The organism is Lactococcus petauri (assembly GCF_023499275.1).
Taxonomy (GTDB): Bacteria; Bacillota; Bacilli; order Lactobacillales; family Streptococcaceae; genus Lactococcus; species Lactococcus petauri.
Map to the genome: position 1 here is coordinate 864,280 of NZ_CP094882.1, position 57,671 is coordinate 921,950.

Sequence of the window (57,671 nt, forward strand, 5' to 3'; positions counted from 1 at the left end):
CGTACCCTATCTGCACAACCGTCCTATATTTGATGAAATTGAACAATGCTTTGACTTGCCCGTAGCTATCGAAAATGATGCCAATTGTGCAGGGATTTGTGAAATTGATTATGGTGCAGGAAAAGAAGCCCAGAATGCTGTTTTTTTGGTCATAGGTACAGGAGTAGGTGGAGCTATCTTTATTAACCGCAAGCTTTATAAAGGTGCGCATCTGTTTGCTGGCGAGTTCGGTTTGATGAAAAACACGAAGCATAAAACTTTTAGCGAAACCGGACCATTGGTTAAAGCTGCGGAAACTTATTCCAAAGAGACAGGGCAGAAAATTTCAGGTAAGGAACTGTATGACTTAATGGATCAAAAAAATCCTCAAGCTACTTTACTTATCGAAAATATGCTGGAGATTATTTCTGATTATTTATATAATATCCAAGTTTCGCTTGATCCAGATACAATTATCATTGGTGGCGGAATGTCAGCGCGGAAAGATTTGCCAGAAATCCTTCAGAAAAAATTAGCAGAACGTCTTCAAAACTATGATATAGCTCATATCCTGCCAAGAATTGAAAGTTGTCATTATATGAACAATGCAAATCTGATTGGGGCGGCTTTAAATTTTTACACTATTTTTCCAAAAGCTCAGAGATGATTTGACAAAAAAACTAGCGCTCTATATACTTAAAAGAAAAGGCTTTATAGAGGTAAAGAATATGGCAAGCACTGATCGTGTAAAACAGATGAAATTTGAAACCGTTTATCCGCTTTACTTGGCAAAAGTAGAGAAAAAAGGACGGACAAAAGAAGAATTAGATGAGATTTTGACTTGGTTAACAGGATACACGAATCCTAGCCAGCTCACGGGTAGCTTGGGGCAATTGATTGAAAATCAGCCTTTTAATGACAATGCGCCTCTTATTACTGGAGTGATTTGCGGTGTTCGTGTAGAAGAAATCGAAGACAACTTTATGAAAAAGCTACGTTATATGGATAAAGTAGTAGATGAACTCGCCAAAGGGAAAAGTCTGGAAAAGATTAAAAGAATAACCTTATAACTCGTGGACATAATGAAGCTTTATGTGTCCAGACTGAGTCCAATTCTTGCATTTACTAAGGGAATTTGTTATTATTAAAGAACAATATTGAATATGAATTCCCAAAGGGGAGTAGCGTCGGTGCAAACCGAAACAAAGTCGTCATTCCGTGAGCATTAATCTCACCGGCTTTGTTGACATGGATATGACATGTTTAGCAAGACCTTTGCCAGATTTGGCAGGGGTCTTTTTAATACGCTACATACAAGCATTGAAAGATGTTCATGCTGGAGGGAAAATCATACTATCTATCGATTACCGTAGCGTCTTATTCGTTTCGAATCAAAAAATATTGCTTTTGATATCAAGCGTCATATTTAACTATTGGAGAAGGAGCTAAAATGGAATTCTACAACAAAGAAACAGAGCTTGTCCTTGAGGAATTGCAGACAACCGTTGAAGGTCTAACGGAGCAAGAAGTCAAAGAAAGACAAGAACGAGACGGCTTTAATGAGCTGAAGAGTAAAGACAAAGTTCCAACTTGGAAAATTTTACTGGACACTTTTAAAGACCCGATGGTTATTGTCCTGCTGATTGTTACCATTGTTCAGCTGGCATTAGGCGAAGTGGTTGAAGCCTGCATCATTCTTGGTGTAGTATTAATCAGCTCAATCGTCACTGTGATTCAAACCAAAAAAGCAGAAAGTTCATTGGATGCCTTGAAACAAATTTCGGCGCCCCATGCAAAAGTGTTACGTAATGGTGAAAAAATAACGATTCCAGCACGTGAACTTGTTGTGGGTGATCTTGTCTTGCTTGAAGCAGGGGACTTTGTTCCTGCCGATGGACGTGTCTTGACTTGTAAGAGCTTGCGTGTAGAAGAAGGCATGTTAACAGGTGAGTCCGAAGCAGTTGAAAAGACAGATGTAGCGCTTGAAGGGGAACTTCCTTTAGGCGACCGTAAAAATATGCTCTACAGTGGAGCGCTCACTGTTTATGGGCGTGGAGAATTTATCGTTACCGGTACCGGAAGTCAAACAGAGATTGGTAAAATCGCCACGCTCCTTGAAACGGCTGAAGATAAACAAACACCCTTGCAACAAAAACTGGAGAAATTCAGTAAACAACTGGGTATTGCTATCCTGATTCTCTCTGTTGCTATCTTTGCAATTCAAGCGGCACGTATCTTCTTTGCTGGAGACGGTGCAAATATTGAAGTGAAGATGTTAGATGCCTTCATGTTTGCTGTTGCTGTCGCTGTTGCCGCAATTCCAGAGGCACTTTCTTCAATTGTAACGATTGTCCTTTCAGTAGGTACAAACAAAATGGCAAAACAACATGCTATCATTCGTAAGTTGCCTGCAGTTGAAACTTTAGGTTCAACAAGTGTTATCTGTACGGATAAAACAGGGACATTAACCCAAAACAAAATGACGGTTGTCGATTACTTTTTACCTACAACCACAAAAGAAACTTTCCCAGATCAGCCAGAAACTTGGACGACGGACGAAGCACTACTGATTGAAGCAGCTGTCTTGTGTAATGACTCAAGTATCAATGAAGAAGGGCAAGAGCTCGGCGATCCAACAGAAGTTGCACTAATTGCTTTTAGCAACAAGGTAGGTAAACCTTATCAAGAACTTCGTGAAGCTTACCCTCGTTTAGCAGAACTTCCTTTTGATTCTGACCGTAAGTTGATGTCAACGATTAACCTTATTGATGATGAAAAACTCATGTTGACTAAGGGTGGACCAGACGTGATGTTTGCACGTTGTTCGAAAGTTCTTATCAACGGTCAAGTCCAAGACTTTACTGAAGAATTAAAAGCAGAATTCCAAAAACAAAATGAAGCATTCAGTAACAAAGCACTCCGTGTTTTGGCTTATGCTTACAAACCTTTGGCGCAAGACAAAGAAGTTCTGGATTTGGAAGATGAAAATGACTTGATCTTGATTGGTTTAACAGCCATGATTGACCCACCACGTGAAGCTGTTTATGATTCAATTGCGGAAGCGAAAAAAGCAGGTATCCGTACAGTGATGATTACGGGTGACCATAAAACAACAGCGCGTGCGATTGGGCAAGATATCGGTCTCTTTGGGGAAAACGACATTGCTGTGACTGGGCAAGAATTAGATGCTATGTCAGAGCAAGAGTTGGATGACAACTTGGCAAAAATCTCTGTTTATGCGCGTGTGTCACCAGAAAACAAGATTCGTATTGTTCGCGCATGGCAGAAGAAAGCAAATGTTACTGCGATGACTGGTGACGGAGTTAATGACGCCCCAGCCTTGAAACAAGCCAATATTGGTATTGCTATGGGTTCAGGGACAGACGTTGCCAAAGATGCATCATCAATGATTTTGACCGATGATAACTTCGTTTCTATTGTTAATGCTGTAGCGGTTGGACGTACAGTCTACGATAATATCAAAAAATCAATTGGTTACCTCTTCTCAGGTAACTTAGGGGCGATTATTACCATTGTTTTTGCCTTAGTTATGAACTGGGCAAGTCCATTTACAGCCCTGCAATTGCTCTTCATCAACTTGGTAAATGACTCTGTACCAGCGATTGCCTTGGGTATGGAAAAAGCAGAACCCAATGTCATGAAGAAAAAACCACGTCCTTCTGACGAAGGTATCTTCGAAGGCGGTTTGATGGCAAGTGTTGCGGTTCGTGGTGTATTGATTGGTATTGCAGCGATTATTTCTCAATATATCGGGATGCAAGTTTCAGATGAGTTGGGTGTAGCTATGGCCTTCACAACTCTAATCTTGGCACGTAGCTTACAAACTTTCACAGCACGTTCAAATTCACAAACAATCCTTTCATTGGGCCTCTTCTCTAACAAATATGTTTTAGGTGCGGTAGTATTCTGCCTTGGACTTTACAGCTTGACAACTTTACCTTTCACACGTGAATTCTTCAGCATTCCGGCAAACTTCAGTATGCACTACTGGTTACTTGCTGCTGGTCTTGCTTTAGGTGCTGTCTTGATGATGGAAATCATCAAAGCACTTCGCGTACTTGTTAGTCAGAAAAAAGCAAAAGCAACAGTAAACAAAGTAGGTTAATTATCCTTTAAGAAAATTTAAAAAACGCTCCCAGCTGTTGGAGCGTTTTTTTAGTTAAAAATAATAGCAATAAACAGAGTCAAAGCCAAGCTGCCATTGTAAAGAATTAGATTTTTAATTTGATAATGAAAGGTTTCGCTTTTGACTTGCTTGTGGAGGAATTTTTTCATATTAGGAATCAACTCGAAGAGGATGAGCAGCATTAAGGCAGACCATATAGGCAAGATACCTAAGATTATCGCTAGACTAACACAAAGAGCAGGAATGATATACATGACTTTATAAAGTACTAAGCTGGCAGGAATTTTAAGATAATAAGGTAAGGTGAAACGTTGATTGCGAATGTCTTGTTCCAAATCACAAATGTTATCGGAAAGCATGACATTGAAGTTCTGACAGAAACACATAATACCTATGAGAACAATCGGAAGAAGTTGGGAAAAATCCCACGTCCAGTTCATTTTCCAGCCGTCAAATTGAATGAAAAAGTACTGTAAATCATAAGAATTAATATATACAGCGAGAAAGAAACCGAAAAATCCTTCACATAGGCCAGCTAAAATTTCACCTAAAGGAAAGCGACTGAAAGCAAAGGGGCCATATGTATAAAAGATTGCTACAAGAAAGCAGAGGCCGCCAACGGGTAAAATGGCAAGATTGGTGATAAGCATAACTGCAAGCCCAACTACGATATCGATGAAAAGAAAGAGCAGGCAAATTTTTAGTGCTAACTTAGGGTTGATATTGCGATTGCTAATGATATTTTGCTGGGTTTTATATTCTGGATCCAGCGCTTTATGGTAGTCCATCAAATTATTCCATGCGGAAACAAAAAGATTGATGGCAGCAAGACCGATCAGAAAAAGAAGGGTGGGTAAAAGATGAAAAGAGTGAAAATACCATAGCGAGAACATAATTCCTGCAAGTGGCGAAAGCAGAGCCACGGGTAAGGTTTGGATTCTTGTAAAGTTAAGAAATGTTTTGACGTTCATAATGAGAATTATATCACAAAAAAAAGAGGCATTCTTAGTTGGAAAGAAAGATAGACAGTGCTCCAAGCTAAAGTACTCAAATCTCTTCAGTAAAAAGTTAAATTATAATTCTTTTTGCATATTAATATCAGTAATTTCAAAACCCATTTTTTTATAGACGTGTAAAGCTCTAGAGTTACTTCCAAAGACATGTAAAGCTAGGGATGAAAAGCCAAGTTGTTTAGCTTGAAAACTAATTAATTCAAGAGACGTAGAGCCGAAACCTTGATTGTGAAATTCTTCATAAATTTCGAAATCATAAATAAAAGCAGTTCGAGCATTGTCTGTACTTTGAGCCGTCCAAATATAACCAATGACTTCTCCCTTTTCAAGGATAGAATAAAAATAGTTATTGGGTGTTTGGAGGCCTTCAGGCAGGAGTAAATTGTATTCCGCCTGAGCCTTTGAAAAAGCCTGTTCTTCAGTCCAAGTACCGTTTAGGACTTTTTCTTTAGCAAAGGTTTCTACGGCGGAGAGCATGTAGTGTTGAAATCTTTCTTGTGTCATTTCAATAAGTTTTAGCATATTTCTCCTTAATTTAAAAAATATCTGGTATGGATGAGCCTAGTTTTTCCTAAATTATACCATAGGCGAGGATAAAGAAGTGATGAATAAATATTGGCCACATGGGGAAATCTCCCCATTATTTTGTCTTTAACTTTTATGAGGTATAATAGAGGAAGCGAAAAAAGTAGAAAAGGGCTGAAATTAGTGAAATTTTTACATACATCAGATTGGCACATTGGCAGAACCTTGAACGGTTGGAGTCTTTTAGAAGAGCAAAAGCACGCCTTTAAAATTATGCTGGCCGCAGCCAAGCAAGAAAAGGTTGACGGTATCATCATTGCAGGAGATCTTTATGATCGGACAGTTCCGAGCGCAGCAGCTGTGACGACCTTTAACGAAATGCTGCGAGAAATGAATATTCAGGAGAATTTTCCTATTTATGCAATTTCGGGAAATCACGACGGAGCACGACGACTAAATTATGGGCGTGAATGGATGGAATTTAACCATTTGCATTTGAATACATTATTAGAAGAAGCTTTTGTACCCATTGAAACAGCGGAGATCCAAATGTTCTTGCTTCCTTACTTTGATCCAGCTGATGCGCGTGTTTATTTTTTACAAGCGGGTATGCCAGAAGAGGAAGTGAAAGAAATTAAAACCTTGTCTCAGGCATTAGAACTAGTACTTGAAAAAATGCGAGAAGCCTTTCACCCTGAGAAAAAACAAATTTTAGTGACTCACTTTGCTGTGAGCCCTTCTGCAGATCAGGAGATTGAGCTGACAAGTGAAACCAAGTCCAAAGCTGGGGGGCTAGCTACTGTCACAGTCCAGCAGTTTGTGGATTTTGACTACGTTGCTTTGGGGCATATTCATACACATCATGCTTCACCCAGTGAGACAGTGCGTTATTCAGGAAGTCCTGTCAAATTTAATATCAAAGAAGCAAAAACGAAAAAAGGCTATTATATCGTAAATGTAGCGGATAAGGTTGAGACTGAGTTTTTCGAAATTCAACCGCAGACGGATTTGGTTGCTCTTACTGAAGAGTGGGAAACGCTTATTGATCCAGAATTTTACCAGCAACAACCTTTGGAATCTGCTTGGTTTGCTATATGTATTAAAAACTTTGACCGCTTTGTTCATGCTGGGCAAAATTTACGTGCCCAACTTCAGAAAATCTATGGCACTATTGTCGAACTGGATTATGAAGATAAAGAACGCATCATAGAGCACGAAACCCATCAAAATATGGAAATGATGAGTGAGGAAGAAATCGTGCAAAATTTCTACCAACAGGTGGCAGGAGAGGCACTTAGTCCATTTCAGCGAACTTTTATCGAAGAAACTTTTATTGACTTGAGAGGGGAGAAGTAGACATGAAACCAATTTACTTAGAAATGAATTATTTCGGACCTCACGCTCACTCGGAAATTGATTTTAGAGCTCTAGATGAAGCACCATTATTTTTGATTAGCGGCGATACGGGTGCTGGAAAATCTACGATTTTTGATGCAATGACTTATGCTCTTTTTGACAAGACGACAGGAGATCGTGAAGCGAGAGAAATGCGCAGCCAGTTTGCACAACCAGACCAACGTACCGAAGTGACTTTCTATTTTGAGCAAGGTAACTTTCTTTATAAGGTACAACGCTGTCCCGAGCAAGAAGTCTTTAAGAAAAGAGGAGTAGGCACTAAGACGGAAAAAAGTCAAGCCAGCTTAGCTATTGTAGACAGGGTATTTGGCACAGAGCAAGCCAGTTTGGCTACAAAACCGGTCGATGTTGCCAGTGAAATATATGGTCTTTTAAATCTCAGCGCCGAGCAGTTCAAGAAAATCATTTTACTTCCACAAAATGACTTCTCACGTTTTTTAAAATCGGCCACCAATGAAAAAGAAGAAATTCTGAAGAAAATTTTTGGTACGGCAATTTTTACGGTCTTTTCTGAGGAAGTGCGGAATCAATACACAAAAAACAATCAAGAAAACGCAGCTCTTGATTCAATCTTGCAAAGCCAATATAGCTCTTCTGTCTGGACGGAGGAAGAAGCCAAGGCTTTGGAAGAATGTCCAGATAAGGAAAAATTTGAAAAAGCGACAGAATTTCTAGAGCAAAAGCAGATGCAAGAAAGCAAGGCTCGTGACTTAGCAAAAATAGCGCAGCACCAAGTAGAAACTGTCGATAAAGCTTACGAAGATGCCTTGCTGCTGGAACAAGAGTTCCTTGAAGCAGAAAAGACTCAAAAAGAATATCAGGAAAAAATAGCGGAGCAAGCAGTGCTTTATGAGCAACAGAAAGAAGCCTACGAAGCCCGCAGCTGGGCGCAACAATTTAAGGATATTTTACGTGACTTGGAAGAGGTTGAAAAAGAACTAGAAGCTAACCAAGTACGTGAAGCTGATTATCGCTCAAAAGCCGAGCAAGAGCAGAAAATACTTGGAGAAGTGAAAAAACGTGAGCAAGACTTAGATCAGAAAGCTTCAGAATTTGGAGAAAAAGATAAGGATATTGAAGAGCTGACTCGCACGATTACGCAAGCCGAGCAGGCAGAAAAACTTATCCGACAGAAAAAAGATTTGGAGAAAAAGATTGTCCACTTGCAGCTTAAGCAAAGTGAGACAGATGTGCCCCTAAAAGAAGCACAAGTCAAACTTGATCAATTACAAAAAGAGATCCTTGATGAGAGTATCTTGCAGGCGGAAAAAGATGCTTTAAGTCGTCTAAAGTTGGACTTTCACCAGCAACTTTCTCCCTTAGCAGAATATTTGGAGCGCTTAAAACAAGAAAATCAACTTGCACAAAAGGAATTAAACTTTGCTGAGGAAAACATTACGACACTGCAGCAAGATTTCATGCTCAAACAGAAAAGTTATCAGGAAAAGCGAAAATTACGTCAAAGTCTCATGATTGCTCAACTGCAAAAGGAACTCGAAGATGGTTTACCATGTAAAGTTTGTGGTGCTACAGAACATCCTTTATCACATGTTGAGCTTGATGTTTCTGACGATGACTTAAAAGCAGCTATGCAACAAGTTGACAAAGCTCAAGAAGCCTTTGCTGCTGCAGAAGAAAGGCAAGAAAAGGCTCAAAGCGAACTTGAAATGGCTCAAAAAAAAGCTGCAGAAAAAGCTGAAACACTGCAAGAAATCGAGCAGAAGTTTGACCAAGCCTACAGTCAGTTTTGTCAGGCACATGAAGGCAGTTTTCCTAAAGTGTTTAGTCGCCAAGAGCTCACTATCATTTTTCAAGCTCGAGAAGACAGTTATAGGCAGAAAAGCACTGCACAAAAAGAACGTTCTCTGGAGAAAGACAAGCTGTGTGTTTTAGTAGAAAACTTAGAAGCTGAACGTCAAGGGTTGTTTCAGGAGAGCGATAAAGTCAAAGCACAGCTCGAAACAGTTACTCAAAGTTTAGCTGAGTTTGGGCAACTGCAATCCAGTCAAGCTCTAAAAGAGCAGAAGGTTCTATTGCGCCAAGAAGTCGATAACTATTATACAGAGTGCCAAGAGGTGCGTGAGAAGATAATTGCCCTTGAAAAGCGTTATGCAGAACAGAAAGCAAAACATGAAGAACGTCTGATGCGTAGTGAAGAGCAAAAACTGAAGCTTCAAGAAGGACAGCGCATTATCCACAAAGCATTGGCAGCCCCAAATGCTTGGACCAATGATTTAGTCACGCTGAAAAATTGGCTTGCAGAGGATAAACTTCCTGAAATTTCCAAGTTTATTAATACTTATGAACTTGAAGAGAAACGCTTGAATCGTGCTTTAGCAAAGTATGAGGAAAAATTAAGCGGTAAGCAAAGACCTGATCTTACTGAGTTGAGAGAAGAAAAGCAAGCCTTAAACGAGCGCTATAGCCAAACGCAAAAGACAGTTATTGAGCTATCCAATACACGACAACAACTCGAAACAACGGTTGCTAAGATTGAACAAATACTTGAGACACAAGAAAAGGCAGCGGATAAGGCGCGTGAAATGACTAAGCTCTACAATGCGATAGCAGGAAAAACAGGAGATAAGCTCAAGCTTGAAACCTTTGTTGTCCAACATTATCTGGAAAAAGTTTTGATTTATGCTAACCAGCATTTCATCAATCAACTTTCCAATAACCGCTATCGCTTTGAGTTGGCCAAAGAATCCGCTAATAAAAGGCGCGATCATGGCTTGGACATCAGCATCTATGATAATGAGACAGGCGCCTCACGTTCATCCAATACTTTGTCGGGTGGAGAAACCTTTATTGCTGCTCTGTCAATAGCATTAGCACTGAGTGAAGTAGTCCAGAATTCTGCGCAAGGGGTTCAAATAGAAGCACTTTTCGTCGATGAAGGATTTGGCTCACTTGATCAAGAAACACTCCAAAAAGCCATGACAGCGCTGGAACAAATAGGAGAAAATCGTCTTGTTGGCCTTATCAGTCACGTAGAAGAAATGAAAGATTCAATCGCACAGCAACTACGTGTCGAAAAAATCGGAGACGGACGAAGTCAGGTAAAACTCTTTTCGAAATAAAATCTTTTAGTCAGAAATCAAGATAAAAAGTTCCGACTGCTTTCCAAAGTAGCCTTTTGAGAAAAACAATGAAATATGGTAAAATAGTAGAGTTCAAAACTCTACTCACAAAGGAGTGTGGAGTGAGATGTATGGGAAAAAGCTTTTCCAGCAAACAGCAGTAAAAAATGATGAAGTTTAGTCCTGCTGGAAAATCGAACTCGAACCAAATAGAAGAGCGCATGCTTTTAGGAAGAAATAGGAAAAATAAAAATGAGCTTGTTTTTAGATACAGCTAGAATTGAAGTAAGAGCTGGTAAAGGTGGAGACGGAGCAGTCGCTTTCCGTCGTGAAAAATACGTACCAGACGGTGGTCCTGCTGGTGGAGATGGCGGACGCGGTGGTGATATTATCTTCCGTGTCGATGAAGGGCTTTCTACTCTGATGGACTTTAAATACAACCGTATTTTCCGTGCGAAACCAGGTGAAAAAGGTATGAACAAAGGGATGCACGGACGTGGAGCAGAAGATTTGATTGTTAAAGTTCCGCAAGGAACCACAGTCAAAGACAATGAAACAGGACAAGTAATTGTGGACTTGATTGACAAAGGTCAAGAGTTTGTTGTTGCTAAAGGTGGTCGTGGCGGACGTGGAAACATTCGCTTTGCAACACCACGTAACCCTGCACCAGAAGTTGCTGAAAACGGTGAGCCAGGGGAGCAAAAATGGCTTATGCTTGAATTGCGCGTCCTTGCTGATGTTGGTTTAGTAGGTTTCCCTTCTGTAGGTAAATCAACGCTTTTGAGTGTTGTCTCTAATGCACGACCAAAGATTGGAGCTTATCACTTTACCACAATCACACCAAATATTGGTATGGTCCAAATCGGCTACGGTGACAGTTTCGTTATGGCGGACATGCCTGGACTGATTGAAGGCGCACACTCAGGTGCAGGTTTAGGGATTCAGTTCTTACGTCACATCGAGCGTACACGAGTTCTCTTGCATGTTTTGGATATGTCAGGCATCGAGGAACGTGACCCTTACGAAGATTATGTAACCATCAATAAGGAATTGGAAAGTTACAATCTTCGCTTGCTTGAACGTCCACAATTGATTGTGGCCAACAAAATGGATATGCCAGATGCGCCAGAGATTCTTGCAGATTTCAAGAAAAAGTTAGCTGAAAATCTACCTGAAGGGCAAGAAATGCCTCAAATCTTTGAAGTTTCTGGTCTAACAAAAACAGGCTTGCAAGGTCTGTTGGCACGTACAAGTGAACTCTTAGCTGAAACACCAGAATTCTTGTTGTATGAAGACGAAGACTTCATCGATGAAGAAGCATACTATGGCTTTGAAGAAGAAGAAAAACCATTCAGTATTTCACGTGACGATGATGCCGCTTGGCGCTTGTCTGGTACTAAGCTTGAGAAACTCTTCAAGATGACTAACTTTGACCGTGACGAATCTGTCATGAAATTTGCGCGTCAACTCCGTTCAATGGGTGTTGATGAACAACTTCGTGCAGCAGGTGCACGTGATGGTGATTTGGTACGTATCGAGAAATTTGAGTTTGAATTTGTAGATTAATAGCGTAGGAGGATTGAGATGGGCTTTAAGATTATTTCTGACCGTGATGAAAACGGTGAATTTATTGCCTCAGCAGATTTTTGGACAGACGAACGGATTGATGCTTTGATTAAGAAATATAATCCCTCAGGTAAACTCCGCCTCTCTAAAGCTGCACAAGAAACAAACGAAAAAGAAGATGAATAAAAAGAAGGCCATGTTTTTCATGGTTTTTATTTTTATAACATGGGAGAAAACAAGAGCAATTAGCTTGAATTTATAATTTAGTCTTGCTAAGCTAAATGAAGTAAGTTAAGAAACGAAAAGGAGATCACATGGCAGTAAAACTTTTTATCGCCCAAACATTAGACGGGTATATCGCTGATAAGCAGGATAATTTGGATTGGCTGATGGCTGTTGAAGGAGAAGGAGACAATGGTATATCGCGATTTCTCTCATCTGTAGATATTGTTATCATGGGCAGCAGAACTTACCAATGGCTTTTAAATCAAAAGTTAGAAACATGGCCCTATGAGGATAAAATGACTTATGTATTTTCAAGACAAACTTGGGAAGACAAAACCAATATCAAGTTTGTGCATCCAAGTAATCTAACATCATTTGTCAAAGAGCTTCAAGGAGAAATCTGGTTAGTTGGTGGCGGTCAGCTGATTAAGGATTTCATGGAAGGTGACCTTATCGACGAGTACCAAGTAACAATTGCTCCAGTTATTTTGGGAGAAGGTATCCCGCTCTTTCCACAAGGGAATTATGCAGCAGACTTAGAGTTACAAGGAACAACAAGATACGGACAATTTGTTGAATTGGCTTATAAGCGCAAAACGAAAGCGAAAAGTTAGTTAAAATATATTTTCTCTCTTAGGAAATTTTTAAAGCTAAAATATGGATTTGACTTAAAATACTCCATATGGAATAATAAATTTATGAAAAAAATAGCGATTATTGGTGGCGGCATCATCGGCATGACCTTGGCCAATTACTTAGATACAGAAAAATTTGACATTACAGTTTTTGATTCTGGCAAACATCAGGCGACAGGTGCCAGTGCAGGGATTATTTCTCCTTGGCTGTCCAAACGAAGAAACAAACAATGGTATGCTTTAGCTAAAGATGGTGCTGCCTTTTTTGAGCAACTGGTCAAAGACTTGAGTTTAGATGAAAACATTTACGAAAAGTGTGGGACGCTCTTCGTCAGAAGTCCACAAGCGCTTCAAGACCTCGAACAGCTTGCTTTAGAGCGACGTGCAACTGCACCAGAGATTGGGGAAGTGCGCCATCTCACCAAAGAAGAAACGACAGACATGCTGCCTTTGCTAAAACCTGTCGAAAGCTTATACATCTCTGGAGGCGCACGACTTGATGGAAAAGCTTACTTGCAACATCTTCGGGAACGTGCCCAAACACGCGGTGTTCGTGTAATAAGCGAAGAAGCCCAAGTCAAGAAGGAGAAGGCAAAATGGCGTGTGACTTCAGTGCAAGAGGAGGTGGAAGTAGATGAACTTGTTTTGACACCGGGACCAGCATTGAAAACTTTACTGGATCAACTGGGTTATACAGCCAAGGTCTCGCCCCAGAAAGGGCAACTGTTGTCTTTTGAGACCAATTTTGAAACAGAGAAATGGCCGGTTGCTTTCTTAGAAGGTGAAGCCGACCTGATTCCCTTTCAAAATGGCCGTCTACTCTTAGGCGCAACGCATGAAAATGAAGCAGGTTGGGATTTAGAACCGACACAAGAAGCTTTTGAGCAACTGACTAAAGGCGTGCAGACCTTCTTAAAGGAAGATTATTTTGCAGACACAGCTTATAGCTACCGTGTCGGGACCCGCGCCTACACTGCTGATTTTGCGCCATTCTTTGGCCCTATAGTGCAAGAGAGAGGTTTGAATATTGCGAGTGGATTAGGTTCCTCAGGACTAACTACAGGACCTTACATTGCCTATCTTTTAGCACAACATTTAAATGCAGATAATTCAGAATGGGATATGAACCATTATCAAAAGGAAATGAATCTCTATGTGAATAAAAAAGAAGAATGAGCCTAAAAAACATTTCAAAACAAAAGACGTCTTGTAGGGTGTGTTATAATAGAAAAGATAGATTTAAAAAACAGAAAGATAATAATGGCAAAAATATCAGATTTAATTATTAATACACCAGAAAAAAACGAAGTTGAAGGCGTTTTTCATAAGCATCCGAAGGGATTTGGCTTTGTGAACCCGCTCGAGGCGATTGACAAGAGTAATGACATTTTCATCTCACCAAAATTCACCAAATCAGCAATGGATGGAGATACAGTCCTTGTTCGTGTACTTCATCAAAAAAATGCTAAACGTGGTGCAGATGGACAGATAATCAAAATCACAAAACGTTCAGTGACGGAAACTGTTGGGAGCTATCAAAGCTTATCTAGCCGTCAAAGCAAACTTACAGGCTACAAAGGCACGATTCAACTCTACAATGATAAAATCACAGATCCTTTATACATCAAGCAACCGCTGTCTGAAGTACAAGAAGGTGATGTTGTCCGTGTCAAAGTAACGCAACATCCTGATGAAAATAAAGCATTTGAAGGTCAAATGTTAGAAATTATCGGACACAAGGATGATGTGGGGATTGATATTTTGGAAGTGCTTTGCGCTATGAAAATTCCGCAAGAATTTACAGCAGAAACAATGGCTCAGACCGAAGCAATCCCAGAAGAATTAACGGAAGAAGATTTTGCAGGGCGTGACGATTATCGCTCAGAAATCACTTATACGATTGATGGCGAAGATTCTAAAGACTTGGATGATGCCATTCATGTTAAGAAGTTAGACAACGGAAATTATGAACTGGGTGTTCATATCGCTGACGTTTCTCACTATGTCACTGACGGTTCACCTTTGGATGAGGAAGCTTTTGCACGTGCTACATCTGTTTATGTTACCGATCGTGTCGTGCCAATGTTACCTGTTAAGCTGTCCAATAATCTTTGTTCACTAAATGAAGCGCAAGAGCGGTTGACGATGTCCTGTGTGATGGAAATCAATAATTCCGGTAAAATTATCAATTATAAGATTGGTCCGTCTGTGATTAAGACAACTTATCGTATGACTTATTCAACAGTAAACAAGATGCTCAATAAAGGGCAAGAAGGACATCGCGAAAGTCTAGAGCAATTCCCTAAAATTGTGGATTCTGTCGCTATCGCTGGGGAACTTCACGCGCTACTCGAAGAGATGCGTCATCAACGTGGCATGATCGAATTTGACGAAAGTGAAGCAAAAGTTATCTTGGATGAAAAAGGACATGCGATTGATGTTGTGAAACGTGAACGTGGTACAGCAGAACGTATGATTGAATCCTTCATGTTGGCAGCCAACGAAACGGTTGCCCTTGATTTCCAAAAGAAAAAATTGCCGTCACTTTACCGTGTACATGACAAGCCGAAAGAAAAAGCATTTGCTAAATTAATGGAAAAGGCTGCTGATGCGGGCTTTAGCTTGAGTTCAAACTCTCATGAAGCTGTAAATTACTTTGCGGAAGAGATTAAAGGAACAGCTTTTGAAAAAACACTAACGTATCAATTACGCCACACGATGTCGACAGCTCTGTATTCAGAAAAAAATACACAGCACTATGGATTAGCTGCGACAGACTACACCCACTTTACCAGTCCGATTCGTCGTTATCCGGACTTGATCGTGCACCGTTTACTTCATCTTTATCCAAAAGATCACTCAAACCGTACGAAAGAAGAATGGAAAGAACGTTTACCTGAAATCGCTAAACAGTCTTCTGATATGGAACATCGCGCAGTTGTGACGGAACGAATCGTGGATGCTATGAAAAAAGCAGAGTACATGCAAGATCATATCGGTGAAGTTTACTCAGCAACCGTAACTGGTGTTCAAAAATTTGGCCTCTTCATGGAACTTGATAATACGGTTCAAGGTTTGATTCGTACGGTCAATCTTCACACAGGTGTTGAAGAAGCCATTGAATTCGATGAAGAAGAAGATATCTTCAAAGGTAAAAAATCTGAGAAAACTTATCGTATGGGGGATGTCCTAAAAATTCGTGTCATTTCAGCCAATAAACGTAAGGGAACCGTTGATTTTGAAGAAATTATTGAAGAATAATAAAAAAAGTTCTATCCTTCAAGATAGAGCTTATTTTTTTTAATATAATCGATAACAGATTGAGGCATGAGGTAAACCGGCTCGATTCCATCTTTAAACATCTTACGTAAAGAAGTACTGGAAGCAAAAGAAAGAGGTAAGTCCACCCATTGGACAGGATAAAGACTTTCAATAGCTTCAGTTGAACGTTGAACAGCAACAAACTGAACCAAGTCAAGTAAGGCATCAATCTTGTACCATTTCGGAAGATATTCCACCATATCGCTACCAATGATAAAATAAAAATCAGTATCTGGATAAGCTTGAGTGAGATGCTTCATCGTGTCATAGGTGTAAGATTTCCCACCACGTGCAACTTCTCCCAACTCAAGCGATAAGCGTGGACTATCTGCAATCGCCAGCTCCAGCATTTTCACACGATGCTCAGCCGAGATTGTTTTTTTCTCATCAATATGGGGAGGAAGAGCCTCGGGCATGAGCCAAACTTTATCTAATTCAAGACGTTGAGCGACCTGATCAGCCATCATCAGATGGGTAAAGTGGACCGGGTTAAAGTTACCGCCCAAAATTCCGATTTTATTTCTTTTTGCTTGTTCCATTAGTGGATATATAGCTCCTTTTTAATTCTTTTCATATTATACCAGAAAAGCCCACTTTCATCAGGTATATGAGCAGTTTCAAATAAGAAAATAATAATTTATTGAGTTTAAACTCATGAAGAATTTAAGAAGCATTGAGATAATTTCAACATGAAGATAGAAATGTCCCTGAATATTTGTAAATAAAGGTGATGACAATACAATTTACCGTCAAATTTTGTTAAAATAGAGTTAGAATATAATTTGTCACTCATAAAAGGAGTCACCATGTCACTATATCCAGACGATAGTTTAACTTTACATACAGATCTTTACCAAATAAATATGATGCAGACCTATTGGGAGCTTGGACGTCATAATCGCAATTCTGTTTTTGAAGTCTTTTTCCGTTCAATGCCTTTTGAAAACGGCTATGCTATTTTTGCAGGTCTGGAACGCATGGTTAACTACTTGAACAATCTAAGATTTACCGAAACAGATATTTCTTATCTCCGTGATTTAGATTATCCTGAGGATTTTTTGGACTATCTGGCACAGCTTCGCTTTACAGGTACAGTCCGCTCTGTCCAAGAAGGAGAACTCGTTTTTGCCAACGAACCTTTGGTTCAGATAGAAGGACCGCTGGCTGAATGTCAGCTTATCGAAACGGCTGTCCTCAATATCATTAATTTCCAAACACTGATTGCAACCAAGGCTTCACGCATCAAGTCTGTGATTGGTGATGATCCTTTGCTTGAGTTTGGTACACGCCGTGCCCAAGAAATGGACGCTGCTATTTGGGGGACACGTGCGGCCTATATTGGTGGTGCAGATGCCACAAGTAATGTGCGTGCGGCTAAGATTTTTGGCATTAAACCAAGCGGAACACATGCTCATGCTTTAGTTCAGAGCTATGGCAACGATTATGAAGCTTTTAAAGCTTATGCACAGACACATAAAGATTGTGTCTTCCTTGTGGATACATATGATACTTTGAACATTGGTGTTCCGGCAGCTATTCGTGTGGCACGTGAATTTGGTGACAAAATCAATTTCCAAGGTGTCCGCATTGACTCTGGAGATATGGCCTATATCTCGAAAAAAGTACGTAAGCAACTGGATGAAGCTGGCTTTACTGATGCCAAAATCTATGCTTCAAATGACTTGGACGAGTCAACAATCCTAAACTTGAAAATGCAGAGAGCGAAGATTGATGTTTGGGGTGTAGGTACCAAGCTCATCACGGCTTATGATCAGCCTGCGCTTGGTGCTGTCTACAAGCTCGTCTCTATGGAAGATGATCAGGGCGAAATGCAAGACACCATCAAACTGTCGAGCAACGCAGAGAAAGTTTCCACGCCTGGGAAAAAGCAAATTTGGCGTATCACAAGAGAAAGTGACGGTAAGTCTGAAGGAGATTATATTACTTTTGACGGTGAAAGACCAGACCAGAGTGAGGAAATCTATATGTTCCATCCCGTGCATACCTTTATTAATAAAAATGTACGTGACTTTACTGCTAAACCCCTACTTAAAGAAATTTTTGTCAAAGGCCAGCAAGTTTATCCTTTGCCTACCTTAGAAGAAATCAAAACTTTTGCTGAAGCCAACTTGACCGAACTTTGGGATGAATATAAGCGCAACCTCAATCCCCAACCATATCCCGTTGACTTATCACAAGAATTATGGAACCATAAGATGCGTTTGATTAGTCAAGTACGCACCAAGGTTTCTGGAATGAAATTGGATTGATACTATGAGAATAAAAAATATTGAATTAGGACATGCTGAAGCATTTGGTCAGCTCCAAATGGAAATTTTTCAAGAAAATAACTTTATGCTGGTTGAACCGGACGAACATAAAACTAAACTTCATGAATTAGCCAATCAAGTTGCCTCAACGGACTTTTTGATGGGTGCGGACAATGATCAAGGCGAATTAGTTGCCTTCTTAGCTGCCTACTGTGGCACTTACCGTCGCAATAGACATTGTGCTAAAATTGTCATTGCTGTACTTAAGGATTATCGTCGTCAAGGGATTGCGAGCCGGCTCTTTGCAGCTTTAGAAGAATGGGCACGTAAAGAAGGAGTTTCACGTTTAGAACTCACAGTGGCAATGAACAACAGTGCAGCTATTTCATGTTATAAAACAAACGGTTTTGTGATTGAAGGAGTACGTAGCCAATCTCTTAAAATCAATGATGAATGGGTTGATGAATTTTATATGGCTAAAATTTTGGAGTGAATATGTCTTTACAAGAAAAAATTATCAAAGAACTAGGTGTTAAACCAACAATCGATGCACAAGAAGAAATCCGTAAATCAGTGGATTTCCTCAAAGACTACTTAAAGAAATATCCGTTTATTAAAACCTATGTTTTAGGAATTTCTGGAGGGCAAGATTCAACATTGGCTGGCCGCTTGGCACAGATTGCCATGGAAGAAATGCGTGCAGAAACGGGAAACGAAGCTTATACATTTGTAGCTATTCGTCTGCCTTATGGTACACAAGCAGATGAAGAGGATGCGCAAAGAGCACTGGACTTTATTAAACCAGATAAAAGTTTAGTGGTGAATATCAAAGAAGCTGTTGATGCTCAAGTTGCGGCTTTAGAAGCGACTGGTGTGGAGATTTCTGACTTTAACAAAGGAAATATCAAAGCCCGTCAACGCATGATTAGTCAATATGGGATTGCTGGAGGGATGCAAGGTGCTGTTTTGGGAACAGACCATGCAGCTGAAAATATTACTGGCTTTTATACGAAATTTGGTGATGGTGGCGCTGATCTGTTGCCGCTCTTCCGTCTCAATAAACGTCAAGGTAAAATGTTGCTCGCTGCTTTGGGTGCCGAACCTTCTCTTTATGAAAAAGTTCCAACAGCAGACTTGGAAGATGGTAAGCCCGGTTTGGCAGACGAAGTTGCTCTGGGCGTGACTTATGAGGATATCGACAACTATACAGAAGGACGATCAATCAGCCCCGAGGCACAAGAAAAAATCGAAAATTGGTATCTTAAAACGGAACACAAACGTCACTTACCTATTACCGTTTTTGATGATTTTTGGAAATAATATATAAAAAGACGTGAGCGCTTAGGCTGGCGTTTTTTTATACGTAAATCAATAAAATGAGGGTTGAGAGTATGGTATAATAGAGTAATATAAACGCTTACAGGAGGGATATTATGTCCTATATTGAGATAAAAGATGAATCAAAAATCTATCAATCTGGTGGAGAAAAAATCTATGCCAATGATCACGTAAACTTTGCGATTGAGAAAGGAGAACTGGCAGTTATCCTAGGAACGTCAGGTGCGGGTAAGTCCACAATCTTAAATATTTTAGGCGGCATGGATTCGAGTGATGAAGGGCAAGTGATAATTGATGGTGTAAATATTGCTGAGTTGTCTGCTAAAGAACTGATTACTTACCGTAGACGTGATGTTGGTTTTGTTTTTCAATTTTATAACTTGATTAATAATTTGACGACCAAGGAAAATGTCGAACTGGCTTCAGAGATTGTCGAAAATGCGCTTGATCCTGTAGAAGTTCTTCAAAATGTCGGCTTGGGTCATCGCTTGGATAATTTTCCCTCACAACTTTCGGGGGGAGAACAACAACGTGTGGCTATTGCGCGTGCTATCGCTAAGAATCCCAAAATCCTTCTCTGTGATGAACCAACCGGAGCATTAGACTATCAAACAGGTAAGCATGTACTGAAAATACTGCAAGACATGTCGCGCGTTCAGGGTGCAACAGTGATTATTGTGACCCATAATGCTGCCATTAGTCAAATTGCGGACCGTATCATTCATGTCCATGATGGTCGGGTCAAGGAGATTACGGTCAACGACCGTCCATCAGATATTGAAACGATTGAGTGGTGATTCGATGAAAACAAAAACCCTCAATAAAAATATAAGACGGTCGATTACTGGATCCTTTGGACGTTTCATATCTATTTTCTCCCTCATGGCTTTAGGGGTCTTTGCCTTTGTCGGTTTAAAAATGTCTGGGCCAAATATGAGGGCAACGGCTGAGGAATTCTATGCGCGGCATCACTTGGCAGATTTGAGTGTTACCTCAACGATGGGTTTAAATGCATCGGACCAAGCGCTTATTCGCCAGGCAGATGGACTCAAAACGGTGGATTTTGGCTATTTTCGTGATGTTTTGCTGCCCGATAAGAAAACTTCCTTGCGTATTTTCTCGCAAGCAGACAACCTTTCAACTTATGAGCTCATTGCAGGAAAAATGCCCCAAAAAAGCAATGAAATTGCCCTTGATTTTCTCTATCAAGACAAGTACAAGCTTGGTGATACAATCCGCGTAACCGAAGAAAAAAATGAGGGATCATATCTTCTAAAAAACCATGAGTTTAAGCTGGTCGGTTTTGTCAAATCAAGTGAATTTGTTGATAAAAGTCTATACGGTCCGACCAATATAGGAACGGGACAGCTTAACGGCTATGCCGTTGTTCCTCCTGAAACTTTTCAGTCAGATGTGTATATGATTGCACGCTTGAGTTTCAAAACCATGCAAGGCCTTAGTCCATATGATCCACAATTTACGGAACGCTCAGACTATTACCAACAAAAGCTTAAAAATCTTTTGGAAGGACAACCTGAAAAGCGTTTAGCGGAGATAAGAGAAGAGCCATTAGCCCAGCTAAATCAAGCCCAAGATAAACTGAAAGCAGAAGAAATAAAACTGCAAGAATCACAGAATGCGCTTAATCAACAAAAAGCTCTAGCTGGTGAAAATCCTCAACTTCAAGCCCTGCAGGAAAGTTTGAATACGGGTAAAGCAAAACTTGTAGAAAGTAAAACTCAACTGCAAGAACAGAGAGATAAACTAGCAGCGCTTGAAGCTCCAGAATATACCGTAAATAATCGAAAAGAAGGAAACCCGGGCTATCAAACCTTTGTTGATAATTCCACTCGTATCGATGCCCTTTCAAACATTTTTCCGGTCGTGCTCTTTGCGATCGCCGTTCTTGTCAGTTTAACGACGATGACACGTTTCGTGGAAGAAGAACGAGGCAATATGGGCTTACTTAAAGCTTTGGGTTACACCAATGCTCAAATTCGGAAAAAATTTATCGTATATGGAGCTGTTTCAGCCTGTGCGGGTGCAACTGTAGGTGTTATTTTAGGTCACGTTGTGCTTCCTCATGTGGTATTTAACGCTTATTCGGCTTCCTCTACATTTTCAGGATTGATTTTGACTTTCTCACCTTTCTGGACGCTTGTTTCCTTTGTTATTGCGCTTGCCTGTACCGTTTTGCCCGCTTATTTGGTGGCTCAAGCTGAGTTACGTGGCGTACCAGCAGCACTTTTCTTAGCCAAACCACCTAAAGCAGGTTCACGTATTTTCTTGGAGAGAATCAAGCCGATTTGGAATCGTATGAGCTTTACTTATAAAGTGACAGCACGTAACCTTTTCCGTTACAAACAGCGAATGTTGATGACTATTGTTGGGGCTGCGGGATGTACAGCACTTCTTGTTATGGGCTTTGGTATCCGTGATTCTATCTCAGGGTTGAGTCAACGACAGTTTGGTGAAATTTTACACTACAATATGCTTGCGGTTTCTCAGGATAACTTGAATAAACAGGAGCAAGATGAACTTGACCAGTTTTTACAGTCAGACAATATTAAGTCTTATGCTCCTGTTCACTTTGAACAACTGCATCAAACGATTAACGATAATCGTCAGGATATTAGTTTAATGGTTCCGGAGAAGGAAGAAAACTTTAAGCAGTTTGTAACACTGCGTAATCGTGTAAGTCAGGAGAAACTGGTATTACCAAAAGAAGGCGCAGTAATAAGTGAAAAACTGGCAGAACTACTTGGAGTAAAAGTTGGACAGACCATTTCGCTAAAAAACGATCAGGATAAAACAGTAAAAATAAAAGTTGCAGATATTACCGAGATGTATATGGGGCACTATATTTTTATGAATCAAAACCAGTATAAAGCGCTGTTTGAAACACCGATAAAGGCAAATGCGCATCTCTTGAAGCTTCGAGATACATCAAGGGCTAAAAGTCAAGCAGCTGCGGCTGACTTTATGCGAAATGCTGGGGCGCTCACTGTATCGCAAAATAGTGATTTACAAAATACAATTGACGCCTTTTTACACGGTATCAACAGTGTCATGTTTGTGCTTATTGGTTGTGCCATTCTATTGGCTATCGTTGTTATTTACAATCTAACCAATATCAACGTTTCTGAACGAATTCGAGAGTTGTCAACGATTAAAGTACTGGGCTTCTATGATCGTGAAGTGACACTTTACATTTATCGTGAGACGATTTTACTGAGCTTTATGGGAATATTAGCTGGTTTTGGCTTAGGGGCTTACTTCCATCATGTGATTATTACCATGTTACCGACCGACATGATTATGTTTAATCCAAATCTGTTATGGAGTAACCTGTTGCTCTCAACACTCATTACCCTAGCCACAACTTTAGGCTTAAGTATTGTCGTCCATCTGAAACTCAAAAATGTCGATATGCTGGGTGCATTAAAGTCTGTGGATTGATATTCTCATCTAAAGTACCTCTTTCTGAGGTACTTTTTTGATATTATTTTGAATTGCATAAGAAAAAGATTACAATAAAATTATATAAATGTTATTGATGTTACTTATAGATAACAAAAAACTTGACGAGGTAAATGCGATGACTTATAATTTTTCAGCACAGCACAGCACAGCACAGCACAGCAGGCGGTAATTTTCCGTCTAGCAGCTGTCGGTCTTCTCTGTTTTGAGGAGGGGAGCAGCCTATGAACGCAGATAAAAAACGTAAAGTACGCAATATCGCACTCTTAGCCCTACTTGGCTTAATCGGTGGTACTTTCGCCTTCACTGCTTTTAACCAACAGGCAATCAATGACCGAGAAAGAGAAAATCTAGCGCAAGTCGGCGGACGTGTCCACGACTACTTTAACCGGGAAGAAGAAAACAAGGATGTTTTCGTGGAAAACTTCGGGCAAGAACCGCTGATGGCGAGGCTTCGTCTCTCGGAGTACATGTCGATTCAAAAGCGCGGTCAGTCTGAATGGACTTCGGTTGTTTCGACAAGTGATCGCGAGGATACAAGCACCTGGAGCACTTATATCCCTTCTGCGAATAATCTCACTGAACGTACAGGAGAAGGCTACGAATATTTTAATCAATTTTCTCGACTTAGCTTTGGTCGAGAAGGTGCAGCCCCCTGGTTTCTTCCTACGTTTAACACTGTTTATGAGGAGAATCATGCACTTTTTGACTTATCAGCCGCTGCAGGCGATGCACTTGATTATGCAAGTGGAGGATACACACATCCGGGCGATGGGACAGATAATTTCTGGGGGGAAAATGACAGTGTCGATAACAGCGCAGGCCGTTATCAGGGAGCTGCGGTAACACGAGAGACTGCGCAAAACTTAACTCAAAATCTTCCGCCAATGTCACTCCAAGCGTGGACAGAAAATCCAAGAACGGGGAACTTTTGGGTGATTGACCATAATACTGGTTGGGCCTATTGGGCAAATCGACTCCATCCCGGTCAAGCAACCTCGTATCTGATTGATGAAGCCAGAATGTTGGAGGTGGCAGATAACATTCCGGGCTCTTATTATTACGCGATTCATGTTTCCAGTGAGCTTATCAGTCCAGACGAAAGCTTTTCTGACGAGCCTAATCACCTGAATGACTTCCTCTCCGCAGTTCGTACGAGTGATGGAAATCCTTTACCAACCGCAAGTTCGCCGCTAAGAGATTTTAACTTTAACGCTATGAATCTAGGGCGTATCTTTACCACAGAGGATGACCAAGCCTTTCGTTACCTTGAAAATCAAGGCAGCGGCAACCACATGATTATCCGTAACGAAGTTATTCCTGACGTGTCTTTTGAAGCGCAAGAGTCTCAGATGGAAACTTGGTTTAACAGTGGCATTTTACCGGAACTTCGAGCTCTGGTTCAGCCTGTGGCTGACGAGTTCACGACAGGAGAACTCAACCCAGTAGATCTACATATTGTCGATTTTACAGGTTTGAACTTTTTCTTCCAAGGAGCACAGGGCTCAGTGCTACTTGCCGATATCACGCAAGTTGTTTCAGACGGCAACCCACGGGCTTTTGCCTTATCACTGGTTGATGTGAACCGTGTTTCTGGTGCAAATTCTGGCTTTACAAGCCTTGGAGAACGTGTAGCGCCTGGGAACAGCTGGTGGTGGTTGCGCACCCCTAGTCCAGATTTTTTATATGGATTTCCCAATGAAATTATGGTATCTAGAGCTTGGACGGTCGCTAATTCAGGAGAAATGTATGTGAAAGATCCTGAACACAGCGCTTCCGATGGTGGTATCCGCCCCGCCCTCATCATCCATCAGTAACTCCAAAAAGTATTAGCGAACCAAATAAAAAGACAAAGTTCTTGTGACTTTGTCTTTTTGTATTTTAATGTTCGTAATGTTCAACTTTACGTTTGGCATCCGTGATTTGTTGTCCTTTTTCTTCGTGGGCGAGAATTTCCTCGAAGGCTGGAAGTTCCAAGTCTTGCCCGTATTTTTGATATAAGGCAGTTGTGACGAGGCGATAGGCCAAGCGTGCATTGCGCGAAAGGATGGGACCGTGGAAGTAAGTACCAAATGTATTTTTATAGTGGAGCCCTTCGGTGTCATCGTCGGGATTGTTCCCGCCACCATAAACCACTTTACCTAAAGCTTTTTCGCCTTCACCAAGATAGGTAATTCCCGAGTGATTTTCAAAACCATAATAAGTTTCACCAAACTCTTCGTTATGAATTTGAATATCGCCAATAAAACGGTCATTGCCAAGGTTTTTGGTGTAGTGCGGCAAGATACCGGTACAGTCAATCTTGTTGCCAGCAGCATTGATATAGTACTGACCTAACATTTGATAGCCGCCACAGATGGCAAGCATAGGCTTTTCAGCCTCAATATAGGATTTGAGTGGTGCTGTGATATTTTTGAAGCTGTCCGCGATGATTTCCTGTTCATAATCTTGACCACCGCCCCAGAAGACAAGGTCATAAAAATCTTGATCAAAACTATCTTCAAGGGAAACAATATCAAAAGTCATTTCAGCGCCTAATTTTTCGCCGACATACTTAAGCATGAGGATGTTACCGTTATCGCCATAAGTATTCATCAAGTCCCCATAAAGATGGGCAACATGAAGGTTGTATTTAGGATTTTCTAAATTTGATGTTAAAGAAGTATAAACCATTAGTGCATCTCCTTTCCAATCATCTTGTTTTGTGCAAGCAACTCACGCATTTCTAACATTGCAGTGTAGGTTGCTAGGATATAGATGTGCTGATCTGCTTCATTTTTGAGGGCATCAAGGATTTGTGGTAGCGACTCAAGTTCATGAATTTTGCTTTCGTCAAATCCAGAAACACGATAACGACGAGCCATTTCACTATGGCGGACACCACCAACAAAGATTTGGTCAATATCCATGTCATGGACCAGCTCAAAGTTAGCATCCCAAATCCAGCTTGTGTCAATACCGTCAGCATAGTTGGCATTGAGCAAGCTAACCAAGGTAAATGGATAATCAGCAAGTTTCATCATTTCCAGAGCCTGGTTTGCTCCAACAGGATTTTTAATCAGGACAATAGTAGCGGATTTATCACCAATCTTAAAGGTTTCTTGACGACCAAAGACGGCTTTAGATTGTTCGAAACCTGCCTTGATAGTTTCAGCAGGTACACCGTAAAATTCAGCGACAGAAACAGCAGCAAGAGCGTTGTAGATATTGTAGAGCCCACCCACGTTGATTTTATAAGAATGATTATCAATGACAAACTGAGAAGAAGTATTGGTAATTTCTGTGAGTTCAGAAACACGGTAATCCAGCTCAGGACGTTTGAAACCGCAGCTTTGGCAGATGTAATCGCCAAGGTTAGCATAAGTATTGAGCTTATAATCTAAGATATGATGGCATTCCGGACAAACAACCCCTTCAGTATTATAATGCGCACGTTCAGGCGCATGACTTTCATGGTCAAAACCATAATACTTGACAGGATTTACCAAAGTCCGTGAATGGAAGAGCGGGCTATCACCATTGAGAAGAACAGTGGCTTCAGGTGCATTAGCGGCTCCCTTGACGATAAAGTCATAAGTTGTATAAATCTCTCCGTAACGGTCCATTTGGTCGCGGAAAATATTTGTGAAAACAAAAAGTGAAGGCTTGATATATTCGGTGATTTTTGGCAGTGATGCTTCATCAATCTCCAGAACAGCAAAGCCTTTTTTCCCTTTTTTAACCTTAGGCGCTGTCAAGAAAGTAGCAGTAATCCCGGTAATCATATTGGCACCAGAAGTATTTGTGACAACTTTTCCAAAAGCTTTTTCGAGTATACCGACAGTGAGCGCTGTGGTCAAAGTTTTACCATTGGTCCCTGTCACAACGATAATTTCATAATCTTTTGTTAATGTAGCTAAAATTTCAGGATCAAATTTTAAAGCAATCTTACCAGGCAACGTACTTCCACGCTTAAAGATTTTCTCTAAAACTAAGCGTGAACTCTTTCCTGCTAAAGTTGCGAATGAAGTTTTCATAGTCATAAATGATATTATACCATAGATTGCGGTGTTGAGGAGGATAAACTTCTCATTGGAAAAGATATTTTTTTGCTGATAAACAAGGTAATAAGAAGTTGTGTGGGGTGTTCTAACTTCATCAGATTTTTCGTTTTTCCTGCTCTTAGGAGAGCACGGTATTATAATAAATATAAAGAAAAGGACTTGCGCTAACAAGACCCATGCAGCCGTATTAAGAACGGTAGCCGATTTTAGTTAAAAATAACGTCTTCTCGACTAAAGTAGGACGTTATTTTTTATCGTTTTTATTAACCACTGTAATCATCAATGAAAGTGTTTCATATATCGATAAAAATTGTCGCCTTTCGTTTTTGTGAGGCCAGCTCACGATAAAGCTACCATGTTATAGTATAATTACAACAAAAAAAGCTCTTGGACATTGCCAAGAGCGGGGTGTAGGAGTTTTGAGAGTTCCTCCTCTTAGTATAATATAAAAACCTTAAAAATGAAAGAATTAAATTTCACTGTTATTAAACTTCAAGCAAGACATCTTCAAAATATGCTAAAATAAAGTCATGAAAAATGCGACTGAAATCCTACAAAAGATGAATCCTAATCAAAAGGTAAATTATGATCGGGTTTATCAAAAAATGCGTGAAAGCTGGGAGGCTGAAGGTCTTCGTCCCAAAATTTTGCTTCATTCCTGTTGTGCACCCTGTTCAACTTATAGTTTAGAATATCTTTGTCAAAATGCTGATGTGACAATTTATTTTTCGAACTCGAATATTCATCCTCGTGCCGAGTACGAAAGGCGTGAGAAAGTTCAGGCTGATTTTGTTCAAGACTTTAATGTAAAAACAGGAAATAATGTTCAGTTTATTGCGGCACCTTATGAACCCAATAAATTTATGCAGATGGTCAAATTACATCAGCTCACAGAAGAACCTGAAGGTGGTTCGCGTTGCACAGCTTGTTTTCAAATGCGTTTAGATATTGTCGCAGAGAAAGCCCAAGAGTTAGGTTATGATTATTTTGGCTCGGCACTCACGCTCAGCCCCAAAAAGAACGGCCAACTCATAAATGAAATAGGCTTAGATATGCAAAAAATCTATGCTGTCCAATACTTGCCTAGTGACTTTAAGAAAAACAACGGCTGGAAACGTTCCGTAGAGATGTGCAAAGAATACGATATTTACCGCCAATGCTATTGTGGTTGTGTCTTTGCAGCACGTCAACAAGGAATTGACCTTAAAGAAATTAATAGAAGTGCTGTAAAGTTTATAAATAAAGTAGGCGACAAAAAATAAAGAACATGCTATAATTGTTGCATGGTTAAAAGTTTTATAAATAAAATGAGTGCAATTTTTCAGCATGGTTCTTTTAACACCCTGTATGGTGGCTTTTATGAAGGGACCATAACTGCTGGAGAAGCTTTAAAATATGGACAAATTGGTATTGGTACCTTAGATGGTGCTGATGGAGAAGTTATTATTCTTGATGGCACTGCCTATCACGGAAATTCTGAAAATCAGGTTCGCATAGTTAAGCCAGATGAAACTTTACCGTATGTTGCAGTGATTGATCACCAACCTTTTGCGACTTATAAAGTTAATGGACTGACGATGCAAACCTTGCATGATCTGACAGAGAAATTCCCAACACGGAACACAGCTTACAGTCTAAAAATGACTGGACACTTTGAGTCGGTGGAAATTAGCTCTAAACCTGCAAAGAATACGAAAAATTATTTGGAAATACTGGCTGAACAGCCTCATTTTGCCGAAAAAAACATTTCGGGAACGATTGTTGGTATCTGGTCGCCTAAGTTTTTAGAAGATCTGTATGGTGATGGTGCCCATTTACACTTTTTAAGTGATGACAAGACTTTTGGCGGTCACTTGACTGAATTCTTATCTGGACAAATTACCATTGAAGTTGGTCAAGTGGGGGAAATGAAACAGGAATTTCCTCAAGAAAATGAAAATTTCAAGGCTATGCGCTTTGAGTAATAATAGATAAAAACTACCTAAAAAGGGTAGTTTTTTTGTCGTTAAAATTCCTATGTGAAATAAATCGTAAAGTTTATCTTGAGCTGAGGTAAATTCCCACAAATAAATATAATTATGTTGCAAGATAAATTATAAAATAAAGAAGTGAGTTTATTCAAGGTGGATTCACATAATCTTATAAAAATTTATAGAGGAGATGTTTATTATGAAAAAAGCATTTTTAGCAACGATGGGTATGGGAATCTTGGCTAGCATGACGATGGCTTCAGCTACTACAGGATTCGCGGATGAAGCAGAGGCAAAAGATTCTACTGCTAACTTCACGATTACCGCTAAAGATCCAGGAAATCCAACGGATCCAGATAACGGCACGTTAACATTGAAAGAAGTACCAAGCTTCAACTATGGTGTTCTTGAAGCCAGCTCAATTTACTCAGGGTTCACTGGAAAAGCAGCTCAAGCTGAAGGAAAAGTTTTAGTTAGCGATACACGTTTGGGTACATCAGACTGGACATTGACAGCTAATATGGATAAATTTACAAATTCTAAAACTTCATTGGAAGGTGCAGCTTTAGACCTTTCAGCGGTCGGTACTTTAGGAGAAGATTTTACAGGTGTAATTAAAGATGACAAGAGCCCTGTAGAACTTGCAAAAGGTAATGGTTCGCATGGTAAAGATGAATTCCTTATTTCTGCAGAAAATGCTAAATTAACTTTGGGCGCAAATCCAAAGGCAAACTTGGCAGCTGATGATGCTTTTGAAACAACAATCAACTGGAACTTGAGTTCTTCACAACCCGTCGCTCCAACTGCATAATCTTTGTTGTCGGATAAATGAAAATGTATAAGCAAGTACGGGCAAAACTTAAGATTTGTCGGTTCTTGCTTTTATTTTTTAGTGGAGGTTGAAAAGCATGAAATTTATAAAAGGATTAGGCTGCTTCGCCATACTGCTATTCACCTTATTTCTACCTGTGAATGCACATGCGGAAGAGGGCGCAGGTTTTACTGTCACCCCAGTACTTGGAAAGGGTCAAACGGATCCCACTGCAGGCTATTTCTCAATTAAGGGTGAACAAAATGAAAGTTATCCAGTAACGGTAGCTGTTCAGAATTTGACAGAAAATGAAAATCAAGATTTTGATGTTCAGCTTGTCCAAGCAACGACAAGTAATAACGGCCATATTGATTATACTCCCAGCTCCAAAAAAATGATAGCAGGTGGTCTTTCCCTCAAGGATTTGGTAGAGGAGAAAAAGGCGACTCAAAAAGTAACAGTTGCTGCTGGGCAGACAAAGAATATTACTTTTAATCTGAAGCTACCTCAAGATAATATAAAAGGTACTATTTTAGGCAGTGTCTATGTTCGCAAAGTCCCGAAAGAAACAGCAAAGTCTAAAGGTGTAGGTGTACGTAATGCCTTTGCTATGACAATCCCTGTCATAATATCGGAAGATTTCAATAAAAAAATTACGCCCAAATTAGCGTTGACGAACGCACAGATGAAGTCGGATACAGGAGTGCCTAAAGTTGTAGGTGAGGTTAGTAACCAAGCTCCAAGCATGTTTGGGCAAATAAAAGTAGAGGCATGGGTGACTGAAAAGGGAAAAACGGACAAGCTTTATCAGTCACAATCAGAAAAATATGAGATGGCCCCCTATTCTTCATTTGAATATACAATAGATACCAATAAACATCTCTTAAAACCGGGGAAATATACCTATCATATGCTGATGAAGTCGGGTGATAAAAGCTTTGATATGGCACGTGACTTTACAGTTGATAGTAAAGGTAGAGAAACCGTCAACAGCAAGCTGCTTGAGGGAGAAAAATCAAATACAAAGCTTTGGTGGATCATAGCTGCAGTAGTTGGTAGCAGTATTATTATTTTCCTCGTGGCTTATGGGCTAGGAAAAAGAAAGGGCGATACTGATGATGAAGATGAATAATAGCAAACTAAAAGTTAGTTTAGCACTCTTAGGTCTTTCTTGTCTGACGAATCTTTTCCTTATACAGCCAGTGAGCGCTAATATGATGCAAAGTAAAATTGGTTTTACTGTTCATCAGGATGTAAGAGACGCTGGTGTTTTGCCACCTGAAATTCCTCAAAATGGACAGTTGGTGCATTACGATCTCTTGCCATCTACAGGAAGTGCTCAAGAATATTCTTTAATCTTGTTTGGCTGTATGCTATTGTTGTTTGTTGCTGTCTTGTTCTTGGCTCGTATGTATGGAGAGAAAGGAAAACTTCAATGAAAAAAATAAATATAGGTTTTATATTGCTTTTTCTCTTGCTACATGCTGCAAGCCCTGCAGTTTATGCCTTGGACAGTGACGTGGAAGCACAGCCTTCATCTAGTGCAACGAATGATAAGGATAGTAGCTCAAGTCTGCAAGAGTCAGAACTTGAAACACCAACATCGGATACAGATCAAACTATTGAGTCTGAAAACAGAGGAGATCAAACATCTGAAGAGGCAGCTCCAATAGAAAATGAAGCACCGAGAACATCTGAGGTACCAGAGCAAGAAAAATCTATCGAAGATAAACCTCAATCTGAAAAAGCATCTCCAACTGCGAGCTTGTCATCAGATGCAAGCTATACCGATTTGCCAGGTGCCCATGAACCAGATCGAAATGGCCTTTATTTACTCTTTCCACTGCGTACAGGGATTCTTTCTCAGCCTCAAGAAGAGCAGTATATTGTTGAAGGTACAAGTGCTGATTTAAGTATTAAAACCACATCATGGGTGACTTCTTGGGGTAAGGTTAAAGTCAAAGTAAATGCTTGGCAGGAACAAGACGATGGGAGTTGGCTAAGTATGGGAAGTATTGGTGAATTTTCGGATAGAAGTGGACTCCTTGGCTCAACTAAACAAAGCATTGACATCCCTGTAACCAAGCTGCAAGCTGGTAATTATTATTTTCAGCTAGAAACAAGGCTCAATACCCTACCAATTATTGGGAGCATCTCTGCTATGACCTATTACTCGCAACTTGCTAAAGTCACGGTTAAGGATAAGCCAGTTGCTGCTAGCGGTATTTCCATTACGACTCCGAGTGTGGTGTTTGAAAAAGCGACTTATTCGGCGAAGGCCGTGACAACACCACGTGATGCGACGGGTAAAATTACTTGGAACAGTTCTTTAAAGGGAATTAATTTCCTCAAAACAGAGGGACGCAGTATTGAATTTGATGCTGGGGATCAGCTTGATGAAGTAAATACCGATGTACAAGCACCGGGTATCCCTTTCACGATGTCTGCTGGCATTAGAAATGATGATGGAACAACGCCAACAGATAATAAGACAGTCTATCTCGGTGGTTTAGCAGCTAAAAATGTTGCAGAAGATAGTGGTATGAGCTGGGAACTTGATGGACAAGGTTTAGCAGATTTGAACAAATCGGTTGAAAGTGCCGAAGTATGGAGTTATGAATGGAAATACATAGAAGGGAAGACTTCTAAAGCTTTCTCTGAAACTCAAGGGGTCAAAAACTATAAAGGTACAGTAAGCGATTTGACCAGTCTCAATGATACAGATCACATCCTTTCTTTTGCTCCAGACAGTGCCTTTATGAAAACTGCACGGGAAGCGACAGAAAATGGGAAACCTTTTGCAGTTCAAGTCACTTTTTCAACAACGATTGATACAGGGGACGGCAAAAAGGAAACAGTTACTCTTTCTTCAAATAAGGCTCAACTCCTGGTTAATAAAGCGACAGGAAAGCTTCTTTTACAGCAAGTACCAAACTTTGATTTTGGTAAATTGCCTGCCAGTTATATCTATGATGGAACAAAAGATAGAGAGCCCACTGCACAAGATCATCTTGAAATTGTGGACAGTAGAGCAAAAGGTGGCTGGCGACTTTCTGCAAAGATGAGTCGTTTCCAAAGTAACAATAATCATAGACTGAAATTTAATAGTCAACTTACAATGTCCACTTATCCCTTTGAGATAAATCTTAAAGATGATGATACAGATAATTACATTGTAGATTCAGTAAGCAGTGAAGCTTTTGATTTAACCGGGCAGTTGCTCTTACAACCTGATCCGCTAGCCGATCTGAGTGCAGGAGAGACTTTTAGCAGTACGATAACTTGGAATCTTGTATCGACCACTAAGAGTACACCACCAGCATAAAGTTATAATAAATATAAAAACAGCGTTTCGCTGTTTTTATATTTTGAAGGCTTAAGGTAATAAAAGATGTTGGAAGATGCAAAGCGAGGAATGGAAATAGGAGAAAAAGTTATGATAGAGCTTTTCACAACGCCAAAGGAACAAGTTAAGATTGAACTCTTTCAGTACATCTTGTTTTCTCGGGCAGGTGAATTTTCTAAAGATTTAAAGGAGAAATTGAACTTGAAAAATGAGACTTTTAGACGGTACAGCAAGGAACTTGCAGAAGATATCCATGAACTTTTTGGTCAAGATATTAAGATAATAAAAAAGTCTTCAAAAATAGTCATAAAAATGAAGAATGAAATGACACCAGATTATATCGTGACCCGCTTGAAGCTGAATTATATGCGGAAAAGCCCTTTATATAATCTCCTCTCTACACTTATCAGTAAAAGTTACACATCAATTCCTGAAATTGCTTATGATTTGAACTTTAGTGAACCAACAGTCTACAAGTTATTGACACAAGTGAAGGAGATTATGCTCCCTTTTAAAGCCGAATTTGACTTGACAAATGCGACAAATTTTTCGGGAGATGAACTTGGTGTACGCTATTTTCTCTATCTCACACATTGGCATCTTTTCAATACCTTAGGAAAAAAGCCTTTCTCTGATGCCTTTCCGCCAGAATTTATCGATATAAATTTTTTAAAGCGTTCTTTAAAAATTGAGCGAAAACTTTCTAAAGCTCAGGAACAAAAGTTGCTTATACTTGCAGGCGTGACCTCCTACCGTATAGTTTACTTTAAGAAATATGTCAAGGTTGAAAAAGCATTTTTAGAGGATATTTCGATATTTTATCGAGGTCATCACTGCTTAAATCTTGCCTCTTTTAATGTAGACCCAGAGATTATTGAGAAAGAGTCAATACTTCTTAGTTTTTTAGTCAGAGGTCTTATTTTTGAGTTTGATGATATGTACGAGAAAAAAAGGGTGGTTGAAAGATTTCAAAATTCGAAACTTTCTGTTGGTTATGAAGTCAGCCTGTTTCTAGAAAAATTTCGCGAGACGTTCTCTTTTGAGTTTTCCGAAGAAAATTATGTCAAATCATACTATCTTCTAGTACTTACCAACCTATATTCACGTTACATACAGTTTAATGTTGATTTTTACCGTGCAGTTCCTATCGAAAAAAATTATGAATTGTTTGAAAAAAAGCCTCGTTATCGTGCTGTTAAAGATAGGCTGAATCAGATCATTACCTATTTTCCTTCTTCACAGCAGTTGAATGATTTAGAGAGAAAAAGTTTGACAGCACTACTTTATACAATTTACGAGCTCAATGCGCCAAGTATCCCTGTCCAAGTCTATATTAATCATACCTCAAGCATTGTGAATAGCTTCTATATTCAAAACACCTTGAAAAAATTTTTTAATAGCGATTTAATCGCTTTCTGCAAAACGATACCTGAAGCTGATGTTATCATTTCGAGTGATCCCGAAGGAAATTTCCTCTCCAAAGATGTTTTTTACTTTAAAAATATTTTTGATAAAGAAACATGGACCGACTTGATTGAGTTTTTGTCTAAATCGCTTTATGAGAAGAGGTTTCGTTAAAAATAAAATTCGCCGTGTTAATGTCAGAATAATACATAGAGTAAAAAACTCTTTTTATCTATTTCTTTATTTTGAGAAAGTAACTTTATGTTATAATGATACTAATAGACTTTTTATTAAGGAAATAATGATGAATATACAAGAAATGAACGCGCGCAAGGAGAAAATCCGTAACTTTTCGATCATTGCGCATATTGACCACGGAAAATCAACGTTGGCTGACCGCATCCTTGAACTGACAGAAACGGTCTCAAAACGTGAAATGCAAGCACAGCTTTTGGACAGCATGGATTTGGAGCGTGAACGTGGTATCACGATTAAGCTCAATGCTATTGAGTTAGAATACACGGCTAAAGATGGAGAAACCTATATTTTCCACCTTATTGACACGCCTGGACACGTCGATTTTACCTATGAAGTTTCCCGTTCTTTAGCTGCCTGTGAAGGTGCTATTCTTGTTGTCGATGCAGCTCAAGGGATTGAAGCCCAAACCTTGGCCAATGTCTATTTGGCTTTAGATAACGACTTAGAAATTCTTCCCGTCATTAATAAAATTGACCTTCCTGCGGCAGATCCAGAACGAGTGCGTACTGAGGTTGAAGATGTCATCGGTTTAGACGCTTCAGAGGCTGTTTTAGCCTCTGCTAAAGCAGGTATCGGTATTGAAGAAATTTTGGAACAAGTTGTGGAGAAGGTTCCAGCACCTCAAGGTGATGTTGAAGCACCACTCAAGGCTCTGATTTTCGACTCAGTTTATGATGCTTATCGTGGTGTTATCTTGCAAATCCGTGTAGTTGACGGTTCTGTGAAGGTAGGTGATACTATTCAACTGATGTCAAACGGTAAAGAATTTGTTGTGACAGAGGTTGGGATTTTTACGCCTAAAGCAGTGGCGCGTGACTTCCTCATGGCGGGCGATGTTGGTTACTTGGCAGCTGCAATTAAGACAGTTGCGGATACACGGGTTGGTGATACAATCACTCTAGCTAATAATCCTGCAGAGGAAGCCCTTGCTGGTTATAAAAAAATGAATCCAATGGTCTTCTGTGGACTTTACCCGATTGATTCTAACCGTTATAATGACCTTCGTGAAGCCCTAGAACGCCTACAACTGAATGATGCCAGCTTGCAGTTTGAGCCAGAAACATCACAAGCGCTTGGATTTGGTTTCCGTTGTGGTTTCTTAGGCCTTTTGCACATGGATGTTATCCAAGAGCGCTTGGAACGCGAATTTAACTTAGACTTAATCATGACCGCACCATCTGTAATTTACCATGTCAACACGACTGATGGTGAAACAATGGAAGTGGCAAATCCAAGTGAATTCCCTGATCCAACGCGTATTGAAAGTATTGAAGAACCATTTGTCAAAGCACAAATCATGGTGCCTAACGAGTTTGTCGGTGCCGTTATGGAGCTTGCTCAACGCAAACGTGGTGAATTTGTGACGATGGATTATCTTGATGCTAACCGTGTCAATGTTATTTATCATATCCCATTGAGTGAGATTGTCTTTGATTTCTTTGATAAGCTCAAATCTTCAACACGCGGCTATGCAAGTTTCGACTATGAAATCTCAGATTACCGTCCATCACGTCTCGTGAAGATGGATATTCTCTTGAATTCCGAAAAAGTCGATGCCCTTAGCTTTATCGTGCACAAAGATTTTGCTTACGAACGTGGTAAAGTTATCGTTGAAAAACTCAAAAAACTTATTCCTCGTCAACAATTTGAAGTACCAATCCAAGCCACTATTGGTCAAAAAATCGTGGCACGTAGCGACATCAAAGCCTTGCGTAAAAATGTCTTGGCTAAATGTTACGGTGGTGACGTTTCTCGGAAACGTAAACTTTTGGAAAAACAAAAGGCTGGTAAGAAACGCATGAAATCAATCGGTTCAGTAGAAGTACCACAAGAAGCTTTCCTTTCTGTTTTGTCTATGGATGAAGAATAAAGGTAAATAAGCTACTTTATATCACAAATAAGTAAAAGACAGTCTTTGAGGCTGTCTTTATTTTTTGGATAAAAATATAATCGTCCTGGAGATAAATCATGAAGAAAAATGATATAAAAAGAATTTATTTCATTAAATTTAAGTGAATTTTTTAGTAAATATAAGATTTGTTATGATAAAATGAAAGTGAAAAGAAGGTAAGAAGTCGAGCATATTTAATGCTAGCCAAGATATATTATTGGATATTCGCGAGAGTGTACATTTTTAAAATATGCTGTTTAGGAGGAATGACCATGATTTATAAAAAATATGGCGAAGTTTTTAAAAAATTACGCTTGCAGCACCACTTACTTTTAAGCGATTTTGAACGGGTTGGTTTATCAAAATCAACATTGTCCTATTTTGAAAATGGTAAATCAATGATTTCTTTAGATAAATTAGACCTTGCCTTACAAGAGATGCACACCACTTTTCGTTCCTATATGCTGATGATTAATAATGATGAGGAGGATTATTGGTTATCTCAATTTAAGGAAATTGAGAAAGCTTACTTTAGCAATGACCAGAAAAACCTTCAGGATATATACATGAAAAATGTAAAATATGATATGGAAGAAAACCAAGTCATTGCTCTCTCAGCCAAAGCTTGTTTTACAAAGCTTTCAACTGACGAAATAAAGTATATAGAAAACAAGCTTAAGTCTTATCAAGTTTGGCATAGTTATGAAATGTATATCTTAGTGAACACACTAGAAGAAATTAATCCTGACTTAGTCTATCATCTGATTGAAAGAATTCTATCACAAAACAGTCAGTATTTAAAAGAAATCACAGAATTTAGAAATTTATTAATTAGATTAATCATCCGTACTATTCTTTCCATGATTAGAAGAGAGCAAAAGAAATTTTCAGAGAAGTTAATAGAGGAATTAGATAAATTAACACTTGTTTTTGATACCTATGTAAGAATATCTTCTATTTTTGTAAAGGGATGTTGGATTTATAAATTTGAAGATAAAAATATGGGAACAAAACTTGTTAGTAGGTCTTTAAAGATATTATCAGAAATAAATGCTTTAGAGCTTCGGGGCATTTTTAAACATAATTTTGAGAAAATAAAAGGATAGACTTATCGTAAAGGATATATGTCTCACCACATTCATACTTAAAAATAGCAGTTACTGGCGCAATCGATCCAGTAACTTTTTTCATTTAAATTTTATTTTTAAAGTCTATAAAAGAGAAAATATAGCTAATATGAGTTCGATTTCTTGAACCATTTCTTACAAATTAAATCTGGGACTCAGTGGATGAAGGTGCTTATAGCTCCTTGATGCCAGTATAAATGTATTGTGTAGACAATTACATCGAAAAAGAGGTTGATTTAATTTTTTTCTTATTATAATATAATGATATAAGGGATAATAAAAAAGAAAGGACAATTCTAGAAGGGTAAAGTAGTTCTCGTGGTGTTGCCCATAATAGAAGGAGGAGGAGAAAAAATGAAAAAATATCAAATATTACACAAAGTACTGTCTTTGAGAAGGCTTATGATGTTATCTGTCACGTTAATATTATTTATACTGTTAAATATAATACCTGTGCGGGTTCTTGCAACAAATGGTGGACTAGTCACAACTGCAGATAAAACTTATGCTTTTGACTACAAAACCCACATTCCTTGGGTCGGGGCTGCCAATAGCTTGTTTAAAGCTTCATTTAATATCCCCTCACCAGGTACAAGTACGATTGATGGCGACCGTTATCAGGGAACACTTACATTTACGAAATTGCCTAACAGTGATTACCGATTGGTAAAGGTGATTCCATACATGGATTCTCCTACTTTTACTATTACGAATTCTGGTGGATCTACAGCTGCAACTGGCTCTTATAACTGGAATGAAGCTCTCCAAGCTTGGACTCTTCCTAACCCACTGATAGACAATACGGCAACTAATGTTGATACGAGCCAAGCATTGAATGGCAGTGAGGGGATTAAAATCTACATGACAGGACCTTACACGAGTTTTATGCCATTAAGGACGCTAAAAAATGATCCCACATTGCTTGAAACAAGACCGGTGTTTTTAGTGGGAGATGTTGCTGCGCTTGCCCCTAATCTTGCGCAAAATATCCCTTTCACCTTATATCAAGAAAGAGCTTATGATGGTGATCCGAATAAATGGCATGCTTTCAACTTTAATGTCCCCGCCTTAGTGCAATACGAATATGATGGACAGGTTACGGGGACTAATCCTAATGATCAACTTGATTTAATCCCAGGAGAACTTGCTCATTTTGAATCTGAGGTAATTTTATCTTCAGAGCAGAAAATAACAGTTGATATGATATGGCAAGTAAGTAAAGATAAAGGTTTGTCCTTTAATGATATTTCTGAAAGCCTGACGAACTCAGCTGGTGATAAAACAATTCGTAAAACACTCGACTTTACTTCCGATATTTCAAATGAAGGTAATTTATACCGCTTAAAAATTACACCGCTAGATTCAATAAATAATGAACCTATTTACACTGAACCTGCTGTTTTAACATTCAAATCCGAGAGTTTAAGCTTTAATATTGCTTATGTCCTCAATGGTGGAACAAACCATCCTGCGAATCCTTTATCATATAGTTATGGTCAAGGAATAAGTCGTTTTGAAGCACCACAACGCGAAGGTTACACTTTCACAGGTTGGACAGATGGAGATGGTAATAGTATAACCAATATTCCTACCGATGCACAAGGCGACAAAAGACTCTATGCAAATTGGAAAGCAAATACTTATAAAATAAACTATGTTTTAAATGGTGGAGAAAATTCGCAGCAAAATCCAGATTCTTATATTTATGGACGAGGAGTAAACCATTTTGAACAAGCAACGAAGCAAGGCTATACTTTTACGGGCTGGACAGATCAAAAAGGTAAAAAAATAGAAGGCATATCAGCGCAAGAACAAGGTGATAAGATTCTCTATGCCAGTTGGGAAAAAGTTCCAGTAGCGTCAAATGAAAATGAAGAACCGAAAAATGAAGAAGTAGCAAAAAAACAGGAAGATACTAATGCTAACATAAAAATAGAGAAGAGCACAGCATCACTGAGTACTAAGAAAACTCAAGATACTACTAGGTCGCTTGGATCTAGAAAAAAACTTCCGCTGACAGGTGAAAATGCAAAACCATATCTTTATGTCTTAGGAGTAAGCATTCTCGTCGCCCTTTCCTTGTTGGGGGTAAAAAAATACTTAATAAAAAGGTAAAATGAAATAAGAAAAAAGACTAGCCGAGAGCTAGTCTTTTTTGTCTGGCTTCTTTCAAAAAGCATCTAACTTGGTGAATTTTTTATTCTTGAGTTGGTAGACAACATCAGAGCTTTGAGCTACCTCTGTTTCATGAGTCACGATAATTACAAGTTTATGATCTTCATGCGCTATTTTTTTGAAAAGCTCGACAATTTGGCGCGTCGTATTTTCATCAAGATTTCCTGTAGGCTCATCCGCAATGATGATATCATGATTTAAAACAAGGGCGCGTGCGATAGCCACACGTTGCTGCTGTCCTCCTGAAAGTTTACTTACAGGCTTGTATATTAAGTCCTCTGTCAAACCAACTTTTTCCAAGCTATCAATAATTGACTGCTTCTCATCGTCAAAGGAGACTTTTGAGATCCTGAGCGCTGTTTTTACATTTTCAAAAGCTGACATATAGGTTAATAAATTATAAGCTTGAAAAATGGTAGAAACGATGTTCTTACGATAATTGGTGAGCTGATTTGCTTTTATCTCGTCTCCATTAAGTTTAATCTGTCCAGACTTGGGCATATCTAAACCTGCTAGAAGAGAGAGTAGTGTTGTTTTTCCACTTCCAGATTGGCCGAGAATACTGTACATAATTCCTGCTTCAAAAGTTTCTGTGACATCTTGAAAGAGGTAATCTTCAGGATGGTTATAGTAGTAAGTCAAATTTTCAATGTTTAATACTGTCATAATGTCCTCCTTCTTTAATTTGTCAGCACTTGTTTAGGGTTTAAGCGTAAAATACCAATTGCTGCTAAACCAACGGCCACAAGCGTAATCAAGAGTGCAAGAGCTGCTAAAATCGCGATTTGTTGAGGATTTGTTTTAATTTCGAGCTCATTTATGGCCTTGAGCTGTTCATTATTTTGTCCCATACCAATCGCCGTACGCATTCCGCCAGGTTGAGCATTAGGACTTCCTTTTTCTGTCTGAGGTCCATCGTCTTGTCTTTGAGTACCATTTATTTGGGTAGGTTGATTGGTTTGACTGGTTTGAGTTTCTTGGTTAAGTAACTGTTGACCGACGGCATTGCCCACAAAGTTACCAGTAGCTGAGGCTATACCGATAGAAACGACCATTATCATAAACAGTTCAGTAAAGAATTGCGCCACAATTTTTCCTTTTGACTCGCCTAAGCTCATCAAGACACCAATTTCAAAGCGGCGTTCTCGCACCATGAGCATGACGATAAGCGCAAGGATGATGGCACCTGCAAGTGTCACAAGGATAACAATATTTTTAGAAAAACTGCTGATATTGTTAAGAGGTTGTAGCATTTGTTGGTAAATAGCATCATTAGACTGTACTTCAAATTTATCTGTATCGATAAGCTTGGTAGCTTCTTTGACAAACTTCTCTGAATCTTCTGGGTTTTCCAGATTAAAGATTGCACTTCCAAGCGTTCCTGTTTTACCATCGATTTGGTTTGGCACACTCAAAGCAGTGTATATCTGATTGGCTGGGTTCATAAAGCTAAAGTCTGCGGCCAAATCATTTTCTGTTGAACCTGATTTGTAAAGTCCTACAACAGTCATTTTGTAAGTTTTATCATTACTATCTTTGAGGGTAAATGTTGAGTTTACTTTGAGGTTGTTCTGTTTAGCAAAGCTCTCTTCAATGACAACATTATTCGTTCCTTCATCAGAGGATTGAATCGCGCGTCCAGAGGTTATTTTATTTGTCCCACCCGAAAACTCTGAAGAGGCGAGCAAGTCGTTTGTACCAACGATTTTGAAATCACCGGGAGTACTTCCGCTCATTTCCGGCCCTGCCATAAAGACAGCTCCTTGTTTATCATTATTTTCTGAGGTGTCAGATTGACTGATTGCTTCGATATTGCTTTCGGCATTTGCTGTAGCTTGTTTTGTATACGAGTAAGATTTTACTCCAGAAAGTTTCGCTATTTTTTCAGCATCTGCTTGAGTAATGTCAGGCATATCAGACTTGTTCGTTTTCCCCGTTGAATCATTCTTAGAAAAATTTTCCATCATTGCAGAACGATTAATGGAGAGTGTAACAGTCGCTCCGGCACTCTTCTTCGCATTTTCGATGGAACGGTTAGAAGCTGTATGAATAACCAAACCCGAAAGAACAAAAATAAGTATAGTTGAAAAGGCCACAATAAGTAGAAGGGTTCGTGATAGTTTGGCTTTAGTAAAAAGCCAGGCACGTCTTATAAAATCCAAATGAGATTCTCCTTTGTCTAAATTAATAAAACAAATTGTATGCTTATTTACTTAAAAATTAGTTAAACGATACATAAGCGAAACTTAAGAAATATTTTATTGTAAAAAAGAGATATAAAAAAGAGATACGTTAGTAACTTTGAGTAGAGAGTTTAAGTCAATATTCTTGAAATTAATTAGAAAATAGAGTATTATTGACCAGTCAATGATTGATTAGTCAATTATTGTGGAAAAGAATAAAAGTCACAGAAAGAGGATGGACATTTGATTATTGTTAATGCTAAATTTTTTATCAAAGACGAAAAAAGAGAAGAATTTTTAAGAGATACAGAGGAACTGATTGCTTCTTCCAGACAAGAAGAAGGATGTTTAGCTTATGATTTATACGAAGCAGTGCTTTCAACAAATGAATTTGTGATGATTGAAAACTGGGCTTCTTTAGAAACAATCGAAAAACACAACACCAATCCTTTGCTGCTAGCTTTCGCGCAAAATATCACTAACTATAGTGTTAAAAAGCCGGAATTGCAAATTGTAGAGAAGGGGTAAAATAAGCTTATGTCAGTCATAACAACTATTTTAGGAGTCTTGGTCGCCATAGAATTCTTTTATATTACCTATTTAGAAACGGTAAAAACGACTTCTGATGCAACAGCTAGAGTGTTCAAAATGACCAGCGAGGATTTACAAAACAAAAACGTCCAAGTACTGTTTAAAAATCAAGGCGTATACAACGGGTTGATTGGTATTGGGATACTTTATGCACTGTTTGTTTCTGCCGCACGCATTGAATTATTGAGTGTCTTCTTGGTATATATTATTTTAGTTGCGCTGTATGGGAGCCTCACGAGCGACCGCTTCATTATTTTTAAACAAGGTGGTTTAGCCATCTTAACTTTACTTAGTATTATTTTCTTCTAAATAGATAAAGTAATCCAACACTGAACAACAGTTTTTATAATAATTCCTAAGCTTTATAAGAAGGTATAGGTGAGCCCAAACTGGAAAGGAAAGAAAAAAATGACGAAAAAAATATTAATCATAGAAACAAATACGCCCAAATATAATAAAACAAATAGAGCTACAGGGCTCTGGTTGGGCGAGACAACTCATTTTTATGATGAAATAATCTCTGCAGGTTATGAAGTTGACTTTGCAAGTCCAAAAGGTGGCTATGTTCCCCTTGATCCTGAAAGTTTTAAATATGCGAACGAAATCGATTGGAAATGGTATACAGAAAGAAGTTTTAGGGAAGATGCTCTTTCCAACACGAAAAAAATAACGGATTTAAATCCTCAGGATTATGGCGCTATATATTTTACAGGTGGTCATGGTGTACTGTGGGATTATCCGGAAAATAAAGAGTTGATGAAAGTCGCTGAAGCAATTCATTATGCAGGTGGATTTATAACGTCTGTTTGTCATGGTGCAGCTGGTCTTTTGAACTTGAAAGATGAAGAGGGGCAATACCTTATAAAAGATAAAGTCGTTACCGGATTTACAAACGAAGAAGAAGAGCTTAATGGAACAACAACTGCTGTTCCGTTCTTAACCGAAACCGAGTTAAATCAACGTGGAGCGCGATACAAAAAAGCCGCAGCTTTCAAAGAGTATGCTATTAGAGATGGGCGAATAATTACTGGACAAAATCCTCAATCTCCCCAAAAAGTAGCTGAATTACTTGTAGCTGAATTACGTAAATTAAACCACTAAAAAAAGAAGGGTCTACCTTCTTTTTTAGTTTGAAAAATAAGAGTGTTATGGTTCTCGTTTCATATTTTTCATGATGTTATTAAGTTGAGAGAGTTGCATAATCAAACTATTATAATTAATTTCATCAGATTGTCCTGCAAGTTCTTGTCCAACTTGTAGGGAAATAGCAGGAAGCATTTTTTTGAGTTTTTTTCCATCTACACTTAAAAATAGTTTGACAATACGCTCATCCGAACGCGAACGTTTTCGAACAAGATATCCTTTTTGTTCCAATTTCTTTAATAAAGGACTTAAGGTACCAGAATCTAAATATAATTCTTCCCCCAACTCATTCACGGTCATGCCATCTTCTAATGCCAGCAAAGCAATAAAGCTTGTGTATGTTAAGTCATACTTTTTTAAATACGGCTTGTACTGTTTTATAATTTCTTTAGAAGCAATGTATAGTTGAAAGCAAAGTTCCTTGTTTAAAATCGAATTACTCATGGTGTCCTCCCAAATATTTTTATTATAACTGATTTCATATATTTGTCAAATTCAATTATATTTAGTAAAATTAAATTGTGCACAATCAAAAATAAAAAGAGGTAAGGTAATGCAAAAAATATTTTCAACAAAAATGATAAATACAGGTGGCCGTAATGGTGAAGTCCACTCTCCCGATAATAGCTTTAAATTAGAGATCGCAGCGCCAGGAAGTAAAGCTGTGGATGCGACAAATCCAGAACAGTTATTCGCAGCGGGGTATAGCGCTTGTTTTAACAGTGCTTTAGACTATGTCAAAAAATCAAGAAATGTTGATGGAGAATCAACTATAGAAGTAACTGTATCTCTCTATAACTTAAGTCAAGGCGCAGTACCTGACGTTGTTTTAGGTGTTGATATCGTAGGACATATAGACGGTGTAAGCTTTGAGGAAGCAAAAGAATTGTTAGAAATGGCCCATGAAACTTGTCCTTATTCTCGTGCGACAAAAGGTAATATTGAAGTTACGATTGATATTTTTTAAAACTGAGAAATACTGGTAGAATAAGTATCAGGGAATAATATAAATAGAGATAGCTACGAGCTATCTCTATTTATTTAGACAATAACATAAAATATTATCCAATTATAAATTGTGCATAATAGACAAATAGTGTATAATTGTCTGATATATATATTCTAGGAGGAATTATTTTATGATTAAACTCATAGGTGTCTTGATTGTCTTGATTGGTTTTGTTTTCAAGATAGAGACCTTATTTGTTGTTGTTGTCGCTGGGATTTCTACAGGTCTGGTTGCAGGTTTGAGCATTCAGGAGATTCTAACTATTTTAGGTCAATCTTTTGTCGATAACCGTATGGTTTCGCTTTTTGTTTTGACTCTTCCAGTTATCGGTGTTTTGGAACGTAATGGACTTCGCCAACGTGCAGTAGATCTTATTGGCCGTATTCAGTCACTTACAACAGGTCGTATTGCCCTTGTTTATGTTTTTATTCGTTTTATTGCAGGCGCAATGTCTATTCGTATTAGTGGGCATCCACAGTTTGTTCGACCACTCATTCAGCCGATGGCCAAAGCTGCCGCAGTGAGTAAATTTGGTGATGTGGAGTCTGAAGACGATGATATTAAGGCAATTTCTGCCGCAGCAGAAAACTATGGTAACTTCTTTGGGCAAAATCTCTTTGCAGGGAGCGCTGGTGTTCTCTTGATTACTTCAACCATGTCAAGTTTTAACTATGATGTTTCAGCCGTAGACGTAGCAGTTGCCAGTATTATCATGGCTGTCCTTGCCTTTCTAGTGACAGCTATCCAGTTTGTACTGTATGACAGAAAACTTCTTCGAAAATTTGGAAAGAAAGAGGTAAAATAAACCATGCAAGCTTTTATTGACGTTTCATTAAATATTTTTTATGTCCTTATGGGTTTACTCATGATTTATATGGCCTATAAAGCTTTAACTACAATACAGGGAAGTAAACGTTTCGGAACGGCTCTTTTTTGGATTTTAATTGCTATACCATTTATTTTTGGCGCACTTATCCCAGCCTGGCTTGTAGGACTCTTTATTGTTTTAAGCAGTTTGCTTACACTAACTAAGCAAGTGACCTTTGGGAAATATAAAGCTTTGGACGACAACTTTGGCGAAAAACAGTCTAAAGTCTTGAAGAATAAAATCTTTATTCCTTCCTTTATTCTGGCATTTGTAGCTGTTGGCATTGCGATGGCTTTAGGTAAATTTACCAATGCTTCACTCTTTGCTATCGGTGTAGCTTCGGTTGTTGCCTTAGTGTTTGCATTGATAATGACAAAAGCAAAAGTGACAGAATCCGTGGAGGATGGCGCACGCCTCTTTGATTCAATGGGGCCGGTTGCGATTTTACCACAATTGTTGGTTGCCTTAGGTGCACTCTTTACAACCGCAGGTGTTGGTGAAGTTATCTCGCAAGGGATCACAGGTATTGTCCCTGCGGATAACCGCTTGCTCGGCGTAGTAGCTTATGTTCTTGGCATGGTGATTTTCACGATGATTATGGGGAATGCTTTTGCGGCTTTCTCTGTCATCACAGCGGGTATTGGGATTCCGTTTGTCCTTGCCCAAGGAGCAAATCCCGTAATTGCTGGGGCATTAGCACTGACTGCAGGATATTGTGGTACTTTACTAACGCCAATGGCAGCCAACTTTAATATCGTGCCCGCTGCCCTGCTTGAGATGAAAGATGAGAATAAAGTGATCAAGGTACAAGCGCCAGTTTCACTTACGCTTATCGTTCTGCACATTCTCGTAATGTACTTTATCGCATTTTAAAAAGGAGATTATTCTATTATGAAAATTTTGTTAACAGGTTTTGATCCATTTGGTGGTGAAGCACTCAATCCAGCTGAAGAAGCTGTGAAACGTGTTGCATCAGAAATCAACGGTGCTGAGATTATTAAGTTGATTATTCCGACTGTACGTTATAAATCACTCGAAAAAATTGAAGAAGCTATTGAAAAACATCATCCAGATGTGGTTGTAAATATTGGCCAAGCCGGTGGACGCTTTGCGATTACGCCAGAACGTGTCGCCATTAATGTGGATGATTTCAGAATTCCAGATAATGAAGGCAATCAGCCTGTCGATGAGCCCGTAAAAGAAGATGGTGCTCCAGCATATTTCTCTACATTGCCAGTTAAAGCAATGGTTAGCGAATTAAATAAAGCTGGCATTCCTGGAACCTTGTCTAACACAGCCGGTACCTTTGTATGCAACCATGTTTTCTATGGTGTGCGTTACCTCTTAGAGAAAAAATATCCCGAAGTTAAAGCTGGTTTCATTCATATTCCTTATGCTACATCACAAGTCATTGATAAAAAAGATACACCTTATATGTCATTGGACGAGATTGTTAAAGGGATTGAAGTTGCCTTAGAAGCATGCACGCGCTATTCTGAAGATTTACGTGTTATTGGTGGGGAAATATGTTAAGGAAAGTTTTTGTATACGGTAGCTTACGTACAGACATGTTTAACTATGAAAAATATTTAAAAGGTGAGGTTCTGGAAAGTACACCAGCAAAAATTAAGGGCAATCTCTTTCATATTGAAAATAAGGGTTATCCCGCAATCTTTGACGGTGATTCAGAAATAATAGGAGAAGTTTTTACCTTTTATGACTTCTCAAAAAGTGTTCGAACACTCGATGGTATGGAAAATTTTAACCCAGAAAGTCCAGAAAGCAGCGAATACATTCGTCGAAGTACCACAGCCTCTCTCAGTAACGGCCAAACAGAAGAAGTTTACTATTATCACTATAATCCAAATGCAAGTCTTAATACCAATGATCAGTTAGTACCTGTTATTTCAGGAGACTGGTTGGAATATATGTTGCAGACGGTTGAATAAAAACAAGAAGTCGTTGGACTTCTTTTTTTTTGATAAACGAAGCGTTACTCAAAAGAGAGTGAGCGATAATTTGGAGTACAAACACTCTTATTAATAAAAGTGAAAGAAAATGGAAATAATCTAATACATGTGCTATACTTGCTTTGGAAGCGCCTACTTTTGATTTACTACAAAATGAAATTCAGAAATAACTCTTGGAGAAGATATTCTCTCACTTTACTAAAAGAAATAGACAGAGAAGTTTGCTTTATCTTTATCCTCAAAAAATAAAACACACAATAAAACCCTGACACAATAAAAAGTGCCAAGGTTTTTTTATGAAACATAATCGAAAGCGTTTACAATCTAAATATACAATATTAATTATCTTATAAGGAGTTGTAATGAAAGAAAAAACTAGTCTTAAAGTGCGTGTTCAGAAACTTGGAACAGCACTCTCAAATATGGTTATGCCTAACATTCCAATCTTAATTGCTTGGGGTGTTCTCACGATGTTCTTTATCCCAGACGGTTTCACACCAAACAGTACTTTTGCTGCTATGGTTGGCCCAATGCTGGTCTTTCTTATTCCAGTCATGATTGGTTATACAGGCGGTAAAAATATCTATGATCACCGCGGAGGTGTTGTTGGTGCAATTGCCACATTTGGTTCGATTGTTGCCACAGCAACAACTACGATGGGCGGACTTAATGAAAACGGTAATGTTCCGATGATTTTAGGTGCTATGATTTTAGGGCCACTCGGAGCTTGGCTGATTAAAAAATTCGACCAGGTCGTGCAACCTCATATCAAAGCAGGGCTTGAGATGTTGATTAACAACTTTTCTGCCGGTCTTGTTGGTTTCGGAATTTCATTATTTGCCGTAAAAATAGTTGGTCCATTAGTTGCAGCTTTAACAGATATTATGGGGCAAGGAGTTGATTTCCTTGTTTCCAACCATCTCATTCCTTTAGCAAATGTCTTTATTGAACCTGCTAAAATTCTATTTTTAAATAATGCCATTAACCAAGGAATTTTAACGCCTTTGGGTATCCAACAAGCCAGTGAACAAGGAAAGTCACTGTTGTTTTTACTCGAAGCAAACCCTGGACCAGGTCTTGGTATTTTGATTGCCTTTTGGCTCTTTGGTAAAGGTTCAGCAAAAGCTACAGCACCAGGTGCGATAATTATTCAATTTATTGGTGGTATTCACGAAATTTATTTCCCATACGTGATGATGAAACCAGCTCTGTTTTTCGCAGTAATTGCTGGTGGTGTATCAGGTACTTTGACAAACAATTTCTTGGGGGCAGGCCTTCAAGCACCAGCATCTCCAGGTTCAATTATTGCCATCACAGGAATGGCTTCTGGTAAGGCTGCAGGAGGCTTGGGAAATATTCTTAGTGTTTGGGCCGGTATTCTTGTAGCGGCAGGTGTTTCCTTCCTTGTTGCGTCCTTCATTTTGAAACGTGACAAGTCAATGGTTGATGACTCAGCACTTGAAGAAGCACAAGCCAATGTTTCGGAAGCAAAGGCTGTTGCCAAAGGGCAAGTTGCTCCATCTCACGAAGCAGTTGATTTTTCAGCGGTTAAACATGTCATTTTTGCTTGTGATGCGGGTATGGGTTCATCTGCGATGGGCGCATCAATTCTTAGAAATAAAGTTAATAAAGCTGGTCTGCCACAAGACGTTACAAATATTGCTATTGCTAATCTTAAAGCAGGGCCAGATACTATCGTTGTCACACAAGAAGAATTAGCTGCTCGTGCGGCGATAATGTCACCAGATGCAATTCGATATTCTGTTTCCAACTTTTTAAATTCACCAAAATACGATGAGATTATTTCCCAATTATCTCAAACACAGGCTTCAGAGCCATCTAAAAATGAACCGGTAACCTTAACGAACAGTCCAACAGTAGAAGAAGAAATAGATTTGAATCAAATCGATGAGGTTGTCTTTGCTCATGATGGTGAGCATATCGGTTCCGCAACGATGGGTAAAGAAACATTAGGTGCCATCTTTAAGATGAATGGCATTCAGCTTCCGATTTCAGATGTAGAGTTTTTAGGTTTAGCAGCTTTCAATGCAGCAAACATCATGATTGTAACTACAGAAGAGTTTACACATCGTGCTAAAAGAGTTGCGCCTAATGCTCAATATCTCGAGGTTGAAAGTCTGATTACAACACCAAGATATGATCAACTTGTCGCACGTTTGAACAAGTTATAAACCAAAAGTAAAGGGGGAAACCTCGTGTTAGTAACACAACGTGAACAACAAATCATCCAAGAATTTTTAGTGAAGAAAACCTTGACCGTTGCAGATATGATGGAAGCGACTGGAGCCAGCAGAAGAACAATTTATCGGGATTTAGATAAATTTCAACTGACTTTGCCTAATATGGGTATTTATTTACGTACTTCAACAGAAGGCTATTATTTAGAAGGAGATCTTGCCCGGTTAGAGCAACTTCAGGAGCTCAAGGAGTTTTCGCCTCAAGAAAGACAAAAAGCTGAGATTGTTCTTTTAGTCACGAAGCATCATTCTCTTGAAGAATTAGCAGAACGTTTTGCAGTAAGTTTGCCCACTGTTATTTCGGATTTGAAACATTTAGATAAAATTTGTGAAGAAAATGAACTCTTTTTACATCAAGATGACGAAATTTGGATTACTGGAAAAGAAGAAAAAATTCGTTCAGTCTTGGTTTCGATATTAAATGACTCGATGAGTATCAGTGAAGCATTGAATGGCGATTTTGCGGAAGGCAAAATTTCTTCATTTTTGGAAACACAGTTTTTAGAGACAGCAAAAGCAATCTTTGAAAAAAATGTCGAGATAAAAGCGGTCGATAAAAGTAAGGTTTTGATGCAATTTTTCCTTGGCATAACACTGCTAAGGATTAACCAAGGAAAGACAATTTCATCTGGACTTTGGCGTAAACCAAGTAAAGAAGCAATTGCCTTTGTAAGGGAAATTATCCAAGAGCTAGGGGGAACATCTTTTAGTCTCGCAGAGATTGTTTATCTAGCCAGTATTTATGATGTACTTTACTTTGGTTTTGGACGTGAAGTTCTTTTTATGGAAAAATTTGACAGTCAGTTTTCGTATAAAGTACGCCAACTGATCAGTGAGGTTTCACAAAAAATGGATATTGCTTTTATCAAAGACGATAAACTCTATGGCCTTCTTTATGCTCATCTAAAAGAAACAGAAATTTTACCGGATCTTTCCTCCGAAAAAGAAAATAAGTTTATCAAAAAGATTGAAGCGGACAACAAAAAAGTTTTTAAGGTTGTGCAGGATGTTCTGCCGAAAGTATTTTCACGGAAATTCTCCAGCACAGATACAGCTTTTGTAACTTTGCATTTCGTAGCGACTCTTGAACGAAGTGATTTGGTTCTTCCCTTAACAGCGGCTATTGTTACAAGTCGGGGGCGAATCTCTTGTGAATTTTTGATTAGTCACTTAAAGAAAAATTTCCCCTTTTTGAAGCGTATTGATATTATCCAATTGTCTGAAATTCCGGATCTGGAGCACTATGATGTAGTATTTACAACAGAAAAAGAGTTGAATTATATTTATGTGAGTCGTATATTGGATCAGAAAAATACGGATGATATTCGTCACCAATTGCGTGTAATTCAACAAGAGGCAAGGAAAGAAAATAGGGAAGATGAGCCTCGACATACAGTAGATCTAAGCAGGTTATTCAGTATAAGTAATACTTTATTAGAACAATTTTCTCTGGAAACTTTAGAAAATCCACCCCATTTGCAAGCTGTTATTGAACTTATTGTACAGCGCTTGGGTTTTTCAGAAAAAGAAGGATTGGCTCGGCTCTTGTTAGAACGTTTCGAGGCGACACATTTGGCCATTCCGGATACAAATATTGCACTGCTTCATGGTCTCCATGGAACAGTGCCGTATCCGCTTTTCAAAATATATGATTTAGAGGAGCACATAGAAGTAATTGCTATGAACCAAGAGAAAATAAGCGTTAATCGTGTTCTCTTGTTATTAGCACCTCCAGAAGTTGACCATTATGCGACATATCTCTTGGGAAGAATATCGAGCTCAATCATCGAAAATAAACTGTATACGAAAATTTATGATTCCGGTAATCAAGAAGTTGTCGAAGAGCTCTTAAAAATGATTATGACTGAATCAATCCAAAAATATGGAGAATAAAATGAGAATTCAAAGAAATCTGATAAAACTAAATAAACATTTTGAAACAAAAGAAGAAGCGATTGAATATTGTGGTTCCTTACTTCATGATGCAGGCTGTGTGACCGCAGCCTATATTCCAGCTATGGTTCAACGCAACGAGGAACTTTCTGTATATATGGGGAATTTTATCGCCATCCCTCACGGCACAGATGAAGCAAAAAAAGAAGTTAAAAAAACCGGCATATGTATTGTGCAAGTTCCTCGGGGCATAAACTTTGGTGATGCTGAAGAACGCAAAGTGGCGACTGTTTTATTTGGAATAGCAGGTGTGGGAGACGAGCATTTGGAGCTTATCCAAAAAATCTCGCTTTTCTGCGCTGATGTCGATAATGTCGTTAAAATCGCAGATGCACAAACTGTTGATGAAATCGCAGCATACTTTGAAAACTAGATAATCTCAAAAATCTTGGCACAGTAAAAAGTGCCAAGATTTTTATTTAGTAGCGGAAAGAAAACGATTACAATGAAGGGGTAAAAAGAAGAAATGAAGGTAAATACAAATGAAAAAAGCAGTACATTTTGGCGCAGGGAATATCGGACGTGGTTTTATCGGAGAAATCTTATATAAGAACGGTTTTGAAATTGCCTTTGTCGATGTTAATGAAAAAATCATCAACGCTTTAAATGAGGAAGGAAAATATACGATTGAGCTGGCAGAGCAATCGCATGAAAAAATTCAAGTCCATAGCGTTTCGGGCATTAACAATGCGCAGAACCCTGAAGCAGTTGTTGAGGCTATCGCAGAGGCTGATATCGTTACTACAGCGATTGGCCCCAACATCCTTCCTTTTATTGCGGAACTGATTGCCAAAGGCATTCAAAAGCGTAAAGCCCAAGGAAATCAAAAATCATTATACATCCTTGCTTGTGAGAACATGATTGGGGGTTCTGAATTTCTTTTTGATAAGGTCAAAGAATTCTTAACTCCAGCTGATTTAGAATTTGTAGATTCGAAGATTGGCTTTCCCAATGCGGCAGTCGACCGTATCGTCCCCAATCAATCGCATGAAGATCCGCTCTATGTTGTCGTTGAACCCTTCCGTGAGTGGGTTGTGGATGAAAGTCAACTGAAGAACAGTGAAGTAAAACTTGAAGGTGTTCATTATGCCAGAGATTTGGAACCTTATATTGAACGTAAACTCTTCTCTGTTAACAGTGGTCATGCGACAGTGGCTTATACAGGCGCATATTATGGTTACCAAACTATTTTAGAAGCCTTGCAAAATAATGAAGTATTGGCCTCACTTAAAGACGTCCAAGCTGAAACACGCCAGTTGCTCTTAGCCAAATGGGACTTTACTGAGGAAGAGTTGAAAGCTTATCATGAAACGATTATTGAGCGCTTCTCAAACACAGAGATAGTGGATGAGATAAGTCGTGTAGCACGTACTCCGATGCGTAAGCTAGGCTACGATGAACGCTTTATCCGCCCAATCCGTGAACTTTCTGACCGCGGTTTATCTTATCAAAGCCATTTGGCAGTTGTGGGGAAAATATTTGCCTACAAAGACGAAAACGATAAAGAAGCTGTGGCTTTGCAAGAAGCATTAAAAGAAAAAGGGCTTAACGCAGTCATCCGTGAAGTCACTAGTCTTACAGATGAGAGCTTGATTACGGAGATTGAGGCGAGTGCGAAAAAATATATGAAGTGAATTTCTATTGAAAAAAGTTACGTTTTGATGAGGCTTTTAACTTACTTAGAAGACTAAAATGGTGAAAGAAAGGACTTTTCTGATATAATAAAACTATGAAGAAAAAAGTAATCGCTATCATCATCGCCCTTTTAGTTGGTGCAGTTGGGCTCTTCCTTTGGCAGACGAAGGTCTTTGCTCCAAAAACAGCAAAAGAAGAAGTAAAACAAGAGGAAAAATCAGGTCCTGTACGATCAGAACTTACAGGCCTTGAAACGACAGCTGATAAGGCAAAACGCCCGATAACTGCTGTGATGGTGGAAAATTCACCAGAAGCGCGTCCACAGTCTGGTCTTAAAGATGCGGGAGTAGTTTTTGAAGCTGTCGCTGAAGGAGGCATTACACGCTTTGTCGCCCTTTATCAGGAAGCACAGCCTGATTTGATCGGTCCTGTGCGTTCTATTCGTCCTTACTTTGTGGAGTGGGCAGCTGGTTTTGATGCTGGCTTAGCTCACGTGGGAGGCTCAGAGTTAGCTTTGAACATGGTTAAGTCGGGTGATTATGTCGCAGACTTAGATCAATTTAAAGCACCTGAGGGTATCTTCTGGCGTTCTGAGGACCGCGTGGCACCACATAATATGTATACGAAAATGAGTGGTTTGGACAAGTACATGACCAAGCTAGATAAGAAGAAATCTGATTTCCAAAGCTGGGACAGACAAGCACTCAAGTCAGATAAAACAGAAAGTGACCTGCCAGCTGCTCAAGCTATCAGACTTCCAGTCTCTACCGGTATTTTTGAAGTCAGCTATCATTACGATACAGCCAGCAAGACCTATCAACGTTTCCAAGGTGGTGAAGCACATCAAGACCGAGAAAAGGGTCAAATTTCACCAGATGTAGTCATTGCAATCATGGTCAATCAAAAACTATCCGCAGATGGTAACCACATGGATATCGAAACGACTGGCACAGGCAAGGCCTATATTTTCCAAAACGGCAAAGTCCAAGAAGGAAATTGGGCCAAACCAAATGCACAAACAAATATCAGCTTCACCGACGGTCAAGGAAACAAAATCCCGCTCAAGGCAGGTCAAACTTGGATAACGGCAGTTGATAATAGTCGGGAAGTTGTTTGGGAGTAGTATAAGATTAGATAATAAAAAGAACAGATTAAACTCTGTTTTTTTTATTATTGTGTTAATTAGTAAAATGCTAGGTATGTTATAATATAAATGATTTATAGGTAGTAGAGAATAGATAGGACTTATTATGGAAATAGAAGAGCCAATAATTTATGAAGTAACTTACAATGAAAACTTTTATAAAAACTTTCAAGATAATCTTTATAGTCTTTCTGAAAAGGATAGAAAATACATAGAAAACTATCCTACTGTATATGTTATATATAATAAGGTGGGAAAAATTTTTACCATTTATATTGGTGAGACAATAAAAATAAAAAACAGAACTTATCAACATTTGAAACAAGATGTAAAATTTAGAGAAGATTTTAAAAGTCTTGCCGATGCTAAGAATTCTATGATGATTATTATTGCACATCATCATTTTAATAAGTCACTCACATTAGATATTGAAAATAGACTCATGCATTATTTATCATCTAAAGATAACACGCGTTTATACAATCGTTCTACCAATCCACAGGATTCATATTATTTAGATTGGGAATTGGAAGAAATATTTTCTAAAATATGGGAAAAATTAAGACTAAAGAATAGTGAGTTGTTTCCCAATAAAAATCAAATAAAAGAAAGTGCATTATTTAAAAATTCCCCATTTCATAAACTAACTTCCGAACAACTGGATATTCGACAAGAAATTATCATCAGAATTACTTCTTTATTAAGCCAAAATAAAACGGGACAACTGCTTTTAATAGACGGTGAAGCAGGATCAGGGAAAACAGTACTTATGAGTTCTTTATTTTATGAACTTTCTAAGCTATCACAGAAAAATTCAGAAAATCCAGTAATTGAAAAATTAGGAAAAAAACAATATTTATTGGTTAATCATGATGAACAATTAAAAGTTTATAGACAATTAGTTCAGAAATTAAAGTTATCAAAAACATATAATGAAACTGTTGCCAAGCCTACCCATTTTATAAAAACTATATCCCCTAAGGAAAAAGTAGATATAGTTATTATTGATGAGGCTCATCTACTCTGGACACAGGGAAAACAAGCTTATCAGGGTAAAAATCATTTAAAAGATATACTAGAGAGGGCAAAGGTGGTCGTAGCAGTTTTTGATAAGAAACAAGTACTTTCAAGAGAACAGTATATTAGCAATGAAGAATATCTAAATTTAGTACATACGACTAACCTTGAAAATAATTATTTTCATTTGGAAAATCAACTTAGAATAAATGCCAGTCATCAAACTATAAATTGGATAAGAACATTGATTGATAAACAGGAAATTTTACCGATTCCTTATGATGAGCAATATGATTTAAAAGTATTTGATAATTCTCTAATTATGTATGAAGCACTAAGAAAGAAATCACTGGATGAAGAAAAAGGACTCTCACGATTAATTGCAACTTTCGATTGGCCTTATACCAAAGGTAAAAAAAATACAGAAGGTGATTATTGGATGGTTACAACCAAAGAACTAGTCCTCCCTTGGAATCTTCAACTTCCTGTAGAGAGAACAGAAAAAAACAAAGCGTGGGCGGAGCAAAAACAAACAATCAATGAGGTAGGATCTACCTTTACTATACAAGGTTTTGACTTAAATATTGCGGGTGTTATTATTGGCCCGTCAGTAAAATATAGAAATGGAAAAATTGTTTTTGATTCCTCAGAAAGTAAAAATATAAAAGCTACTCAAAGGCGTAAAATTGAGAATGGTGAAATGTTAGATGTTTCAGATTATTTGCTGAAAAATGAGCTAAATGTTTTGTTAACTAGAGGGGTTAATGGACTTTATATTTATGCAGTAGATAAGGAATTAAGAATGGCATTATCTAAAGCACAAAGGGGGGAAATATGATTCCTGAGGAAATACAAAAGAAGATTAATAAATTTAGGGATGAAAGAGATTGGAGACAATTTCATAACGAAAAAGATTTAGCGATTTCCATCTCTTTAGAAGCAGCTGAACTGTTAGAGCTATTTCAGTGGAAGACTTCTGATGAAGGAGTTAAAGATATCGAAAGGATTAGGGAAGAATTAGCCGATGTTTTGATTTATTGCTATATGTTGGCTGATAACCTAGATTTAAATATTTCTGATATCATAGAAGAAAAATTAAAAAAGAATTCAGCTAAGTATCCTATAAATAAAAGTAAAGGAAGTAGAAAAAAATATACTGACCTTTTAAATATTTAGCATGATAATAAAATATAACCTTACAATTAAAAATATTGGTTAATCTTTATGCTATAATAAAACACTATGCAAAACCCAAAAACAAAAACACCTCCAAGAACAAGTAAAAAAACTAAAAAGAAAACGAAACGTATCCTCTTATCTATCATAAGCGTATTTATATTGCTCATCGTTGCTCTGCCTTTCTATGCCTGGAAAGTTGAGCCCTTCCTTGTGCATGTCAATCATGTTGAGCTAGGAAAGAAAAATGAGCGGACACCAATAAACGTTGTACAAATCTCTGATTTGCAGGTTTCTGAATACTATGAAACCAATCGTTTAGATAAGGTGATTGAGAAGGTTAATGCCCAAAACCCAGATATTCTCTTGTTTACAGGAGATTTGTTTGATAATTACTCCAAGTATCCAGAACAGATGGCACCAATGATTGAAAAATTAAAAGCTTTTAAGGCAAATATTGGGAAGTATGCCGTTTGGGGCAATCATGATTATGGTGGCGGTGCTGTCCGCGTTTATGAAGATGTTATGTCGGCGGGTGGATTTACCGTGCTAAGAAACCAAGGAGAAACTCTAACATTGAGCGATGGTCGCCAAGTTTTCTTAGGTGGACTTGACGATTCTCTTTTAGGAAATCCTTCGGTATCCGATACGCTTGCTTACCGTCAAAACTATGACTATGCCATCACGATGACACATGAACCAGA

At 38.6% G+C, this 57,671-nt stretch carries 50 protein-coding genes and 1 riboswitch (2 of these 51 only partly in view); of the genes, 42 read left to right on the plus strand and 8 right to left on the minus strand.

Going from position 1 to position 57,671, the window contains the following annotated elements; genetic code table 11:
* From lgb_RS04330 to lgb_RS04340, 3 genes are all read left to right on the plus strand, one after another.
* A protein-coding gene (locus lgb_RS04330; protein ID WP_019293544.1) for an ROK family protein crosses the window boundary here: on the plus strand, positions 1–646 show its 3' portion. Its footprint begins 245 nt before the window's first position; 646 of the gene's 891 nt are visible here — the last part of the coding sequence; the start codon falls outside the window, past its left edge; the stop codon is at positions 644–646.
* A gap of 61 nt (positions 647–707) precedes the next feature.
* Complete coding sequence (locus lgb_RS04335; RefSeq protein WP_019293543.1) at positions 708–1,049, plus strand: DUF2200 domain-containing protein; 342 nt, start codon at positions 708–710, stop codon at positions 1,047–1,049.
* 94 nt (positions 1,050–1,143) lie between these two features.
* Positions 1,144–1,244: riboswitch (yybP-ykoY riboswitch) on the plus strand.
* A 185-nt stretch (positions 1,245–1,429) separates the two neighbouring features.
* Positions 1,430–4,105 (plus strand): cation-translocating P-type ATPase, encoded by a 2,676-nt coding sequence (locus tag lgb_RS04340; protein WP_019293542.1) that lies wholly within the window; start codon positions 1,430–1,432, stop codon positions 4,103–4,105.
* Positions 4,106–4,155: 50 nt separating this feature from the next.
* On the opposite strand, the gene lgb_RS04345 is transcribed toward lgb_RS04340, so the two are convergent.
* Positions 4,156–5,097 (minus strand): UbiA family prenyltransferase, encoded by a 942-nt coding sequence (locus lgb_RS04345; protein ID WP_019293541.1) that lies wholly within the window; start codon positions 5,095–5,097, stop codon positions 4,156–4,158.
* Between the two features lie 102 nt (positions 5,098–5,199).
* Positions 5,200–5,661, minus strand: coding sequence for a GNAT family N-acetyltransferase (locus lgb_RS04350; protein WP_019293540.1), 462 nt, complete (start codon positions 5,659–5,661; stop codon positions 5,200–5,202).
* Positions 5,662–5,847: 186 nt separating this feature from the next.
* Here lgb_RS04350 and lgb_RS04355 point away from each other — a divergent pair, with 186 nt between their 5' ends.
* The 7 genes from lgb_RS04355 (at position 5,848) to rnr (ending at position 15,847) form a co-directional block, all read left to right on the plus strand.
* A complete protein-coding gene (locus tag lgb_RS04355; protein ID WP_019293539.1) occupies positions 5,848–7,020 on the plus strand; it encodes an exonuclease SbcCD subunit D in 1,173 nt (390 codons plus the stop codon).
* Between the two features lie 2 nt (positions 7,021–7,022).
* Entirely contained in the window at positions 7,023–10,160 is a 3,138-nt protein-coding gene (locus tag lgb_RS04360) for an SbcC/MukB-like Walker B domain-containing protein (protein ID WP_019293538.1), read from the plus strand.
* A 252-nt stretch (positions 10,161–10,412) separates the two neighbouring features.
* Entirely contained in the window at positions 10,413–11,726 is a 1,314-nt protein-coding gene (gene obgE / locus lgb_RS04365) for a GTPase ObgE (protein WP_014024644.1), read from the plus strand.
* A gap of 18 nt (positions 11,727–11,744) precedes the next feature.
* Positions 11,745–11,912 carry a hypothetical protein gene (locus tag lgb_RS04370; protein ID WP_019292557.1) on the plus strand — a complete coding sequence of 56 codons (168 nt, stop codon included), beginning with the start codon at positions 11,745–11,747 and terminating at the stop codon, positions 11,910–11,912.
* Positions 11,913–12,040: 128 nt separating this feature from the next.
* A complete protein-coding gene (locus tag lgb_RS04375; RefSeq protein ID WP_019293537.1) occupies positions 12,041–12,565 on the plus strand; it encodes a dihydrofolate reductase family protein in 525 nt (174 codons plus the stop codon).
* Between the two features lie 84 nt (positions 12,566–12,649).
* Positions 12,650–13,762 carry an NAD(P)/FAD-dependent oxidoreductase gene (locus lgb_RS04380; protein ID WP_019293536.1) on the plus strand — a complete coding sequence of 371 codons (1,113 nt, stop codon included), beginning with the start codon at positions 12,650–12,652 and terminating at the stop codon, positions 13,760–13,762.
* A gap of 57 nt (positions 13,763–13,819) precedes the next feature.
* Positions 13,820–15,847 (plus strand): ribonuclease R, encoded by a 2,028-nt coding sequence (gene rnr, locus lgb_RS04385; RefSeq protein WP_256777886.1) that lies wholly within the window; start codon positions 13,820–13,822, stop codon positions 15,845–15,847.
* A gap of 11 nt (positions 15,848–15,858) precedes the next feature.
* Here the strand turns inward: rnr and lgb_RS04390 are convergent, their stop codons facing one another.
* Positions 15,859–16,446: a nicotinate-nucleotide adenylyltransferase gene (locus lgb_RS04390; protein WP_019292561.1), complete on the minus strand. Its 588-nt coding sequence runs from the start codon at positions 16,444–16,446 to the stop codon at positions 15,859–15,861.
* 267 nt (positions 16,447–16,713) lie between these two features.
* On the opposite strand from lgb_RS04390, the gene lgb_RS04395 reads away from it, so the two are divergent.
* The 6 genes from lgb_RS04395 (at position 16,714) to lgb_RS04420 (ending at position 24,812) form a co-directional block, all read left to right on the plus strand.
* A complete protein-coding gene (locus lgb_RS04395) occupies positions 16,714–18,177 on the plus strand; it encodes a nicotinate phosphoribosyltransferase (protein ID WP_019293534.1) in 1,464 nt (487 codons plus the stop codon).
* Between the two features lie 4 nt (positions 18,178–18,181).
* A complete protein-coding gene (locus lgb_RS04400) occupies positions 18,182–18,670 on the plus strand; it encodes a GNAT family N-acetyltransferase (protein ID WP_019293533.1) in 489 nt (162 codons plus the stop codon).
* A 2-nt stretch (positions 18,671–18,672) separates the two neighbouring features.
* Positions 18,673–19,497: an ammonia-dependent NAD(+) synthetase gene (nadE, locus tag lgb_RS04405; RefSeq protein WP_064305306.1), complete on the plus strand. Its 825-nt coding sequence runs from the start codon at positions 18,673–18,675 to the stop codon at positions 19,495–19,497.
* A gap of 113 nt (positions 19,498–19,610) precedes the next feature.
* Positions 19,611–20,312 (plus strand): ABC transporter ATP-binding protein, encoded by a 702-nt coding sequence (locus lgb_RS04410; RefSeq protein WP_086582496.1) that lies wholly within the window; start codon positions 19,611–19,613, stop codon positions 20,310–20,312.
* 4 nt (positions 20,313–20,316) lie between these two features.
* Entirely contained in the window at positions 20,317–22,974 is a 2,658-nt protein-coding gene (locus lgb_RS04415; RefSeq protein WP_242810670.1) for an FtsX-like permease family protein, read from the plus strand.
* A gap of 245 nt (positions 22,975–23,219) precedes the next feature.
* Positions 23,220–24,812, plus strand: coding sequence for a hypothetical protein (locus tag lgb_RS04420; RefSeq protein WP_019293529.1), 1,593 nt, complete (start codon positions 23,220–23,222; stop codon positions 24,810–24,812).
* A gap of 64 nt (positions 24,813–24,876) precedes the next feature.
* Here the strand turns inward: lgb_RS04420 and gatD are convergent, their stop codons facing one another.
* Together gatD and murT are read right to left on the minus strand one after the other, a co-directional pair.
* Positions 24,877–25,668, minus strand: a complete 792-nt coding sequence (gene gatD / locus lgb_RS04425) for a lipid II isoglutaminyl synthase subunit GatD (RefSeq protein ID WP_004257838.1) — start codon at positions 25,666–25,668, stop codon at positions 24,877–24,879.
* Complete coding sequence (gene murT, locus lgb_RS04430) at positions 25,668–27,017, minus strand: lipid II isoglutaminyl synthase subunit MurT (RefSeq protein ID WP_019293528.1); 1,350 nt, start codon at positions 27,015–27,017, stop codon at positions 25,668–25,670. The genes gatD and murT overlap by 1 nt, the downstream gene beginning before the upstream one ends.
* Positions 27,018–27,568: 551 nt before the next feature.
* Between murT and lgb_RS04435 the strand changes: the two genes are divergently transcribed.
* The 10 genes from lgb_RS04435 to lgb_RS04480 all read left to right on the plus strand — a co-directional run bounded on the left by lgb_RS04435 (position 27,569) and on the right by lgb_RS04480 (position 39,960).
* Positions 27,569–28,300, plus strand: coding sequence for an epoxyqueuosine reductase QueH (locus lgb_RS04435; RefSeq protein WP_019293527.1), 732 nt, complete (start codon positions 27,569–27,571; stop codon positions 28,298–28,300).
* A gap of 21 nt (positions 28,301–28,321) precedes the next feature.
* Positions 28,322–29,002 (plus strand): acetolactate decarboxylase, encoded by a 681-nt coding sequence (locus tag lgb_RS04440; RefSeq protein ID WP_019293526.1) that lies wholly within the window; start codon positions 28,322–28,324, stop codon positions 29,000–29,002.
* Positions 29,003–29,207: 205 nt separating this feature from the next.
* On the plus strand, positions 29,208–29,819 hold the full coding sequence (locus tag lgb_RS04445; protein WP_019293525.1) for a WxL domain-containing protein: 612 nt from the start codon (positions 29,208–29,210) through the stop codon (positions 29,817–29,819).
* A gap of 97 nt (positions 29,820–29,916) precedes the next feature.
* The gene (locus tag lgb_RS04450) at positions 29,917–30,951 is read left to right on the plus strand and encodes a WxLIP family cell surface protein (RefSeq protein ID WP_019293524.1); all 1,035 of its coding nucleotides are present in this window, start codon (positions 29,917–29,919) and stop codon (positions 30,949–30,951) included.
* Positions 30,944–31,258: an LPXTG cell wall anchor domain-containing protein gene (locus lgb_RS04455; RefSeq protein ID WP_029345723.1), complete on the plus strand. Its 315-nt coding sequence runs from the start codon at positions 30,944–30,946 to the stop codon at positions 31,256–31,258. The genes lgb_RS04450 and lgb_RS04455 overlap by 8 nt, the downstream gene beginning before the upstream one ends.
* A complete protein-coding gene (locus lgb_RS04460) occupies positions 31,255–33,144 on the plus strand; it encodes a WxL domain-containing protein (protein ID WP_019293522.1) in 1,890 nt (629 codons plus the stop codon). Before lgb_RS04455 ends, lgb_RS04460 begins: the two co-directional genes overlap by 4 nt.
* Before the next feature lie 111 nt (positions 33,145–33,255).
* Positions 33,256–34,743, plus strand: coding sequence for a helix-turn-helix domain-containing protein (locus tag lgb_RS04465; RefSeq protein ID WP_227671622.1), 1,488 nt, complete (start codon positions 33,256–33,258; stop codon positions 34,741–34,743).
* A 130-nt stretch (positions 34,744–34,873) separates the two neighbouring features.
* Complete coding sequence (lepA, locus tag lgb_RS04470; RefSeq protein WP_019293520.1) at positions 34,874–36,697, plus strand: translation elongation factor 4; 1,824 nt, start codon at positions 34,874–34,876, stop codon at positions 36,695–36,697.
* Between the two features lie 293 nt (positions 36,698–36,990).
* A complete protein-coding gene (locus lgb_RS04475; RefSeq protein ID WP_019293519.1) occupies positions 36,991–37,824 on the plus strand; it encodes an Rgg/GadR/MutR family transcriptional regulator in 834 nt (277 codons plus the stop codon).
* A gap of 375 nt (positions 37,825–38,199) precedes the next feature.
* Entirely contained in the window at positions 38,200–39,960 is a 1,761-nt protein-coding gene (locus lgb_RS04480; RefSeq protein ID WP_019293518.1) for an InlB B-repeat-containing protein, read from the plus strand.
* A gap of 54 nt (positions 39,961–40,014) precedes the next feature.
* Here the strand turns inward: lgb_RS04480 and lgb_RS04485 are convergent, their stop codons facing one another.
* Both lgb_RS04485 and lgb_RS04490 read right to left on the minus strand, forming a co-directional pair.
* Positions 40,015–40,686, minus strand: a complete 672-nt coding sequence (locus tag lgb_RS04485; RefSeq protein ID WP_019293517.1) for an ABC transporter ATP-binding protein — start codon at positions 40,684–40,686, stop codon at positions 40,015–40,017.
* 14 nt (positions 40,687–40,700) lie between these two features.
* The gene (locus tag lgb_RS04490) at positions 40,701–42,182 is read right to left on the minus strand and encodes an ABC transporter permease (RefSeq protein ID WP_249663294.1); all 1,482 of its coding nucleotides are present in this window, start codon (positions 42,180–42,182) and stop codon (positions 40,701–40,703) included.
* A 264-nt stretch (positions 42,183–42,446) separates the two neighbouring features.
* Between lgb_RS04490 and lgb_RS04495 the strand changes: the two genes are divergently transcribed.
* The 3 genes from lgb_RS04495 to lgb_RS04505 all read left to right on the plus strand — a co-directional run bounded on the left by lgb_RS04495 (position 42,447) and on the right by lgb_RS04505 (position 43,895).
* Positions 42,447–42,731 carry a putative quinol monooxygenase gene (locus lgb_RS04495; RefSeq protein WP_019293515.1) on the plus strand — a complete coding sequence of 95 codons (285 nt, stop codon included), beginning with the start codon at positions 42,447–42,449 and terminating at the stop codon, positions 42,729–42,731.
* Positions 42,732–42,740: 9 nt separating this feature from the next.
* Entirely contained in the window at positions 42,741–43,103 is a 363-nt protein-coding gene (locus tag lgb_RS04500; protein WP_019293514.1) for a DUF1304 domain-containing protein, read from the plus strand.
* Between the two features lie 99 nt (positions 43,104–43,202).
* Complete coding sequence (locus tag lgb_RS04505) at positions 43,203–43,895, plus strand: type 1 glutamine amidotransferase domain-containing protein (protein WP_019293513.1); 693 nt, start codon at positions 43,203–43,205, stop codon at positions 43,893–43,895.
* Positions 43,896–43,940: 45 nt separating this feature from the next.
* Here lgb_RS04505 and lgb_RS04510 read toward each other — a convergent pair whose 3' ends face one another.
* On the minus strand, positions 43,941–44,381 hold the full coding sequence (locus tag lgb_RS04510; RefSeq protein WP_019293512.1) for a MarR family winged helix-turn-helix transcriptional regulator: 441 nt from the start codon (positions 44,379–44,381) through the stop codon (positions 43,941–43,943).
* A 109-nt stretch (positions 44,382–44,490) separates the two neighbouring features.
* On the opposite strand from lgb_RS04510, the gene lgb_RS04515 reads away from it, so the two are divergent.
* The 13 genes from lgb_RS04515 to lgb_RS04575 all read left to right on the plus strand — a co-directional run.
* Positions 44,491–44,904, plus strand: a complete 414-nt coding sequence (locus lgb_RS04515) for an Ohr family peroxiredoxin (RefSeq protein WP_019293511.1) — start codon at positions 44,491–44,493, stop codon at positions 44,902–44,904.
* Positions 44,905–45,076: 172 nt separating this feature from the next.
* Positions 45,077–45,751, plus strand: a complete 675-nt coding sequence (locus tag lgb_RS04520) for a DUF969 domain-containing protein (RefSeq protein WP_017370240.1) — start codon at positions 45,077–45,079, stop codon at positions 45,749–45,751.
* Positions 45,752–45,754: 3 nt separating this feature from the next.
* Positions 45,755–46,687: a DUF979 domain-containing protein gene (locus lgb_RS04525; protein ID WP_017370239.1), complete on the plus strand. Its 933-nt coding sequence runs from the start codon at positions 45,755–45,757 to the stop codon at positions 46,685–46,687.
* A gap of 18 nt (positions 46,688–46,705) precedes the next feature.
* Positions 46,706–47,347 carry a pyroglutamyl-peptidase I gene (pcp, locus tag lgb_RS04530; RefSeq protein WP_019293510.1) on the plus strand — a complete coding sequence of 214 codons (642 nt, stop codon included), beginning with the start codon at positions 46,706–46,708 and terminating at the stop codon, positions 47,345–47,347.
* Positions 47,341–47,763, plus strand: a complete 423-nt coding sequence (locus lgb_RS04535; protein ID WP_019293509.1) for a gamma-glutamylcyclotransferase family protein — start codon at positions 47,341–47,343, stop codon at positions 47,761–47,763. Before pcp ends, lgb_RS04535 begins: the two co-directional genes overlap by 7 nt.
* A 383-nt stretch (positions 47,764–48,146) precedes the next feature.
* On the plus strand, positions 48,147–49,976 hold the full coding sequence (locus lgb_RS04540) for a PTS mannitol transporter subunit IIBC (protein WP_019293508.1): 1,830 nt from the start codon (positions 48,147–48,149) through the stop codon (positions 49,974–49,976).
* A 24-nt stretch (positions 49,977–50,000) separates the two neighbouring features.
* On the plus strand, positions 50,001–51,935 hold the full coding sequence (locus tag lgb_RS04545; protein WP_019293507.1) for a BglG family transcription antiterminator: 1,935 nt from the start codon (positions 50,001–50,003) through the stop codon (positions 51,933–51,935).
* Position 51,936: 1 nt separating this feature from the next.
* Positions 51,937–52,368 carry a PTS mannitol transporter subunit IIA gene (locus tag lgb_RS04550; RefSeq protein WP_017370234.1) on the plus strand — a complete coding sequence of 144 codons (432 nt, stop codon included), beginning with the start codon at positions 51,937–51,939 and terminating at the stop codon, positions 52,366–52,368.
* A gap of 109 nt (positions 52,369–52,477) precedes the next feature.
* Positions 52,478–53,629 (plus strand): mannitol-1-phosphate 5-dehydrogenase, encoded by a 1,152-nt coding sequence (locus lgb_RS04555; RefSeq protein WP_019293506.1) that lies wholly within the window; start codon positions 52,478–52,480, stop codon positions 53,627–53,629.
* Positions 53,630–53,724: 95 nt separating this feature from the next.
* Positions 53,725–54,753: a DUF3048 domain-containing protein gene (locus lgb_RS04560; protein ID WP_019293505.1), complete on the plus strand. Its 1,029-nt coding sequence runs from the start codon at positions 53,725–53,727 to the stop codon at positions 54,751–54,753.
* Between the two features lie 127 nt (positions 54,754–54,880).
* Positions 54,881–56,629, plus strand: coding sequence for a DUF2075 domain-containing protein (locus lgb_RS04565; RefSeq protein ID WP_081252679.1), 1,749 nt, complete (start codon positions 54,881–54,883; stop codon positions 56,627–56,629).
* The gene (locus tag lgb_RS04570; RefSeq protein WP_019293504.1) at positions 56,626–56,967 is read left to right on the plus strand and encodes a nucleotide pyrophosphohydrolase; all 342 of its coding nucleotides are present in this window, start codon (positions 56,626–56,628) and stop codon (positions 56,965–56,967) included. Before lgb_RS04565 ends, lgb_RS04570 begins: the two co-directional genes overlap by 4 nt.
* A gap of 66 nt (positions 56,968–57,033) precedes the next feature.
* Positions 57,034–57,671, plus strand: partial view of a metallophosphoesterase gene (locus lgb_RS04575; RefSeq protein ID WP_019293503.1) — the 5' portion only. It continues 241 nt past the right edge of the window; the window shows 638 of its 879 coding nt (coding positions 1–638); it begins with the start codon at positions 57,034–57,036; the stop codon falls past the right edge of the window.

Bases quoted from the DNA above. Each gene is read 5' to 3' on its own strand.
- lgb_RS04340 (WP_019293542.1), top strand. From the start codon at position 1,430: ATGGAATTCTACAACAAAGAAACAGAGCTTGTCCTTGAGGAATTGCAG.
- lgb_RS04455 (WP_029345723.1), top strand. From the start codon at position 30,944: ATGAATAATAGCAAACTAAAAGTTAGTTTAGCACTCTTAGGTCTTTCT.
- lgb_RS04550 (WP_017370234.1), top strand. From the start codon at position 51,937: ATGAGAATTCAAAGAAATCTGATAAAACTAAATAAACATTTTGAAACA.
- lgb_RS04390 (WP_019292561.1), bottom strand. From the start codon at position 16,446: ATGGAACAAGCAAAAAGAAATAAAATCGGAATTTTGGGCGGTAACTTT.
- lgb_RS04450 (WP_019293524.1), top strand. From the start codon at position 29,917: ATGAAATTTATAAAAGGATTAGGCTGCTTCGCCATACTGCTATTCACC.
- lgb_RS04570 (WP_019293504.1), top strand. From the start codon at position 56,626: ATGATTCCTGAGGAAATACAAAAGAAGATTAATAAATTTAGGGATGAA.
- lgb_RS04335 (WP_019293543.1), top strand. From the start codon at position 708: ATGGCAAGCACTGATCGTGTAAAACAGATGAAATTTGAAACCGTTTAT.
- lgb_RS04395 (WP_019293534.1), top strand. From the start codon at position 16,714: ATGTCACTATATCCAGACGATAGTTTAACTTTACATACAGATCTTTAC.
- lgb_RS04520 (WP_017370240.1), top strand. From the start codon at position 45,077: ATGATTAAACTCATAGGTGTCTTGATTGTCTTGATTGGTTTTGTTTTC.
- lgb_RS04370 (WP_019292557.1), top strand. From the start codon at position 11,745: ATGGGCTTTAAGATTATTTCTGACCGTGATGAAAACGGTGAATTTATT.
- lgb_RS04435 (WP_019293527.1), top strand. From the start codon at position 27,569: ATGAAAAATGCGACTGAAATCCTACAAAAGATGAATCCTAATCAAAAG.
- lgb_RS04465 (WP_227671622.1), top strand. From the start codon at position 33,256: ATGATAGAGCTTTTCACAACGCCAAAGGAACAAGTTAAGATTGAACTC.
- lgb_RS04515 (WP_019293511.1), top strand. From the start codon at position 44,491: ATGCAAAAAATATTTTCAACAAAAATGATAAATACAGGTGGCCGTAAT.
- lgb_RS04380 (WP_019293536.1), top strand. From the start codon at position 12,650: ATGAAAAAAATAGCGATTATTGGTGGCGGCATCATCGGCATGACCTTG.
- lgb_RS04485 (WP_019293517.1), bottom strand. From the start codon at position 40,686: ATGACAGTATTAAACATTGAAAATTTGACTTACTACTATAACCATCCT.
- lgb_RS04350 (WP_019293540.1), bottom strand. From the start codon at position 5,661: ATGCTAAAACTTATTGAAATGACACAAGAAAGATTTCAACACTACATG.
- lgb_RS04375 (WP_019293537.1), top strand. From the start codon at position 12,041: ATGGCAGTAAAACTTTTTATCGCCCAAACATTAGACGGGTATATCGCT.
- lgb_RS04360 (WP_019293538.1), top strand. From the start codon at position 7,023: ATGAAACCAATTTACTTAGAAATGAATTATTTCGGACCTCACGCTCAC.
- lgb_RS04415 (WP_242810670.1), top strand. From the start codon at position 20,317: ATGAAAACAAAAACCCTCAATAAAAATATAAGACGGTCGATTACTGGA.
- pcp (WP_019293510.1), top strand. From the start codon at position 46,706: ATGAAAATTTTGTTAACAGGTTTTGATCCATTTGGTGGTGAAGCACTC.
- lgb_RS04510 (WP_019293512.1), bottom strand. From the start codon at position 44,381: ATGAGTAATTCGATTTTAAACAAGGAACTTTGCTTTCAACTATACATT.
- lgb_RS04460 (WP_019293522.1), top strand. From the start codon at position 31,255: ATGAAAAAAATAAATATAGGTTTTATATTGCTTTTTCTCTTGCTACAT.
- lgb_RS04475 (WP_019293519.1), top strand. From the start codon at position 36,991: ATGATTTATAAAAAATATGGCGAAGTTTTTAAAAAATTACGCTTGCAG.
- lgb_RS04540 (WP_019293508.1), top strand. From the start codon at position 48,147: ATGAAAGAAAAAACTAGTCTTAAAGTGCGTGTTCAGAAACTTGGAACA.
- lgb_RS04440 (WP_019293526.1), top strand. From the start codon at position 28,322: ATGGTTAAAAGTTTTATAAATAAAATGAGTGCAATTTTTCAGCATGGT.
- lepA (WP_019293520.1), top strand. From the start codon at position 34,874: ATGAATATACAAGAAATGAACGCGCGCAAGGAGAAAATCCGTAACTTT.
- murT (WP_019293528.1), bottom strand. From the start codon at position 27,017: ATGACTATGAAAACTTCATTCGCAACTTTAGCAGGAAAGAGTTCACGC.
- lgb_RS04480 (WP_019293518.1), top strand. From the start codon at position 38,200: ATGAAAAAATATCAAATATTACACAAAGTACTGTCTTTGAGAAGGCTT.
- lgb_RS04500 (WP_019293514.1), top strand. From the start codon at position 42,741: ATGTCAGTCATAACAACTATTTTAGGAGTCTTGGTCGCCATAGAATTC.
- lgb_RS04445 (WP_019293525.1), top strand. From the start codon at position 29,208: ATGAAAAAAGCATTTTTAGCAACGATGGGTATGGGAATCTTGGCTAGC.
- lgb_RS04535 (WP_019293509.1), top strand. From the start codon at position 47,341: ATGTTAAGGAAAGTTTTTGTATACGGTAGCTTACGTACAGACATGTTT.
- obgE (WP_014024644.1), top strand. From the start codon at position 10,413: ATGAGCTTGTTTTTAGATACAGCTAGAATTGAAGTAAGAGCTGGTAAA.
- lgb_RS04420 (WP_019293529.1), top strand. From the start codon at position 23,220: ATGAACGCAGATAAAAAACGTAAAGTACGCAATATCGCACTCTTAGCC.
- gatD (WP_004257838.1), bottom strand. From the start codon at position 25,668: ATGGTTTATACTTCTTTAACATCAAATTTAGAAAATCCTAAATACAAC.
- lgb_RS04505 (WP_019293513.1), top strand. From the start codon at position 43,203: ATGACGAAAAAAATATTAATCATAGAAACAAATACGCCCAAATATAAT.
- lgb_RS04400 (WP_019293533.1), top strand. From the start codon at position 18,182: ATGAGAATAAAAAATATTGAATTAGGACATGCTGAAGCATTTGGTCAG.
- lgb_RS04560 (WP_019293505.1), top strand. From the start codon at position 53,725: ATGAAGAAAAAAGTAATCGCTATCATCATCGCCCTTTTAGTTGGTGCA.
- nadE (WP_064305306.1), top strand. From the start codon at position 18,673: ATGTCTTTACAAGAAAAAATTATCAAAGAACTAGGTGTTAAACCAACA.
- lgb_RS04410 (WP_086582496.1), top strand. From the start codon at position 19,611: ATGTCCTATATTGAGATAAAAGATGAATCAAAAATCTATCAATCTGGT.
- lgb_RS04525 (WP_017370239.1), top strand. From the start codon at position 45,755: ATGCAAGCTTTTATTGACGTTTCATTAAATATTTTTTATGTCCTTATG.
- lgb_RS04345 (WP_019293541.1), bottom strand. From the start codon at position 5,097: ATGAACGTCAAAACATTTCTTAACTTTACAAGAATCCAAACCTTACCC.
- lgb_RS04555 (WP_019293506.1), top strand. From the start codon at position 52,478: ATGAAAAAAGCAGTACATTTTGGCGCAGGGAATATCGGACGTGGTTTT.
- lgb_RS04565 (WP_081252679.1), top strand. From the start codon at position 54,881: ATGGAAATAGAAGAGCCAATAATTTATGAAGTAACTTACAATGAAAAC.